Source organism: Pseudarthrobacter sulfonivorans, from assembly GCF_024391045.1.
GTDB lineage: Bacteria > Actinomycetota > Actinomycetes > Actinomycetales > Micrococcaceae > Arthrobacter > Arthrobacter sulfonivorans_B.
On sequence record NZ_JANFCZ010000003.1, the window covers coordinates 171,467 to 228,916 of the forward strand.

General features: G+C 66.5%; 49 protein-coding genes and 2 tRNA genes (2 of these 51 only partly in view). 38 read left to right on the forward strand and 13 right to left on the reverse strand.

What is annotated here, in order from left to right; genetic code table 11:
- Positions 1–1,532 carry the 3' portion of a phosphoglycerate dehydrogenase gene (gene serA, locus NQJ30_RS03525; protein WP_255768343.1) on the forward strand. It extends 58 nt beyond the left edge of the window, so only the last 1,532 of its 1,590 coding nucleotides appear in the window; its start codon lies beyond the left edge, outside the window; the stop codon is at positions 1,530–1,532.
- 88 nt (positions 1,533–1,620) lie between these two features.
- On the opposite strand, the gene NQJ30_RS03530 is transcribed toward serA, so the two are convergent.
- Positions 1,621–1,809 carry a hypothetical protein gene (locus tag NQJ30_RS03530; protein WP_255768427.1) on the reverse strand — a complete coding sequence of 63 codons (189 nt, stop codon included), beginning with the start codon at positions 1,807–1,809 and terminating at the stop codon, positions 1,621–1,623.
- Here NQJ30_RS03530 and NQJ30_RS03535 point away from each other — a divergent pair.
- The 7 genes from NQJ30_RS03535 (at position 1,739) to NQJ30_RS03565 (ending at position 11,234) form a co-directional block, all read left to right on the forward strand.
- On the forward strand, positions 1,739–4,534 hold the full coding sequence (locus NQJ30_RS03535) for an ABC transporter permease (protein ID WP_255768344.1): 2,796 nt from the start codon (positions 1,739–1,741) through the stop codon (positions 4,532–4,534). The genes NQJ30_RS03530 and NQJ30_RS03535 overlap by 71 nt on opposite strands.
- Positions 4,531–5,286 carry an ABC transporter ATP-binding protein gene (locus tag NQJ30_RS03540; protein ID WP_255768345.1) on the forward strand — a complete coding sequence of 252 codons (756 nt, stop codon included), beginning with the start codon at positions 4,531–4,533 and terminating at the stop codon, positions 5,284–5,286. The genes NQJ30_RS03535 and NQJ30_RS03540 overlap by 4 nt, the downstream gene beginning before the upstream one ends.
- Positions 5,287–5,319: 33 nt before the next feature.
- A complete protein-coding gene (metG, locus tag NQJ30_RS03545) occupies positions 5,320–6,879 on the forward strand; it encodes a methionine--tRNA ligase (protein ID WP_255768346.1) in 1,560 nt (519 codons plus the stop codon).
- Positions 6,880–7,145: 266 nt separating this feature from the next.
- Positions 7,146–7,991, forward strand: a complete 846-nt coding sequence (locus NQJ30_RS03550; RefSeq protein WP_255768347.1) for a hypothetical protein — start codon at positions 7,146–7,148, stop codon at positions 7,989–7,991.
- Positions 7,992–8,331: 340 nt separating this feature from the next.
- On the forward strand, positions 8,332–8,868 hold the full coding sequence (locus NQJ30_RS03555; RefSeq protein ID WP_308215145.1) for a class F sortase: 537 nt from the start codon (positions 8,332–8,334) through the stop codon (positions 8,866–8,868).
- 78 nt (positions 8,869–8,946) lie between these two features.
- Positions 8,947–9,996: a 3-isopropylmalate dehydrogenase gene (locus NQJ30_RS03560; protein WP_255768348.1), complete on the forward strand. Its 1,050-nt coding sequence runs from the start codon at positions 8,947–8,949 to the stop codon at positions 9,994–9,996.
- Between the two features lie 125 nt (positions 9,997–10,121).
- The gene (locus NQJ30_RS03565) at positions 10,122–11,234 is read left to right on the forward strand and encodes a branched-chain amino acid aminotransferase (protein WP_255768349.1); all 1,113 of its coding nucleotides are present in this window, start codon (positions 10,122–10,124) and stop codon (positions 11,232–11,234) included.
- Positions 11,235–11,337: 103 nt separating this feature from the next.
- Here the strand turns inward: NQJ30_RS03565 and NQJ30_RS03570 are convergent, their stop codons facing one another.
- Positions 11,338–11,937 (reverse strand): hypothetical protein, encoded by a 600-nt coding sequence (locus NQJ30_RS03570; protein ID WP_255768350.1) that lies wholly within the window; start codon positions 11,935–11,937, stop codon positions 11,338–11,340.
- A gap of 172 nt (positions 11,938–12,109) precedes the next feature.
- Between NQJ30_RS03570 and NQJ30_RS03575 the strand changes: the two genes are divergently transcribed.
- From NQJ30_RS03575 to NQJ30_RS03590, 4 genes are read left to right on the forward strand one after another with little or no spacing between them, the layout of a single operon-like run.
- Positions 12,110–12,907 carry an MBL fold metallo-hydrolase gene (locus tag NQJ30_RS03575; protein ID WP_304663804.1) on the forward strand — a complete coding sequence of 266 codons (798 nt, stop codon included), beginning with the start codon at positions 12,110–12,112 and terminating at the stop codon, positions 12,905–12,907.
- Between the two features lie 49 nt (positions 12,908–12,956).
- Complete coding sequence (locus tag NQJ30_RS03580; RefSeq protein ID WP_255768351.1) at positions 12,957–13,733, forward strand: fumarylacetoacetate hydrolase family protein; 777 nt, start codon at positions 12,957–12,959, stop codon at positions 13,731–13,733.
- Between the two features lie 60 nt (positions 13,734–13,793).
- Positions 13,794–15,308 carry a glutamate--tRNA ligase gene (gene gltX / locus NQJ30_RS03585; RefSeq protein ID WP_255768352.1) on the forward strand — a complete coding sequence of 505 codons (1,515 nt, stop codon included), beginning with the start codon at positions 13,794–13,796 and terminating at the stop codon, positions 15,306–15,308.
- Complete coding sequence (locus NQJ30_RS03590) at positions 15,308–16,045, forward strand: HAD family hydrolase (protein ID WP_255768353.1); 738 nt, start codon at positions 15,308–15,310, stop codon at positions 16,043–16,045. Before gltX ends, NQJ30_RS03590 begins: the two co-directional genes overlap by 1 nt.
- Here NQJ30_RS03590 and NQJ30_RS03595 read toward each other — a convergent pair.
- On the reverse strand, positions 16,030–17,448 hold the full coding sequence (locus NQJ30_RS03595; RefSeq protein WP_255768354.1) for a hypothetical protein: 1,419 nt from the start codon (positions 17,446–17,448) through the stop codon (positions 16,030–16,032). The genes NQJ30_RS03590 and NQJ30_RS03595 overlap by 16 nt on opposite strands.
- A gap of 242 nt (positions 17,449–17,690) precedes the next feature.
- On the opposite strand from NQJ30_RS03595, the gene NQJ30_RS03600 reads away from it, so the two are divergent.
- From NQJ30_RS03600 to NQJ30_RS03615, 4 genes are all read left to right on the forward strand, one after another.
- Positions 17,691–17,762 (forward strand) — tRNA-Gln (locus NQJ30_RS03600).
- A gap of 142 nt (positions 17,763–17,904) precedes the next feature.
- Positions 17,905–17,977: transfer RNA gene (locus NQJ30_RS03605), tRNA-Glu, on the forward strand.
- Positions 17,978–18,033: 56 nt separating this feature from the next.
- Positions 18,034–19,893: a dynamin family protein gene (locus NQJ30_RS03610; protein ID WP_374113213.1), complete on the forward strand. Its 1,860-nt coding sequence runs from the start codon at positions 18,034–18,036 to the stop codon at positions 19,891–19,893.
- Positions 19,890–21,506: a GTPase gene (locus NQJ30_RS03615; protein ID WP_255768356.1), complete on the forward strand. Its 1,617-nt coding sequence runs from the start codon at positions 19,890–19,892 to the stop codon at positions 21,504–21,506. The genes NQJ30_RS03610 and NQJ30_RS03615 overlap by 4 nt, the downstream gene beginning before the upstream one ends.
- 2 nt (positions 21,507–21,508) lie before the next feature.
- Here NQJ30_RS03615 and NQJ30_RS03620 read toward each other — a convergent pair whose 3' ends face one another.
- A complete protein-coding gene (locus NQJ30_RS03620; protein ID WP_255768357.1) occupies positions 21,509–22,051 on the reverse strand; it encodes a DUF1697 domain-containing protein in 543 nt (180 codons plus the stop codon).
- Between the two features lie 62 nt (positions 22,052–22,113).
- Complete coding sequence (locus NQJ30_RS03625; protein ID WP_255768358.1) at positions 22,114–22,833, reverse strand: IclR family transcriptional regulator; 720 nt, start codon at positions 22,831–22,833, stop codon at positions 22,114–22,116.
- 115 nt (positions 22,834–22,948) lie between these two features.
- Here NQJ30_RS03625 and leuC point away from each other — a divergent pair, with 115 nt between their 5' ends.
- The 6 genes from leuC (at position 22,949) to NQJ30_RS03655 (ending at position 29,533) form a co-directional block, all read left to right on the forward strand.
- Positions 22,949–24,403, forward strand: coding sequence for a 3-isopropylmalate dehydratase large subunit (gene leuC / locus NQJ30_RS03630; protein ID WP_255768359.1), 1,455 nt, complete (start codon positions 22,949–22,951; stop codon positions 24,401–24,403).
- A 9-nt stretch (positions 24,404–24,412) separates the two neighbouring features.
- A complete protein-coding gene (leuD, locus tag NQJ30_RS03635; RefSeq protein WP_255768360.1) occupies positions 24,413–25,015 on the forward strand; it encodes a 3-isopropylmalate dehydratase small subunit in 603 nt (200 codons plus the stop codon).
- Positions 25,016–25,230: 215 nt separating this feature from the next.
- Entirely contained in the window at positions 25,231–26,556 is a 1,326-nt protein-coding gene (gene murA, locus NQJ30_RS03640; protein WP_255768361.1) for a UDP-N-acetylglucosamine 1-carboxyvinyltransferase, read from the forward strand.
- Between the two features lie 10 nt (positions 26,557–26,566).
- Positions 26,567–27,334 carry a lysophospholipid acyltransferase family protein gene (locus NQJ30_RS03645; RefSeq protein WP_255768362.1) on the forward strand — a complete coding sequence of 256 codons (768 nt, stop codon included), beginning with the start codon at positions 26,567–26,569 and terminating at the stop codon, positions 27,332–27,334.
- On the forward strand, positions 27,331–28,383 hold the full coding sequence (locus NQJ30_RS03650; RefSeq protein ID WP_255768363.1) for an NAD(P)H-dependent glycerol-3-phosphate dehydrogenase: 1,053 nt from the start codon (positions 27,331–27,333) through the stop codon (positions 28,381–28,383). Before NQJ30_RS03645 ends, NQJ30_RS03650 begins: the two co-directional genes overlap by 4 nt.
- A 1-nt stretch (position 28,384) precedes the next feature.
- Positions 28,385–29,533 (forward strand): D-alanine--D-alanine ligase family protein, encoded by a 1,149-nt coding sequence (locus tag NQJ30_RS03655; RefSeq protein ID WP_255768364.1) that lies wholly within the window; start codon positions 28,385–28,387, stop codon positions 29,531–29,533.
- Between the two features lie 4 nt (positions 29,534–29,537).
- Here the strand turns inward: NQJ30_RS03655 and NQJ30_RS03660 are convergent, their stop codons facing one another.
- Positions 29,538–30,056 (reverse strand): DUF3515 family protein, encoded by a 519-nt coding sequence (locus tag NQJ30_RS03660; RefSeq protein WP_255768365.1) that lies wholly within the window; start codon positions 30,054–30,056, stop codon positions 29,538–29,540.
- A 91-nt stretch (positions 30,057–30,147) separates the two neighbouring features.
- Between NQJ30_RS03660 and thiL the strand changes: the two genes are divergently transcribed.
- The 4 genes from thiL to rsmD are packed head-to-tail and all read left to right on the forward strand — an operon-like array spanning position 30,148 to position 35,084.
- On the forward strand, positions 30,148–31,188 hold the full coding sequence (thiL, locus tag NQJ30_RS03665) for a thiamine-phosphate kinase (protein WP_255768366.1): 1,041 nt from the start codon (positions 30,148–30,150) through the stop codon (positions 31,186–31,188).
- Positions 31,189–31,210: 22 nt separating this feature from the next.
- On the forward strand, positions 31,211–32,221 hold the full coding sequence (locus tag NQJ30_RS03670) for a DAK2 domain-containing protein (protein ID WP_255768367.1): 1,011 nt from the start codon (positions 31,211–31,213) through the stop codon (positions 32,219–32,221).
- Positions 32,211–34,493, forward strand: coding sequence for an ATP-dependent DNA helicase RecG (locus NQJ30_RS03675; RefSeq protein ID WP_255768368.1), 2,283 nt, complete (start codon positions 32,211–32,213; stop codon positions 34,491–34,493). The genes NQJ30_RS03670 and NQJ30_RS03675 overlap by 11 nt, the downstream gene beginning before the upstream one ends.
- A gap of 9 nt (positions 34,494–34,502) precedes the next feature.
- Positions 34,503–35,084, forward strand: coding sequence for a 16S rRNA (guanine(966)-N(2))-methyltransferase RsmD (gene rsmD, locus NQJ30_RS03680; protein WP_255768369.1), 582 nt, complete (start codon positions 34,503–34,505; stop codon positions 35,082–35,084).
- Between the two features lie 3 nt (positions 35,085–35,087).
- Here rsmD and NQJ30_RS03685 read toward each other — a convergent pair whose 3' ends face one another.
- Together NQJ30_RS03685 and NQJ30_RS03690 are read right to left on the reverse strand one after the other, a co-directional pair.
- Positions 35,088–35,876: a spermidine synthase gene (locus NQJ30_RS03685; RefSeq protein ID WP_255768370.1), complete on the reverse strand. Its 789-nt coding sequence runs from the start codon at positions 35,874–35,876 to the stop codon at positions 35,088–35,090.
- Positions 35,876–37,105 carry an aminotransferase class I/II-fold pyridoxal phosphate-dependent enzyme gene (locus NQJ30_RS03690; protein WP_255768371.1) on the reverse strand — a complete coding sequence of 410 codons (1,230 nt, stop codon included), beginning with the start codon at positions 37,103–37,105 and terminating at the stop codon, positions 35,876–35,878. The genes NQJ30_RS03685 and NQJ30_RS03690 overlap by 1 nt, the downstream gene beginning before the upstream one ends.
- Positions 37,106–37,148: 43 nt before the next feature.
- Between NQJ30_RS03690 and coaD the strand changes: the two genes are divergently transcribed.
- From coaD to NQJ30_RS03725, 7 genes are all read left to right on the forward strand, one after another.
- Positions 37,149–37,649, forward strand: coding sequence for a pantetheine-phosphate adenylyltransferase (gene coaD, locus NQJ30_RS03695; protein WP_255768372.1), 501 nt, complete (start codon positions 37,149–37,151; stop codon positions 37,647–37,649).
- A 124-nt stretch (positions 37,650–37,773) separates the two neighbouring features.
- Complete coding sequence (locus NQJ30_RS03700) at positions 37,774–38,298, forward strand: YceD family protein (protein WP_255768373.1); 525 nt, start codon at positions 37,774–37,776, stop codon at positions 38,296–38,298.
- Positions 38,299–38,334: 36 nt separating this feature from the next.
- Positions 38,335–38,538: a 50S ribosomal protein L32 gene (gene rpmF, locus NQJ30_RS03705; protein WP_009356569.1), complete on the forward strand. Its 204-nt coding sequence runs from the start codon at positions 38,335–38,337 to the stop codon at positions 38,536–38,538.
- A 21-nt stretch (positions 38,539–38,559) separates the two neighbouring features.
- Positions 38,560–39,285: a ribonuclease III gene (rnc, locus tag NQJ30_RS03710; RefSeq protein WP_255768374.1), complete on the forward strand. Its 726-nt coding sequence runs from the start codon at positions 38,560–38,562 to the stop codon at positions 39,283–39,285.
- 8 nt (positions 39,286–39,293) lie between these two features.
- On the forward strand, positions 39,294–40,265 hold the full coding sequence (gene mutM / locus NQJ30_RS03715) for a bifunctional DNA-formamidopyrimidine glycosylase/DNA-(apurinic or apyrimidinic site) lyase (RefSeq protein ID WP_255768375.1): 972 nt from the start codon (positions 39,294–39,296) through the stop codon (positions 40,263–40,265).
- A gap of 139 nt (positions 40,266–40,404) precedes the next feature.
- Complete coding sequence (locus tag NQJ30_RS03720; RefSeq protein WP_255768376.1) at positions 40,405–41,676, forward strand: MFS transporter; 1,272 nt, start codon at positions 40,405–40,407, stop codon at positions 41,674–41,676.
- Positions 41,673–42,695, forward strand: coding sequence for a hypothetical protein (locus NQJ30_RS03725; RefSeq protein WP_255768377.1), 1,023 nt, complete (start codon positions 41,673–41,675; stop codon positions 42,693–42,695). Before NQJ30_RS03720 ends, NQJ30_RS03725 begins: the two co-directional genes overlap by 4 nt.
- A gap of 8 nt (positions 42,696–42,703) precedes the next feature.
- Here the strand turns inward: NQJ30_RS03725 and NQJ30_RS03730 are convergent, their stop codons facing one another.
- The 3 genes from NQJ30_RS03730 to NQJ30_RS03740 are packed head-to-tail and all read right to left on the reverse strand — an operon-like array spanning position 42,704 to position 47,405.
- Complete coding sequence (locus NQJ30_RS03730) at positions 42,704–43,684, reverse strand: NAD-dependent epimerase/dehydratase family protein (protein WP_255768378.1); 981 nt, start codon at positions 43,682–43,684, stop codon at positions 42,704–42,706.
- On the reverse strand, positions 43,681–46,389 hold the full coding sequence (locus tag NQJ30_RS03735; protein ID WP_255768379.1) for an alpha/beta fold hydrolase: 2,709 nt from the start codon (positions 46,387–46,389) through the stop codon (positions 43,681–43,683). The genes NQJ30_RS03730 and NQJ30_RS03735 overlap by 4 nt, the downstream gene beginning before the upstream one ends.
- Positions 46,383–47,405, reverse strand: coding sequence for a 3-oxoacyl-ACP synthase III (locus NQJ30_RS03740; RefSeq protein WP_255768380.1), 1,023 nt, complete (start codon positions 47,403–47,405; stop codon positions 46,383–46,385). The genes NQJ30_RS03735 and NQJ30_RS03740 overlap by 7 nt, the downstream gene beginning before the upstream one ends.
- A gap of 278 nt (positions 47,406–47,683) precedes the next feature.
- Here NQJ30_RS03740 and smc point away from each other — a divergent pair, with 278 nt between their 5' ends.
- Positions 47,684–51,274, forward strand: coding sequence for a chromosome segregation protein SMC (gene smc / locus NQJ30_RS03745; protein WP_255768381.1), 3,591 nt, complete (start codon positions 47,684–47,686; stop codon positions 51,272–51,274).
- Positions 51,275–51,338: 64 nt separating this feature from the next.
- A complete protein-coding gene (gene ftsY / locus NQJ30_RS03750) occupies positions 51,339–52,547 on the forward strand; it encodes a signal recognition particle-docking protein FtsY (RefSeq protein ID WP_255768382.1) in 1,209 nt (402 codons plus the stop codon).
- A 62-nt stretch (positions 52,548–52,609) separates the two neighbouring features.
- Here the strand turns inward: ftsY and NQJ30_RS03755 are convergent, their stop codons facing one another.
- Entirely contained in the window at positions 52,610–53,758 is a 1,149-nt protein-coding gene (locus NQJ30_RS03755; protein ID WP_255768422.1) for an MFS transporter, read from the reverse strand.
- A gap of 319 nt (positions 53,759–54,077) precedes the next feature.
- Between NQJ30_RS03755 and NQJ30_RS03760 the strand changes: the two genes are divergently transcribed.
- Positions 54,078–55,427: an ammonium transporter gene (locus tag NQJ30_RS03760; protein ID WP_255768383.1), complete on the forward strand. Its 1,350-nt coding sequence runs from the start codon at positions 54,078–54,080 to the stop codon at positions 55,425–55,427.
- Positions 55,424–55,762 carry a P-II family nitrogen regulator gene (locus tag NQJ30_RS03765; protein WP_255768384.1) on the forward strand — a complete coding sequence of 113 codons (339 nt, stop codon included), beginning with the start codon at positions 55,424–55,426 and terminating at the stop codon, positions 55,760–55,762. Before NQJ30_RS03760 ends, NQJ30_RS03765 begins: the two co-directional genes overlap by 4 nt.
- Before the next feature lie 76 nt (positions 55,763–55,838).
- On the opposite strand, the gene NQJ30_RS03770 is transcribed toward NQJ30_RS03765, so the two are convergent.
- Complete coding sequence (locus NQJ30_RS03770) at positions 55,839–57,242, reverse strand: glucose-6-phosphate dehydrogenase (RefSeq protein ID WP_255768385.1); 1,404 nt, start codon at positions 57,240–57,242, stop codon at positions 55,839–55,841.
- 88 nt (positions 57,243–57,330) lie between these two features.
- On the opposite strand from NQJ30_RS03770, the gene ffh reads away from it, so the two are divergent.
- Positions 57,331–57,450, forward strand: the beginning of a protein-coding gene (ffh, locus tag NQJ30_RS03775; RefSeq protein WP_255768386.1) for a signal recognition particle protein. Its footprint extends 1,461 nt past the window's final position; 120 of the gene's 1,581 nt are visible here — the first part of the coding sequence; its start codon is at positions 57,331–57,333; the stop codon falls past the right edge of the window.

Below are 57,450 nucleotides of genomic sequence, written 5' to 3' on the forward strand. Positions count from 1 at the left end.
TGGGCCCGGACTTCGAAATCCGCCAGACTGACGGCTCCGACCGCTCCCAGCTGCTGTCCGCCATCGTGGACGTGGACGCCATCCTGGTCCGTTCCGCCACCCAGGTGGATGCCGAAGCCATTGCCGCAGCCAAGAACCTCAAAGTCATCGCCCGTGCAGGCGTGGGCCTGGACAACGTTGACATCAAGGCTGCTACCCAGGCCGGTGTGATGGTTGTTAACGCCCCCACGTCGAACATCGTTTCCGCTGCCGAACTGACGGTGGGCCACATCCTGAGCCTGGCCCGCCACATCCCGCAGGCCAGCGCCGCCCTCAAAGAGGGCGAATGGAAGCGGTCCAAGTACACCGGCATCGAACTGTACGAGAAGAAGGTCGGCATCATCGGCCTGGGCAGGATCGGCGCACTCGTGGCGGCCCGCCTGAAGGGGTTCGACACCAAGATCCTCGCCTACGATCCCTACATCACGTCCGCCCGCGCCGCCCAGCTGGGCGTACAGCTGGTCACCTTGGACGAACTGCTGGCACAGTCGGACTTCATCACCATCCACATGCCCAAGACGCCCGAGACGGTGGGCATGCTCGGGGCCGACGCGTTCAAGAAGATGAAGAAGACGGCCTACGTCATCAACGTCGCCCGTGGCGGCCTGGTAGACGAGGAAGCCCTCCACGCCGCGCTGAAGGACGGCGAGATCGCCGGCGCCGGAGTGGACGTCTTCGTCAAGGAACCCAGCACCGACCTGCCGTTCTTCGAGATGGACAACGTGGTGGTCACCCCGCATCTGGGTGCCTCCACCGACGAAGCCCAGGAGAAGGCGGGCGTCTCGGTGGCCAAGTCCGTGCGCCTGGCCCTCGCCGGTGAACTGGTGCCCGACGCCGTCAACGTCGCCGGCGGCGTCATCGCCCCGGACGTGCGCCCCGGCATCCCGCTGATCGAAAAGCTGGGCCGGATCTTCACCGCACTCACGCATGCCTCCCTGACCCAGTTCGATGTTGAAGTAGCTGGCGAAATCGCCTCCCTGGACGTCAAGGTCCTGGAACTTGCGGCACTCAAGGGCGTCTTCGCGGACATCGTGACCGAACAGGTGTCCTACGTCAACGCCCCGGTCATCGCCGAGCAGCGGGGCATCAACGTCCGGCTGATCACCACGCCGGACACGGAGTCCTACCGTAACCTCCTCACCCTGCGTGGAGCCCTCAGCGACGGGACGCAGATTTCTGTCGCCGGTACACTGACCGGCCCCAAGCAGGTCCAGAAACTGGTCGGCATCAACGGCTACGACGTCGAGATCCCCATCAGCGAACACCTCGTGGTGGTTTCCTACGCCGACCGGCCTGGTGTGATCGGTACCATCGGCCACATCCTGGGCATGAACAACATCAACATCGCCGGCATGCAGGTTGCCCGCCAGGCCGAGGGCGGCCAGGTCCTCGCCCTGCTGACCATCGACTCGGCCGTGCCGCAGCAAGTGCTGGACGCCATCAAGGCAGGCATCGGCGCCGAGATGGTCCGCGAAGTCGATTTGGAAGATTAGGAGCATCACCAAAGTGAACAACGCGTGACCGGAGCTTGGCCCGGCCACGTATGATTGGCCGGTCTGCGTACAATGGCTAGGTCCTGTTTCAGGACAGCGCCGGCAGACCGGCCAATAATTTTTGCACACCACCCAGCTGAAAATCCACGATGTCCGCCGCCCGCGGACCGTGGTGTGCGCACGCAATCCAGGTTTCAGGGAGCCCAATGAACGCCGTCCAGAGGTTCATCAGAAGCAAAGTGCTGCTGTTGACCGCGGCCATCTTGATCGCAGCCATGTGCTTGTCGGTCCTCGTCCAAGGCCAGTCACAAGCAGCCCTCAAGAGGACGGTGGATGAGAACTCTCGCGGACTCTACGACGTCCTCGTGCAAGCCAAGGCAGGGTCCTCCGCGCTGATGCAGCCGGAGATCGCCAACGGCGGAGGGGGCATCGGTTTCGACCAGCTCGACGCCATCCGGAAGCTGTCCGGAACCTCCGTTGCCGCCCCCATCAGCCTGGTGTCCCGCGTGACGCAGAACCTGGAAGCGCCGCGCCTCGATGCCATGGACTTCCTGGGCTACAACGCCGGCCTGGCCGGCACCGCCACCGCCGATCAGGCGGCCGGCGCGACTGACCCCGCGAAGTGGCCCGCGGCCGAATCTGTCCTGAGTGACACCCCAAAGAAGTACCGCCTCACCGCCAGTGCAGTCAGTTCCGACGGCGTCTCCGAACAGGTGCTCTTCAAGTCCTCCGCCGAAGGTTCGCTGGGCAAAGCCAAGCTCGTCCAGGAGCAGACGGCCGGCGGCCCCAGCATCCGGATCGCAGCACCGGCAGGCGAGACCGGCATCAAGTTCCCGGCCCCGGCCGGCGGCTCCGAGCACAACCTCTTCAACCTGTCCGTGTCCCTGCCCCTGTCACCCGAGGTGACCGAGTCCGTCGTCGCCGTCGACCCTGTGGCTGAGCGGGCTCTGCTTGGCTCCGCCGGCGACTTCCTCGCACCCCTGGAGAAGGCTCCGCCCGCCGACGCCCGCAACGCCGGGGCGATCGGCCGGCACTTCGAAAGCCTCTTCACCAACGGCATCAGCATGCAGGAACTCCAGGACGGTCCCGATTTCCTGGGCGTCAAGCTCAAGTACTGGGCCCCGCTGATGACCCAGTACCAGCAGGCCAAGCGCACGGGCCAGCTCACCGCGGACTCCCAGGGCATCCCGCTGATTGTGCGCTCCGGAACGTCCCTTGACTTGAAGTACAACGTCAAGATCGAAGAGATCGACGCGGCCGGCAAGGTGGTCAAGGACGTTGGCACGGCTACCCGGTCACTGGGCAAGGACTACCTGCCCTTCGTGTCCAAGGACCCCTTCGCCCTGTCCTGGCCCGGTTCCACCGACCATTCATCGCTTCTGGGCCCACAGAGCAACTTCAACCAGGGCCTGTACACGCCGGCCACCTGGAGCACGGACTTTGCCGCGGCGCCCAAGTACACCGACGGCGACGCAGCTTCCAACGGCGCTGTCCAGAAGACGGCTACCCCGGGCGACTGGGTGACCGTGAACAGGCTGCCGGAGAAGAGCGCCAGCGGCGCCCCGGTGGACCAGACCCAGCGGGCGCCCGTTGATGAAAGGTCCTACCGCGAGGACCTGGCCACGGGGGAGAAGCTCGCAGCTCCGTTGGCCATGGTGTACGGCACGTTCGACCCCGCCGCCGTCGGCGCTGCCGCCGGTGACGTCAACCGCCTCCCGCTCGGGGGCTACGATCCGACGCCGCTGACCCTCACGAAGGATGCCAACGGCAAGGCCGTGGCCGCCACGGACCTCAAGCCGTCGCTCAGCGCCACGGGGCTGGCCAGCCAGTCCGCCGGTGCGATCACCGACTTCTACGGCCTCGCCGCAGCCCGCGGCTACAAGAGCAACGCCGCCGTGATCGACGCCGTCCGGGTCCGGGCCAAGGCCCCGGGCAGCTGGAAGGAAGCCCAGCCGGAGGTCGAGAAGCTCGCCGCCGAGATCCGCGAGATGGGCCTGGAAGCAACCGTGGTTGCGGGCTCGGCCCGTGAGGACGCCAACATTTTGGTCCCGGGGTATTCGAAGGACGACGCCGGCAAGGAATCCGCGCTGGGCACGGTCAAACAGTCCTGGGTGCGCCAGAACGCCGCCGACGCCGTCTCGGGTTCGCTGACCGGAACCAACGTCACCCTGCTGTTCCTGACCCTGTGCGGCGCGGCACTGCTGACCGGTGCCTCCACCGTCAGCTACATCCGGAAACGCAGACGCGAAGCCGGCACTCTGCGTGCCATGGGCTGGACCCAGCGGCGGATCCGGTCCTGGGTGCTGGAAGAGTTCGGTGTCGGTGCGGCCCTGCTCGCGGCCGCCGGGATCGTGTTGAGCCTGGTGAGCTGGAGCCTGACCACAGCGGTCGTGTCCGCCGCAGTCCTGGCCCTCTACGCAGCGGCAGCCGTCTTCGCGGCGCAGCAGCTGCGGCACCGGGACGAAATTGACCAGGAACCACAGCATGACGAACGGCTGATCCCCGTCGATTCACCGCTGACGTTCGCCAACCGCCAACTCAGCACCAACAAGTTCAACACCTTGTCACTCGCTGTGGCAGTGGGCGTGTTCGGAGCTGCGGTGGGTGGACTGGTAGCCCTGCTGATCGACATCCCACGTGCTGCCGGCGCCAGCGCGCTGAGCGGCCTGGCCGCGGCCAGCGTCGCCCTGCCCAGCATGCTGCTGGCCCTGGCCGGCGTCGCCGTTGGGCTGACACTGACCCTGGTGACAGGCAGGTTTGAGCTCAACGCCAAGCGCCAGTACCTGGGCATCCTTGAAGCGATGGGCTGGAACCCGGACATGCTCCGGCAGGTCCGCCTGTTCGAAAACGCCCTCGTGGGCACGGTGGCGCTTCCGCTGGGCGTCCTGGGCGCCCTGGGCATCGGCCTGCTGCTCGCCCCCTATGCCGCACTGTGGGCCGGCGTTGCCGGACTTGTGGCTGTACTTTGCTGGATACCGATTGCAACGAAAGTGGTCCAATGACAAACCAGACGAATGTTCACCGGAGCCGGAGGTCCGGCTCCGCTGAGACACCCCTGCAGACCCGCGCCAACACCATCGTCAAGTCCGCGGACCACGGGACCCCGCTGGAATTGAGCGATATCACCATCCGCTACGGCGGCGGTAAGGGCGGTGCCGAAGCGGTCAGCGTGGTGGAGGGCTTCGACCTCACCCTGCACGCCGGCGAGATGCACTGTGTCGCGGGCCGAAGCGGCTCCGGCAAGACCAGCATCCTGACGGTCGGAGCCGGCCTGACGCTGCCGACGTCGGGCCGCGTTTTCTGGGAAGGTGATTCGCTCGAAAGCATGGGCGACGACGAAATCGCCGACCGCCGTCGTGCCCTGATCGGTTATGTGGACCAGGGCGGCGCCCTGATCGACGGCATGAGCGCCCTGGAAAACGTCCTGCTGCCCGCTGTGCCCGACGGCGAGGTGGACCAGCGCCGTGACATGGCCAAGGACCTCCTGGACCTGGTGGGCCTCGGCCGGCGCATGCGTCACCGCCCCGCCCAGCTCTCCGGCGGTGAACGCCAGCGCGTGGCGATCGCCCGTGCCCTGATCCTGGGCACCCGCGTGCTGGTGGTGGATGAACCCACCGCCAGCCTCGACAGGGCGTCCGCGAACCGCATTATCAGCATCCTCAAGGACACCACCTCGGACGGCATCGCGGTGCTGGTCGCTTCGCACGACCATGAACTGGTCCGCCTGAGCGATACGCTGACTGAACTCATCTAGCCTGCCCCTTCGCACCGAAAGTACCGTCCGCACGTGACTGCTTCAGAGAAATCCCCGTTCTACATCACCACGGCCATCACGTACCCGAATGGCGTGCCCCACATCGGGCACGCCTACGAGTACATTGCCACCGATGCCATGGCCCGCTTCAAGCGGCTGGACGGGCACGAGGTGATGTTCCTGACGGGCACCGACGAGCACGGCATGAAGATTGCCCAGGCGGCCGAGAAGGAGGGCATCACGCCCAAGGAGCTGGTGGACCGCAACGCCGAGGTGTACAAGGCGGCACACGCCGCGCTGGGTATCACGTACGACCGCTTCATCCGCACCACGGATGCTGACCACTACGCGGCGTCGCAGGCCATCTGGAAGAAGATGGAAGCCAACGGCGACATCTACCTGTCCAAGTACGAGGGCTGGTATTCGGTTCGGGACGAAGCGTTCTACGTGGAAGATGACACCGTAGTTAAGGACGACGGCGTGCGCTACTCGAAAGAGACGGACACCGAAGTCACCTGGACGGCGGAAGAGAGCTACTTCTTCCGGCTGTCCGCCTACCAGGACCGCCTGCTTGCACTGTATGAGGCCCGGCCCGAATTCGGAGCGCCGCAGTCCCGCTTCAACGAGGTCATCAGCTTCGTCCGCCGCGGACTCGAAGACCTTTCCATCAGCCGCACCACCTTTGACTGGGGCGTCCCGGTGCCCGGAAACGACAAGCACGTGATGTACGTGTGGGTGGATGCACTGACCAACTACCTGACCGGCGTCGGATACCCGGACATCGAGTCCGAGTCCTTCCGCAAGTTCTGGCCTGCGGACGTCCACGTCATCGGGAAGGACATCTCCCGGTTCCACGCCATCTACTGGCCCGCGTTCCTCATGAGCGCCGGCCTTGAGCTGCCCAAGCGGGTCATGATCCATGGCTTCCTCCACAACAACGGTGTGAAGATGTCCAAGTCGCTGGGCAACGTGGTGGCCCCTGCAGATTTTGTGGCACAGTACGGCCTTGACCAGGTCCGCTTCTTCTTCCTCCGCGAGGTCCCGTTCGGTGCCGACGGCAGCTACAACCACGAGGCCATCGTGGGGCGCATGAACTCCGACCTCGCCAACAACTTCGGCAACCTCGCACAACGGTCACTGTCCATGGTGGCGAAAAACTGCGAAGGCAAGGTCCCGGTACCGGGAGCGTTCACTGCTGAAGACACCACGATCCTGGCTCAGGCCAACGGGCTCCTGGAGACCGCCAGGGCAGCCTTCGAAAAGCAGGAGTTCAGCCGCGCCCTCGAAGCGATCTGGGGCGTGCTGGGTGACACCAACGCCTACTTCGCGGAACAGGCACCGTGGGTGCTGCGGAAGACCGACGTCGGCCGCATGAATACCGTACTGTTCGTCACCCTGGAAGTGCTGCGGATTGTGTCCATCCTGGCGCAGCCGGTGATGCCCCGTGCCATGGCCGCTCTGCTCGATACCCTCGGCCAGCCCGAGGGTGAAGCCCGCCAGTTCGCGGCGCTCACCACGCCCATCGTCGCCGGAACGCCCCTGCCGGCACCTTCTCCGGTGTTCCCCAAGTACGAGGAACCGGCCGAAGCCTAGGTAGGACCGGGCTGACTACTTGTTGGTACCCGACCTGAGTACGGTTCGGGTAAAAGGCAGTATGAGCAGTCCCGGAATGCGGGTAACGAGTACTCGAGACACGGCCCAAGTGCGCTGCATAGCCTTGTCGGGTTAGCAAACTGATGATTCGCATCTGGGAGAACCGTCGTTCCGATGCTCGCTGTTTGCCTTTTTGCGGCCCTGTACCGGAACGCCGTTTCTCCTCCGTCTGATCAGTTTGGACCAGACAATGGATGGAGACGGAAATGAAACGGATCCTTGCCGCCATAGGTGTCACAGGCCTCGCGTTACTCGGTGCCACCGCTCCGGCAATAGCAGGTGATAACGAAAAAGGTGATCACAAGGTCACCATCTGCCACGCCACCGGCTCGGACAACAACCCCTATGTGTCGATGACGGTCGACCTGAACGCACTCAAGGGCCACGCGGACCACTGGGGTGACATCATCCCGGCCAACGACGGGAAGGCCATACCTGAGGGCCAGAACCTCGACAAGATGGACATCTGGAAAGCCGGCTGCACTGTCCCCGAAGACCACGGCAACGGAAACGGCGACCACGACCACACGATCACCATCTGCCACGCCACGGGCTGGGAAAACAAGCCCTATGTGCAGGTCACGGTTGACTACAAAGGACTGAAGGATCACGCCCAGCACGGCGATGACATCATTCCCCCGACCGACAAGTGGGGAGGCCAAAACTGGGATGATACCGGCCGGGCGACCTACGAAAACGACTGTGTGCCCTGCCCGACCGAAGAAGAGACCCCTCCGGTAGAGACTCCGCCGGTGACCCCTCCGGTCGAGACACCGCCGGCGGAAACCCCTCCGGCGGAGACCCCTCCAGCGGTAACTCCTCCGGTGGCCCCGGTTGAGGTCCCCACGGGAGCCGTCGCAGCGCCACCTGTCGCAGTAGCGGCTGCGGTGACAACCAACACCGGGTTCAATGTCCAGACCGCGGTGGCATCAACTGATACCGGGCTTGCTCCCTGGGCGGCCGGGCTGATTGTGATGATGCTCGCCGCTGCCGGAGTTGCTGCCCGCAAGGTGCTGCAGGAAGGCAGCCTTTCCGGAAACCGCAAGCACTAATCGCGGAAACTGACGCCCGCGAGGGCATTGGTTAAATCCTGGCAGGTGCCGTGGCCACAACGGCACGGCACCTGCCGCCAACCAGGCGCACTCCCGCCGAACATGCGAGGGAACCATGGACAGCGACCCTCAGGCACCCGCTGCAGATCCACCCACCACCACCCGCCCGTCGGGGCCGGATCCGAAAACTCCGCGGCGGATTTTCCATGCCCGGAGCATTCTGTTCATAGTCCTTTGCGGGCTCGTTGCATTTCTCGCGGTCTCATTCCTTCCCCAGATAACGGGACCGGCGACGTCGCCGCAAACGCATATTGTCCAGCCACTTCCCACGGCCCTGTCCGTGCCGACACCAACGCCTACCCCCACACCTGCCCCAACGGCCGCGCCGTCCCCGCCGGCGGCTCCCGTCCCGGCCGGTCCGGCCGCCGCCGCGCCCCAGCGGCTGATCTACCCTGCGGCGGACATGGACGTGCCGATCCACCCTCTGGAGCCGAGCGCTGCGGACCAGGCAAGCCAGTCCATCGTCCCGCCAGACACCATGGACGGCTACTGGCTCACCCCCTACGGAGTACCCGGCGCCGGCTCCGCCAACACCACCTATGTGGCCGGCCATGACTGGGTGGACCGTGATGCCCCCTTCAACCGGCTGAGCACGAGGGCTGCCGCGGGTGACAAACTGACCGTGGTGACAGCTACGGGGGAACTGTCCTACCGGGTGGATACTGTTGCCACGTATGACAAGGCAGGGCTGAAGGACAGTCCCATCTGGCAGGTGGTCCCCAACCGGCTGGTCCTGATTTCCTGTTATACGGATGATCCCTGGGGCAAGAACGTAGTGGTGGTTGCATCGCCCGATCCGCAAGCCCCCGTTCACTGATGCGGCCTGACTCCGGGCATCGTCTCACTGATTGAGACTGATTGTCCGGCATGCGGATTACCTTAATATTCTTGAAGCATGAGCGCATCCATCAATCTCGCAGTCATTCCCGGTGACGGCATCGGCCCCGAGGTCATCGCCGAGGCACTGAAGGTCCTCGAAAAGGCAGTCGCAGCCGAAGGCGTAACCCTCGAGCAGACCCACTACAAGCTTGGTGCCGAGCACTGGCTGGCGACAGGGGAGACCCTGCCGGATGAGGTCCTGGCAGACCTGCGCACGCGGGACGCGATCCTCTTCGGGGCCGTGGGCGCTGCCCCCGGGGATACCCGCATTCCGTCCGGGATCATCGAGCGTGAAATGCTCCTTAAACTACGTTTCAGCCTGGACCACTACGTCAACCTGCGGCCCTCACGCCTCTATGGAACTGTGGGCAGCCCCCTGGCCAAGCCCGGCGTCATCGATTTCATTGTGGTCAGGGAGGGCACCGAAGGCCCGTACGTGGGCAACGGCGGCAGCCTGCGGGCCGGCACTGTGCACGAGGTGGCCACCGAAGTTTCACTGAACACGGCACACGGTGTGGAGCGGGTCGTCCGCGATGCCTTCCGCCGCGCCGGCGCACGGGAACGCAAGCATGTGACCTTGGTCCACAAGCACAACGTCCTGGTCTACGCAGGCCACCTGTGGAAGCGCACCGTCGAAGCTGTGGCGCAGGAATTCCCGGAGGTCACGCATGATTACCTGCATGTTGATGCGGCCACCATCTTTATGGTCACGGACCCGTCCCGCTTTGACGTGATCGTCACGGACAACCTCTTCGGCGACATCCTCACCGACCTGGCCGCGGCCATCACGGGCGGCATCGGGCTGGCCGCTTCCGGCAACATCAACATGGACCGCACCGCACCGTCCATGTTCGAACCGGTCCACGGCTCCGCCCCCGACATTGCGGGCCAGCAGAAGGCCGATCCCACTGCGGCGATCCTGTCGGCAGCGCTCCTGCTGGACCACCTCGGCTATGCCGGTGCGGCACGGAAGATCGAGGCGGCAGTGATCGCCGACGTCGAAAACCGCGACGGCGTCTCCCGGAGCACCAGCGTCGTCGGAGACGCCATCGCCGCAGCACTGTAGGCACGCTCCGGGGGTGCTGCCGACGGGACCCCTTACGCGGGCGTAAGCTTGTTTCGAATCACCAAATGCTGCCCCCGCGGTTCAGTGCTGAACCGCGTTCACGGGCGGCCGATCGTGGAGGAACCATGACCCAGACTGCCCATGGCGTCGAATTCAACCAGCAGCTCTCGGCAACCCCGAAGTCAGCTGAAGAGCGTGCAGCCATCCTGGCGAACCCGGGATTTGGCAACTACTTCACCGACCACACCGCCGTGGTGGATTACTCGGTCGATGAACAGGGCTCCGGCGGCTGGCACAACCCCAGGATCGAGGCTTACGGGCCCATCTCCCTGGACCCGTCCGCCGCGGTGCTCCACTACGGCCAGGAGATCTTCGAGGGACTCAAGGCTTACCGCCACGCCGACGGTTCCGTTTGGACGTTCCGGCCGGAGGCGAACGCGGCACGCCTGAACAAGTCGGCACGCCGGCTCGCGTTGCCTGAGCTGCCCGTCGAGTACTTCCTGGGCGCCATCCGGGAGCTCGTGACTGTTGACAAGGAGTGGGTGCCTGCCGGTGACGGTGAGGCGCTGTACCTGCGGCCGTTCATGATCGCCACCGAGGCGTTCCTGGGTGTCCGGGCCGCCCGTGAAGTCTCCTTCCGTGTGATCGCCTCGCCGGCAGGGAACTACTTCGGCGGCGAGCTGAAGCCGGTGTCCATCTGGATTTCCCGCGAATACGCCCGCGCCGGCCGCGGCGGTACCGGGGCCGCCAAGTGCGGCGGCAACTACGCCGCATCCCTGATCGCCCAGCAGGAAGCAGAAGCCAACGGCTGCAAGCAGGTGCTGTTCCTGGACCACTTCAACGACGACGCCGTGGAAGAACTCGGCGGCATGAATGTGTTCTTCGTCCTGAAGGACGGCTCCCTGGCGACGCCGGCGCTGACCGGCACCATCTTGGAAGGCGTCACCCGCTCTTCGGTGATGCAGGTGGCCAAGGACATGGGCCGTGAGGTCGCCGAGCGCAAGATCACCCTTGCCGAATGGCGTGACGGCGTGGCCTCCGGCGAGATCACCGAGGTCTTTGCGTGCGGTACCGCCGCCGTGATCACCCCGATCGGCGTCCTGAAGGACAACACGGAATTCATCGGCTCGGAGGACGCCAAAGCGGGGGAGACCACCATGGCCATCCGTGAGCAGCTCCTCGGCATCCAGACCGGAACCGTGCCGGACCGTCACGGTTGGCTGACGCGCCTGGCCTGAGCGCCGCATCAATCGCCCTCACCACCACAAGGCGGGGTCACCTAACGCCCGAAACTCCCTTCGGGACGGGCGTTAAGTGACCCCGCCTTGCTGTTTCCCGGCGTTAGCGGCGGGCGGCCTTCCGGGCAGCGTTCTTGAGTGCCTTGCGGGAGACGGGCTTCAGGGCCTTGCGTGCGGCTTCGTCGGCCAGGGCCTGGTTGCGGCGGGCATCGATGATGTCGTTCCACAGCGTGGTGGCAAAAACGCCGCCGTCCTGGGCGTAGACGTCGTAGGGGTAGCCGGCAAAGATGGCCGCCGTGGTGCTGCCGGTGGGCAGGTCCTTCCCGGTTTCCTTCGCGACGGCGTCGCCCACGGCCCACGTACGGGTCAGGTGGTGCGTGAGGTTCTCCTGGACGAAAGTGTTGGCGTCGCCGGCGGCAGCAGCACGCTTCAGGAGTTCCGCGAGGTCATCCGCCAGGAATTTGGCGGCCCATTCTTCGACGGGAGCGGTACCTGACCTGAAGTCCTCCGCGACACCCTCGACAGCATCGTTCCAGTCGGTGGTTTCGCGGAACTTCTTCCACGTTGGGAACCACACGATGCTGCCCGTCGCATGGTTGTGGATGTGCTGCAGGCCCTTGTTTTTCTCGGTAGCCGCGTGGTCATGCCCGGCAGAGTCTGCCTCGGCCAGGAGGTCTGCAAGGGAGGTGGGTGTGGCGCTCATAGTGTTTGGTGTCGGCTTCCTGCTGGAGATCGTGTGGTCTTCACCCGTGGACAACCCCGGCTGGGCGCTGTTCTATTCCGCGGTGTTCTTTTCCGCGCTGTTCTATTCCGCTCCTTCCTCATCCCGCAGCCGTGCCGCCCGTGCCCAGGCAGGGAGTCGGTGCAAAGATGGAATGGTGACTTCAGCCACCAGCCCCGTCCTGCAGCGCAGCTCAGCCCTGACCCGGTTCATCCTGGCGCCCAACCCCGGGCCGATGAGCCTCGACGGCACCAACTCCTACGTCATCTCGGCCAAGGACGCCGAGGCTTCGGTGGTTGTGGACCCGGGCCCCGCGGACGAGGGACACCTCCGCCGGCTGGCCGGCACCGGCCGTGTGGAGCTGATCCTGGTGACGCACCGCCACGCAGACCACACAGCGGGCTCGGTGCGGCTGCAGGAACTTACCGGCGCCCCGGTGCGGGCAGCGGATCCCCGGCACTGCCATGGCGCCGATCCGCTGCGGCACGGTGAAACCATCCGGGCGGCAGGGGTGTCCATCCAAGTCGTGGCCACGCCGGGGCACACCTCGGATTCGGTGTGCTTCCACCTTCCCGACGACGGCGCGCTCGGCTCGGTGCTGACCGGCGACACCATCCTGGGCCGGGGGACCACCATGCTGGACTACCCGGATGGCGCACTGGGCGATTATCTCGAATCCCTGGACCGGCTTGAAGCCTTTGGCGGAGCCGGTGTCCTGCCGGCCCACGGGCCCGTGCTTCCTTCCCTTGAAGCCGTGACCCGCGCCTACCGCGGGCATCGCCTCGAACGGCTGGCACAGATCCGCGAAGCGCTGGAAGGGCTGGGCCGGGACGCCACCGCGGCGGCCGTGACGGACGTGGTTTACGCGGATGTCGACGCTTCCGTCCGGCGGGCCGCCGAGATGTCGGTGGCGGCCCAGCTTGATTACCTCCGGGGACGATCCGAGGGCTGACCGGAATACCGGAACAAGTGGCGCCGGTCAGGACTGTAGGCTATTCACCATGCGTATTGCCCGGTTTGTAGTCGATTCTGATCCCCTCTACGGCGTCGTTGACGGCGAGTCCGGCAGTGAAGAGATCACTGTCATTAATGGCGACCCGTTCTTCAACGGTGTGGAACGGACCCACGTCAAGCACAAGCTCGAGGATGTCCGGCTCCTGGCCCCCATCATTCCGCGCAGCAAGGTCATCGGCGTCGGCCGGAACTTCGTGGAGCATGCCGCCGAGCTGGGCAACGAAGTCCCCGCCCAGCCCTTGCTGTTCCTGAAGCCCAACACCGCCGTCGTGGGACCCAACGATCCCATCGTGCTGCCGGACTTCTCCGAGGAAGTCTCCTTCGAAGCGGAGCTCTGCGTCGTGATCGGACGGATCTGCAAGGACGTCCCGGAGGAACGCGTCGACGACGTGATCTTCGGCTACACCTGCGGCAATGACCTCACGGCACGCGACGTCCAGAAGACCGATCTCCAGTGGGCCCGCGCCAAGGGCTTCGATACCTCGGCGCCGCTGGGCCCGTGGATCGAGACCGAACTGGACACCGAAGACCTGCACATCCAGGGCCGGCTCAACGGTGAACTGCGCCAGGACGGAAGCACCAGCCAGATGATCCGCGGCGTCCGCGAACTGGTCTCCATCGTCTCACGGGCCTTCACGCTGCTGCCCGGCGACGTCATCATGACCGGCACCCCCGCGGGTGTGGGGCTGGTGCAGGCCGGAGACCGCTACGAGGTGGAGATCGAAGGCATCGGTCGCCTCTCCAACCCTGTGGTCCGCCGCTGACCAACGCCGCGGTCCGCCGGACGGGACAACGCTGCGGCAGGCGGTAAAGTTGGAGCCACTATGACTACTGCTTCTGCGTCCAATGCTGCCTCCGTCCCGACCGTCACTGCCGATACCCCGGTGCGCGTCCGGTTCTGCCCTTCGCCTACCGGAACACCGCACGTCGGGCTGATCCGGACGGCTCTGTTCAATTGGGCCCACGCCAAGCACACCAAGGGCACCTTTGTGTTCCGGATTGAGGACACGGACGCAGCCCGTGACTCGGAAGAGAGCTACCAGCAGTTGCTGGAGGCCCTGAAGTGGCTGGGCATTACGTGGGAAGAGGGCGTGGAGGTCGGCGGTCCGCATGAGCCGTACCGGCAGTCGCAGCGGCTGGACCTGTACAAGGACGTCGTCGCAAAACTCCTCGAGGCCGGTTACGCCTATGAATGCTATTCCTCGCCCGAGGAGGTGGAGGCGCGCCACCGTGCCGCCGGCCGCGATCCCAAGCTCGGCTACGACAACTTCGACCGCGAACTCACCGACGAGCAGCTGGCAGCCTTCAAGGCCGAGGGCCGCCAGCCCGTCCTGCGGGTCCGGATGCCTGACGAGGACGTGGTCTTCACCGATCTGGTCCGCGGCGACATCACCTTCAAAGCCGGCAGCATCCCGGACTACGTCATTGTCCGGGCCGACGGCTCGCCGCTGTACACACTGGTTAACCCCGTTGATGATGCGCTCATGGGCATCACCCACGTCCTGCGCGGTGAGGACCTGCTTTCCTCCACCCCCCGCCAGGTGGTGCTGATCCGCTACCTCATCGAAATCGGCGTCGCCAGCTACCTGCCGCTCTTCGGCCACCTCCCGTACGTCATGGGGGAGGGCAACAAGAAGCTCTCCAAGCGGGACCCGCAGTCCAACCTCTTCCTGCTGCGCGACCGCGGGTTCATCCCGGAGGGCCTGCTGAACTACCTTTCGCTGCTCGGCTGGAGCCTCTCGGCCGATGAGGACATCTTCACGGTGGACCAGCTGATCGAAAACTTCGATGTCCAGGACGTGCTCGCCAACCCGGCACGCTTCGACATCAAGAAGGCGGAGGCCATCAACGGCACCCACATCCGCATGCTCAACCCCGAAGACTTCCGTGGCCGGCTTGTCCCGTACCTGCGGACCGCCGGATTCGTGGGGGACGAGCTCACGGCGCGCCAGGCGGAGATCCTCACCGAAGCCGCACCGCTGATCCAGGAACGTGTCACCCTGCTGGGCGAGGCGCCGGAGATGCTCGGGTTCCTGTTCAAGGCTGACGACGCAATCGACATCGCCGATGATGCCCGCAAGGGCCTGCCCGCAAACCTGGCCGAAGTCCTTGACGCCGCGTTGGCGGCCCTTGAGCCCGTCCAGCAGTGGACCCCGGAGAACATCCAGGCGGCGCTGAAGCAGGCGCTCGTCGAGGACCTCGGCATCAAACCCCGGCTGGCCTTTGGCCCGGTGCGCACTGCCATCTCCGGGCGCCGCATTTCCCCGCCCCTCTTTGAATCCATGGTGATCCTGGGCAAGGACTCGTCCCTGAGCCGGCTCCGGACCTTCCGCGGCTGATGACTATTACGGGCATGGAGGCCGGGGGAGTCCTGAAGACACCGTTCGGGACCGTTCGGGGCGTCCTGTTTGACATCGATGACACCCTGGTGGACCTCGAATACGCGATGACCACGGCCTTGCGCGAAGTCAGTGAACACCTCCTGCCCGGCCTGGACCAGACCGGATGGGAGCGTTTCGGCCGGATCTTCACCCACGAAACAACGCACTACTACGACCGGTACCTGGCAGGGGAGCTGACGTTTAACGACCAGCGCCTCCTGCGGGGCAGGGCCGCCTTGGGCCACTTCGGGGTGGAACTTGCGGACGGCGAAGAGTCGCACCGTTGGCTGACTGCCTACAGCCGACTCCAGCCCTCCTATGTCCGGGCCTTCGACGACGTGCTGCCCCTCCTTGACTTGTTGGACAACGCAGGGATCCCCTATGGCGCCGTGAGCAACAACGTGCACGACTACCAGCGCGCCAAGCTCGACGGCGCGGGGTTGGCGCGGGTGAACCGCCTGGTTGGCACGGACACCGTGGGGGTGGCCAAGCCCGAGCCCGCAATTTATCTTGAAGGCGTCCGTCTCCTGGGCACCGTTGCGGCGGAAACCCTCTACGTGGGCGACAACAGGATGCTGGACGCTGAAGGTTCGACGGCGGCGGGACTCGTGGGCGTCTGGCTCAACAGGGCAGGGGAGACTGCGGCCGGGTTCGAGGGCCACGAGGTCACCTCGCTGTCTCAGCTGCTGGCCTGACTTCCCGCCCCGCGTACGGACAGTCTCCGGCCCCGCAGCATCAGGTAGGCGCTCACGGAGCCAAGCACCAGCACAGCCACCAGTCCAAGGGCCACGGTGGTGTCGGCCTTGCCCACGGCATTAGCCGGCGAAACCGCAGCTGCGCCCGAGTACAGGGTGTCGGTACCGGCGGCGACCCGGGCGTTGCCGTCAGCAAGCTTCCCCGCCCCGGAAGCCAATTCCTCGGACCCCGAGGCCAGCTTCGAATTGCCGGCGGCAAGCTCTGACGCGCCTGTAGCCAAGGCCTGTGAGCCCGTCAGGAGGCCGGGGTTGCCGGGGTCAGCGGGATCGCCCTTGATGCCCGTGTTCAGCGCGGACGTTCCTTCCGCCAACCGCGAGCTGCCTGAGGTAATCCTTGCCACGGCGTTGATCAGGCCAGGATGCTCCGGGTCGCCGGGAACACCATCCATGCCGGTCCGGATCTGCGATGTTCCGGCGGCAAGCAGTTCGGTGCCCAGCACGACACCCGGATTGGCAGGATCACGGCTGTTGAGCTTTTCACCGAGCGTGGCGAATCCTGCGGTGAGCCGACCCGTTCCCGCATGCAGTTGAACGGTGCCATCGTTGAGTTTGCCGGCGCCTGCCTGCAGCGCAGAGGCACCGGCATCGAGTTTGTGGGCGCCGGCCGTGATCTTGGCGATCTTGTCCTTCACGACGGCGAGCGGGACCAGACCCTGCAGGGGATCCGAGGCGGCAGCGTCAAGAAGCTCGAGGGCCTGTGCCAAGGCTGCGGTGCCGGTTCCTGCTTCGGGGGAGTTGTTTGCACCGCGGTACCCCTTGAGCTGCCCGGTTCCGGCCGCCAGCTCGCCGGCTCCCGAAGCCAGCCGGGCAGCCCCGGCATCCAAGGCGCCGGCACCGTCGGCCAGGTTGTTGTCGGCATTTCCGCCTGCTGTGGCCGTGAGGGCCGCGGCCAGTTGCGACGCGCCGGCGGCGAGTTTGCGGGCGCCGTCGTCCACTTTGTAGACGCCGGGAGCAAGTTTGTTGTTGACGTCGTTCTCGATTTTTACGGCGCCGGCGGTGAGTTCACCGGCGCCGGCCTCCAGCCGCTCGGCACCCGGGGCAAGTTTTTCGGTGACGCCGAGGAACACTTTGTTGGCGCCGGAGGACACTTGGCCCGCGCCGTCCCCGGCCTTCCCGGCGCCGTTTGCGAGCTGGCCTGCGCCGTCCTTGAGTTGCGACGCGCCGGCGGCCGCCTGCCCTGCACCGTCACGAAGTTTGGCGGATCCGTCCGTTATCCGGCCGGTCACCAGCGTGTAGAAGCCAAGGAAAGCAACAAGGATCAGAGCAAGGATTGCGATGGCTATCTTTTGGGCCCGGGTCCTGACAGGGGTGTGGATGGAAGCTGCGGCACGACTTTGTGGCACGGATAGTCCTCTCGACGATTTGTTACCAGTCAGTAACTTACCGAGAGTAAACTTGCGGGGGGCTGATGGCAAGGGTCCGAGACGCGGCCGGGTGATGGGGATGCCGGCCCCGGCGCCCGGGGCTTGGCGCGCCGGCCGGTCCCTCGATTTGTGCCAACGAAAAGTCTCGGGTAGAGTAATTTCTCGTGCTGAGGCGCACGGAGCGCAGGTTGAAGCCTAAAACTCCGGCCCGAAAGTATCATTGGGATATGGTGTAATTGGCAACACTACGGTTTCTGGTACCGTCATTCTAGGTTCGAGTCCTGGTATCCCAGCTCTGATATGCCGCCCGTTTCGGCGGTAAATCAGGGGTTTCAAGCAGGTTCGCCAATTTGAAACACACGCTGAGTTTGTGAAATACTCTCTTAGCAATCCGGCTTCCGGCCGGATGGAAGTGCAAGCTTCCAGGAAGTACGCGGCCCCATCGTATAGCGGCCTAGTACGCTGCCCTCTCACGGCGGTAACGCGGGTTCGAATCCCGCTGGGGTCACGATAGGACGGTCCCGGGCATCAGCCCGGGACCGTTTTTCTTTGGCTGAATATGTGATGCCCGGCCGGGATCGCCACCTGAACTGGCATGATGATGCTGTGACCTCCTCCGACGGTTCGCCACCTCAGCCCCCGCCGCCGCCTCACCGCGCACCACGCAGCCAGCCTGCCCGGCCGGCGAACCAGGATGCGTTGGCTGCCGTGGAACTGCTCGAAGCTGTTCGGGAGGACCTCGCCGCCGTATCACTGCCACTCGCACTGCCAGGCGTGGCGCAGTCCCGTACGGAGGTCCGGAACTCGGTGGCCCAACTGGAGGACTACATCCTCCCGCGTTACCGCAGCTTGGACGCACCGCTGCTCGCCGTCGTCGGAGGTTCCACCGGCGCCGGGAAGTCCACATTGGTGAACGCCCTCGTGGGGCACCCGGTCACCCGTTCCGGGGCCATCAGGCCCACCACGCGGCAACCCATCCTGCTGCACCACCCCGCCGATGCCGGCTGGTTCGAGGGCCAACGGGTGCTTCCCACCCTCAGCCGGATCCGGGGCACCCTTTCAACCGAACCACTCCCCGCCAGCCGCGCGGGCGCAACACCGGATGCGGAGGCAATTTCCTCCCTTGTGCTCGTGGCCGACCCATCGGTTCCGCAGGGTATCGCCCTGCTGGATGCGCCCGACGTTGATTCCATTTCGGATGACAACCGCAGGTTGGCCGGGCAACTGCTGGCCGCTGCCGACCTGTGGGTCTTTGTCACCACGGCCAACCGGTATGCGGATGCGGTTCCTTGGAAGCTGCTGTTGAATGCGTCCTCGAGGGACATTATGGTTGCCGTCGTCCTAGACCGTGTGCCGGCAGAGGCCGAAGCCGAAGTCAGTGCCGATTTGCGCGGGTTGCTTCAGAAGGAGGGCCTGGGGGAGGCCAGGCTGTTTGTTGTGCGTGAGACGGACCTGGATGGCCTGGGCATGCTGCCGCCTGATTCCGTGCAGCCGCTGCAGGTGTGGCTGCGGGACCTCGCCGCTGATGCAGCGGGACGCTCGGAGATCGCCCGCCGGACGTTGAACGGCACGGTAAAGGCCCTGGCCGCGAAGGTCAGTGCTGTGGCCGCCGCGGTCCGGGAGCAGGAGCGTGCCGCGGCGTCCCTCCGGGCCGATGCGGAGGGCGCGTACCGGGATGCCGCGGCCAGAATCCTGGATGCCACCAAGGACGGGGCGCTGCTGCGCGGCGAAGTGCTGGCGCGCTGGCAGGACTTCGTTGGCACAGGAGAGTTCTTCCGGGCCCTGGAGCAGAACATCGGCCGGCTGCGGGACCGGTTGGGAGCGTTCTTCCGGGGCGAGCCCACGCCGGCGGTCCGGGTTGAAGTGGCCATCGAAACAGGCCTTCAAGCGGTCATCCTGGATGAAGCCGCCAACGCGGGCGAAGACACGGACCAGCGCTGGCGCTCGGACCCGGCCGGCCGCGCGTTGTTGGCTGCCGATGACCTGTCCGGAACGGCCCCAGGCTTCGCCGACGCCGCTGCCGCAGAGATCAGGGCCTGGCAGGCGGGCCTGTTGGAACTGATCCGTACGGAGGGGCAGGGGAAGCGCACCCAGGCCCGCTGGCTCTCGTTCGGGATCAATGGATTGGGCGCCGCACTGATGATTGTGGTGTTTTCCATGACGGCCGGACTCACGGGGCTGGAGATCGGCGTGGCGGGCGGCACCGCCGTTGTGGGCCAGAGGCTGCTTGAGGCAGTCTTCGGGGAAGACGCCGTCCGGAGGCTTGCCCAGACGGCCCGCGATGACCTCCATGCCCGCTGCCGGCTGCTCCTGGCAGCGGAGCAGCGGAAGTTCCTGGACCGCCTCCCGCCCGGCGGTACGGATGCGTCGCATACCTTGGCGGACTATTCCAGCAACCTCGCCCGGCTGGCGGAGCGGACGTGAGCCGGCACGGTGTGGCCCGTGAAGTCTCGCAGCTGGACCGCAGACTAGCCGCCTTGAACGACGCCCGAGAGCTGGCCGAGGGCGTCCTGCCCGATGCGGCCCTGGAGGACGCGTTCCGGCTGCTGGAACGGGCAAGTTCCCGGCGGTCGCTGTCTGCCGACCACACCGTGGTGGGCTTCTTCGGCGCCACCGGCAGCGGAAAATCGTCCCTGTTCAACGCGGTCAGCGGCGCGGAAATCGCGACGGCGGCAGCCCGCCGTCCCACCACGTCGGAACCTTTGGCGGGTGTTTGGGGAGCTGACGGCAGCGAACCGCTGCTGGACTGGCTGGAAGTACGCAGCCGGCACCACGCCGACCCCGTCCCCGGATTCGCGGACGAGGGCACCGGGTTGATCCTGCTGGACCTTCCCGATTTCGACTCCACCCGGGCGGCCAACCGTGAGATCGTCGAGCGGATGGTGGGCCTCGTGGACGTGCTGGTGTGGGTGCTCGACCCGCAAAAGTACGCCGATGCCGCGGTGCACAACGACTTCCTGAAGCCGATGGCCGCCCACGGGGCGGTGACGCTGGTGGTCCTGAACCAGGTGGACAGGTTGCCTGACCGGGATGTCGGGCCGGTGCTGGAGTCACTCAAGGGCATACTGGCCCGCGACGGGCTGGGGAAGGTCCAGGTCCTGGGTGCCTCCGCCCTGGACGGGACGGGTGTGGACAAGGTGCGGCGCGCCATCCGGGACGTGGCCACCCAGCGCCAGGCCCTGTCGCAGCGGCTCGCGGCGGACGTCACGCGAGCCTCCCGCCAACTGCACGATGTGTCCGGCGTGGGGGATGCGGCCGGAGTCAGGCCGGCGTCCACTTCACGGCTCACCGACGAACTGGCCGCGGCGGCGAACGTACCCCTGGTGGTGAATGCCGTCGCCACGTCCTACCGGATGGAATCGACCCGCCGCACCGGCTGGCCGGTCACCCGGTGGCTGCTCAGGTTCAAGGCTGATCCGCTGCGGAGGCTTAACCTGAGGAGTTCCTCGCCGTCCCGGCTGAACCGGACGTCGCTCCCTCCTGCAGGCGCCCCGGAACGGGCCCGCACGGACGCCGCCGTCCGCGAGTTCGCGGACGCTGCCAGCGATGGAGCGCCCGGGCCGTGGCGGGCGGCCATCCGTGGTGCCGCCCGTGAAGGGCGGGATGCGCTGCCGGATGCGTTGGATCAGGCCATCGCCGGAACAGACCTGCTGACCTTCCGGAAGTCCTGGTGGTGGAGCGTGTTCAATGCGGTTCAGTGGCTGGCGCTGGCCGTAGTGGTCGGTGGCCTGGGCTGGCTTGGCGTCCTGGCCGGACTTGCATATTTTCAGCTGCCGGTGCCGGAGGTGCCTAGGGTTGAGGGCTGGCCCGTTCCCACCCTCATGATCGCGGGCGGCGTGGTGCTGGGGATCTTCCTGGCCATCACCGGAAAGGCCATCGGCGCGGGAACGGCCAGGACACGGGCAGCCAAAGCACGGAGACGGCTCAGGGCCGCCGTCGGGAAGGTTGCCGGGGACCTGGTGGTGGAGCCCGTGGAGATTGAGGTGAGCAGGCTAAGTTCCTTCAACGCCGCGCTCAAGGCCGCGGGGAGACCATAGCGCTATTGCGTGAGGGCAGCGGCGGCGTCCCGGACTTTGATCAGGGTCCGCAGGTTCCGGGTGGTGGTGCTTGCTTTGAACTTCGCTTTGGCCGAGATCTTGCTGAACGGGCTGTCCAGCGTCCCGCCGGCGGGAGCGAGCCACGCGAGGGCTTCCGGGCCGAGCCGCCTCTGTTTGGTGCCGTCCAGCGCCGCCCCGGCCGCGTCCAGCTCATCGAGCCTGGCCGTGTCCGAGGACAGCGTGATGTACGTGTGCGTGGCCTTGTCGTCCTCCGGATATGGACAGGCAGCCACGAGCTCGGCGACGCGTTGGGACGTCAGCACCACCACCCAGGCGTCATAGCCGAAGGCGTCGCGCAGGCATTTTTCGAACCGCTGCTTGACCGCTGCAGGCTTTTCTCCGCTGGCGAGGACAACATTTCCGCTGGCCAGCAGGGTTTTGACGTCCTCAAACCCGGCCGCTGCGAGGGCGTCCTTGAGCTCGGCCATCTTGATGTTGATCCCGCCCACGTTGATACCGCGGAGAAAGACTGCGTAGCTGTTCATGCGGACAGCTTAGCGATGGCATGCCCCACTGACGCCACGGGAGGAGACGATGCGGCGGCGTGTCAGTCGTTGTTCTTGCGCAGCGCCTCGGTCAGGAGACGGGCCGCGTTGCAGACCACCTCTGCGTGGAGCCTGCCGGGCTGGCGGGTCAGGCGTTCAATCGGCCCGGAGATCGAGACCGCGGCGATAACACGCCCGGACGGACCCCGGACGGGGGCCGAGACTGACGCAACCCCCGGCTCACGTTCGCCGAGGCTCTGTCCCCAGCCCCGGCGTCGTACGCCTGCCAGAACGGTGGGCGTAAAGCGGGCGGACTGCAGGCCCTCAAGCAGCCGGTCATGGTCTTCCCAGGCCAGCAGCACCTGGGCGGCCGAGCCTGCCTTCATGGACAGCTGGGTGCCCACCGGGATGGTGTCTCGCAGCCCAATGGGCCGCTCGGCGGAAGCCACACAGACGCGCCACTCTCCCTGCCGGCGGAAAATTTGCGAGCTTTCGCCGGTGGCGTCGCGCAGCTGCATCAGGATGGGCCCGGCAGAGGCAATGAGCCGGTCCTCGCCGGCGGCCGAGGCCAGCTCCACGAGGCGGCTGCCCAGGACGAAACGGCCCTGGATGTCCCGGGCGACCAGGCGGTGATGGATCAGGGCCAGGGCAAGCCGGTGGACCGTGGGCCGCGCCAGCCCGGTGGCAGCCACCAGCTGTGCCAAAGTGGTGGGCCCGGCCTCCAAGGCGTCCAGCACCTGGGCCGCTTTATCAATGACGCCGACGCCGCTAGAATTGTCCATGTAATGATATTGCCGTCTCATTATCTGAGATGCAAATCTTTCGGGTGGCATATTGCACACCGCTGCTGGTTCAGTGGAGCTTAACAGCCAAAACATGCAGGGAAGGGAGCTGGCCGTGGCGAAAACACTGGCCGAGAAAGTCTGGGACGCACATGTGGTGCGCAAAGGCGACGGCGAGGGAGCCAATGCCCAGCCCGACCTTCTCTTCATCGATCTCCACCTTGTCCACGAAGTGACGTCCCCGCAGGCGTTCGAGGGGCTCCGTCTGGCCGGCCGCAAGCTGCGCCGCCCGGACCTCACCATCGCCACCGAGGACCACAACACGCCGACGCTGGACATCGACAAACCCATCGCCGACCTCACCAGCCGTACCCAGATCCAAACCCTGCGCAACAACTGCGCCGAGTTCGGCGTCCGGCTGCACTCGCTCGGCGACGCCGAGCAGGGCATTGTGCATGTGGTGGGCCCGCAGCTGGGCCTGACCCAGCCCGGCATGACGGTGGTCTGCGGCGACTCACACACGTCAACGCACGGCGCCTTCGGTGCCCTGGCCATGGGCATCGGCACCTCCGAGGTGGAGCACGTCATGGCCACCCAGACGCTGTCCCTGAAGCCGTTCAAGACCATGGCCATCAACGTTGAGGGCACCCTGCGTCCGGGCGTCACGGCCAAGGACATCATCCTCGCGGTCATTGCCAAGATCGGCACCGGCGGGGGGCAGGGCTACGTCCTGGAATACCGCGGCTCCGCCATCCGTGCGCTGTCCATGGAAGCCCGGATGACAATCTGCAACATGTCAATCGAAGCCGGCGCCCGTGCAGGCCTGGTGGCCCCGGACCAGACCACCTACGACTACATGTTCGGCCGCCCGCACGCCCCCCAGGGAGCGGACTGGGATGCCGCCGTCGAGTACTGGAACACGCTGCGTACCGACGACGACGCCACCTTCGACGTCGAGGTGGACCTGGACGCCGACACGCTGGAGCCCTTTGTCACCTGGGGCACTAACCCCGGCCAGGGCGTCTCGCTTTCGGCAAAGGTGCCGGCGCCCGAGGACTTTGGTGACGAAAACGCCAAGGCTGCCGCCGAGCGTGCCCTCCAGTACATGGGCCTGACAGCGGGCACCCCCATGAAGGACATCCGGGTGGACACCGTCTTCCTGGGTTCCTGCACGAACTCGCGCATGGAGGATCTGCGCGCCGCTGCGGACATCATCCGCGGCCGGCAGAAAGACCCCAACATCCGCATGCTGGTGGTCCCCGGTTCGGCCCGGGTGCGGCTCGAAGCCGAGGCCGAGGGCCTGGACAAGGTGTTCAAGGACTTCGGTGCGGAGTGGCGCTTCGCGGGCTGCTCCATGTGCCTGGGCATGAACCCGGACCAGCTCGAGGTGGGGGAGCGCTGCGCCTCAACCTCGAACCGCAACTTCGAAGGCCGGCAGGGAAAAGGCGGGCGCACGCACCTCGTGTCCCCGGTAGTGGCAGCCGCCACAGCGATCCGGGGAACGCTGAGCTCGCCGTCGGACCTTGATCCGGCCCCCGAATCCGCCGCCACCCGCACCGACGCCGCCTAGGAGACCGCCATGGAAAAGTTCACCACCCACACCGGCATCGGCGTTCCGCTGCGCCAGAGCAACGTTGACACGGACCAGATCATCCCGGCCGTGTACCTCAAGCGGATCACCCGCACCGGCTTCGAAGACGCGCTGTTCTCCGCCTGGCGCAAGGACCCGGCCTTCATCCTCAACCAGGCCCCGTTCAACGCCGGTTCGGTCCTGGTGGCAGGTCCGGACTTCGGCACCGGGTCCTCCCGCGAGCACGCCGTCTGGGCCCTGAAGGATTACGGCTTCAAGACCGTCCTCTCGTCCCGTTTCGCGGACATCTTCCGTGGCAACTCCGGCAAGCAGGGCCTCCTTGCGGCTGAACTGGCCCAGGACGACATCGAGCTGATCTGGAAAGAGCTCGAGAACGCCCCGGGCACGGAAGTCACCGTTGACCTGGTGTCCAAAACCGTCAGTTGCGGCAACATCGTGGCCCCGTTCGAGATCGACGACTACACCCGCTGGCGGCTCCTCGAGGGCTTGGACGACATCGGCCTGACGCTCCAGCACGAAGGGGATATTACGGCCTACGAAGCCACCCGTCCCGCCTTCAAACCCACCACTCTGCCGGCGCGGCTGTCCTGAGCTCCTGAGGGGGCGACGCGGGGTCATTTGATGCGCTTGGAGCGTCTCCGGAAGCGCATCAAATGACCCCGCGTTGCGTCTGACCTGACGGGTCCGGCGGCGGGCGCAGCGCCGGAACCCGGCACGCCGTATTTCGGTTCGGTAACGTGACCTCCTATGCTTAGCTGGAGCCTCTGCAAGGATTTAGGGGCGAGCAATCGTAAGGAAACCGGTATATGAGTAGTGTTCTGACAATCCGCGGCGGAGTCCCGCTTACAGGCCGCGTCACCGTCCGTGGGGCCAAGAATCTTGTTCCCAAAGCGATGGTGGCAGCCTTGCTGGGCAACGAACCGTCGGTATTGCGGAACGTTCCGGAGATCAAGGACGTCGAGGTTGTCACGTCCCTGCTCCAGCTGCACGGAGTGACAGTTGTTAAAGACCCTGTCAGCGGGGACCTCACCCTGGATCCCAAGGCGGCCAAGACCGCGCCGAGCACCGCGATTGATGCCCATGCGGGCGATTCGCGCATCCCGATCCTGCTCTGCGGACCGCTTATCCACGCGATCGGCGAGGCCTTCATTCCTGATCTGGGCGGCTGCAAAATCGGCGACCGGCCCATCGACTACCACCTCAACGTCCTGCGCCAGTTTGGCGCCGTTGTGGAGAAGCGCCCGGGCGGCATCCACATTTCCGCGCCCCGGGGCCTGCAGGGAGCCAAGATCTCCCTCCCGTATCCCTCGGTCGGGGCCACGGAGCAAGTACTGCTCAGTGCCACCCGCGCCGAAGGAATCACTGAACTTTCCGGCGCCGCCACCGAGCCCGAAATCATTGACCTCATCGCCGTGCTGCAGAAGATGGGCGCCATCATCAGCGTCCAGACGGACCGCACCATCCGCATCGAAGGCGTCAAGGACCTGGGCGGCTACAACCACCGGGCACTCTCGGACCGCAACGAATCGGCGTCGTGGGCGTCGGCGGCGTTGGTCACCCGAGGCGACATCTTCGTCGAGGGTGCCTCGCAGCGGGACATGATGACCTTCCTGAATACCTACCGCAAGGTGGGCGGCGGCATGGACATCGGCGATGACGGCATCCGCTTTTACCACAAGGGCGGCAAACTCAATCCGCTGGTGCTGGAAACGGACGTGCACCCGGGTTTCATGACGGACTGGCAGCAGCCGCTTGTCGTGGCGCTGACCCAGGCTGAGGGAGTCTCGATCGTGCACGAGACCGTGTACGAAAACCGGTTTGGCTTCACCGATGCGCTCATTCGGATGGGGGCCAGCATCCAGGTGCACCGTGAATGCCTGGGCAGCGTGCCGTGCCGTTTCGGCCAGCGGAACTTCCTCCACTCGGCCGTCATCTCCGGCCCGACCCAGCTCAAAGGCACCGACATCGACGTTCCGGACCTGCGCGGCGGCTTCAGCCACCTGATCGCTGCCCTGGCCGCCACCGGCACATCCCGCGTGACCGGCATTGACATCATCAACAGGGGCTACGAGCGGTTCACCGAAAAACTGGCCGGCCTCGGCGCGGACTTCGACATCACTTCGTCGAAGTAGCGGAGGACCCATGAAGGAAACGGCCAAGAGTCGGGCCACATTCGTTGTGGTCGCAGGCATCGTTCGGACGGTGCTCAACGGCATGATGAACAAAAAGTGGGAGGGCCTGGAAAACCTCCCGGCGGGCGGTTTTATTGCGGCGCCCAACCACTGCACCGAAATCGATCCGCTCATTGTGGGACACCTCCTGTACAACCAGAAGCGCGCGCCCCATTTCCTGGCCAAGGCCGGGCTGTTCAAGATTCCGGTGGTGGGTGCGGTTCTGCGCGCCACCCGCCAGATCCCGGTGGAACGCTCGACGGCGGGAGCGAACCGGTCGCTGCAGCTCGCCCAGGAAATCGTGGCCGACGGCGGCGCCATCATCATCTACCCTGAGGGGACCCTCACCCGCGATCCGGACCTGTGGCCGATGAAGGGCCACACCGGCGCAGCACGCCTCGCCCTCGAAGGCGGCATCCCCGTGGTGCCCATCGCGCACTGGGGCGCCCACGAGGTCTTCCCGCGGTACGCGAAGCGCTTCCACCTTTTTCCCCGCAAGACGTCGCGGGTGGTGGTCGGCAAGCCCGTGGACCTCAGTCCTTTTATGGGCAAAGCCTTGGACAAGGCCACCCTGACCGCCGCCACCGACGCCATCATGGACGCCGTGACGGAATTGCTGGCCGGCATCCGGGGCCAGGTACCTCCTGCCGAGCGGTGGGATCCAGCCAAGCACAACCAGTCCACGCACGGCCGTTTTGAGGATTTGAAACGGCCTGACGGCGCAGCGGATGCCACGTGACCGCTGAAGGAGGCCGCCCCGGATCGGCCCGGTCCGTCGCCGTCCTGGGCGCAGGTTCCTGGGGAACCACGTTCGCGAAGATCCTCGCTGACGCCGCCCGGTCAGCCGGCGTGGAACGAACCATCCGGCTGTGGGGCCGGCGCAGTGAAGTGGTGGAGCAGATCAACTCCTCCCACCGCAACGAGCAGTACCTGAAGGACACGGAGTTGCCCGCCAGGATCACCGCGTCCCTGGATGTGCGTGAGGTGTTGGCCGGCGCGGACCTGGTGGTCCTGGCGGTGCCGGCGCAGTCGCTGCGCCTTCAGCTCCGCGAATGGAAGCCCCTGATTGCCCCGGACGCGGTAGTGGTGTCCCTGATGAAGGGCCTGGAACTCGGGACGGATTCCCGCATGAGCCAGGTGATCAGCGATGAGCTCGGGATTCCCGATGAACGCATCGCGGTAGTTTCGGGCCCGAACCTCGCCATGGAGATCGCCCGGGAAGAACCTACGGCGTCCGTTGTGGCCTGCAGCGATGAGGCGACCGCGGGCTGGATCGCCAGGACCTGCACGGCGCCCTACTTCCGCCCCTATACCACCGGCGACGTGGTGGGCGTGGAGATTGGCGGGATCGTTAAGAACGTCATTGCCCTGGCTGTCGGCATTTGCGAGGGCAAGCAGATGGGGGACAACACCAAGGCTTCCGTGATCACGCGGGGCCTGGCTGAAACGTCCAGGCTGGCCCTGGCCCTCGGCGGTGAGGCCCGGACCATGGCCGGACTCGCCGGACTGGGGGACCTGGTGGCAACCTGCTCCTCGTCGTTGTCGCGGAACCATACGGCCGGCCGGCTGCTCGGCCAGGGTCTCACCCTGGAGGAGCTGGCCCTGAAAATGACGCAGACGGCCGAAGGCATTAAGTCGGGCCAGGCCGTGAACGACCTCGCGGGCAAGCTGGGCGTGGAAATGCCCATCACCGCCGCCGTCGTAGCTGTGCTCGCCGGCAAACTGTCCGTTGACCAACTGGGTCCGCTGCTGCTGGCCCGGGACCTGAAACCTGAAGGCGATTACTGAGATGCATGACGACAACCTGGCCGCACCGGAATCCGCGCGCCGGGCGAAACCCCGCGTAGCGGTACTTTTTGGCGGCCGGTCCAGCGAACATGCGGTCAGCTGCGTGACGGCTGCCGGCGTCCTGGGCGCCATCAACAAAGACAAGTACGACGTCATCCCCATTGGCATCGCCAAGTCCGGGCAATGGGTCCTGGCTGCGGCGGACACTGCCCGGTGGTCCCTGTCAGCGGCGTCGCTGCCGGAAGTCCCGGCGTCGTCCGAAACCGTAACCCTCGCCGAAATCGGCGGGGAGCACCAGCTGATTGTGGCCTCGCCGGACACGGTTCCCCGCGAACTCGGCACCGTGGATGTCGTGTTCCCGCTGCTCCACGGACCGTTCGGCGAGGACGGAACCATCCAAGGACTCCTGGAGCTCTCCGACACGCGGTACGTGGGGGCCGGCGTGCTCGCGTCCGCAGTGGGCATGGACAAGCACTACATGAAGGTGATTTTCGAAGCCGCCGGACTTCGGGTGGGACCTTACGTTACGGTCACTGACCGTCAGTGGCTCAACGACGCCGAAGCTGTCCGCAAGCAGGTGGACCGCCTGGGCTTCCCGGTGTTCGTCAAGCCGGCGCGGGCCGGATCGTCGATGGGGATCTCCAAGGTGGATTCGCTGGAGCAACTCGACGCCGCAGTAGAGGAAGCCCGCCGCCACGACCGCAAGCTGGTCATTGAAGCCGGCATTGTGGGACGGGAAATTGAGTGTGCCGTCCTGGAAGGGCGCGGCACGTCAGCGCCGCGCACCTCCATGCCCGGCGAGATCTCCGTGGCCGGGGGCGGCCACGATTTCTATGACTTCAACGCCAAATACGTTGAGGACGACGCCGCATCGCTCAGCTGCCCGGCCGATATCCCGGAGGAGGCGATTGCCCGCGTGCGTGAACTCGCCGCAGTCGCGTTCGACGCCGTCGGGGCGGAGGGTCTGAGCCGCGTTGACTTCTTCTACACCGCCGAGGGCGAGCTGATTATCAACGAGATCAACACCATGCCGGGGTTTACGCCCAAGAGCATGTACCCGCAGATGTGGGCAGCGTCCGGCCTGGACTACGCGGACCTCATCGACGAGCTGATCTACCTGGCCCTGAACCGGAAGACCGGCCTGCGCTGACCACCTACTTGCTGGTGGGCAGGTTCTGCAGGTCTTCCTGGCCCACACAGTTCCCGGTGGCGGGGATCTTTGCCGCAGCCCCCGAAAGATCCGCGAGGACGGTGGCCGAACTGATGGTCTCCTGATCCTTCGTGAGAAGGATCTCGGTGGCCGGTTTGCGGCCGAAGGTGGTCAGGGTCCACGCGGAGTCCGCCTCCTTGATGACCCAGTCCACGCCGTTGACGCTTACGCAGCGGTCCGTCGTGGGCCCTGGAACGTTGACCCCGCAGCGGAGGATCACCTGGGAGGGGTCGCCCCAGGCGGCGGTGGCCTGGCTGTTTGTCTTCCGCAGTTTCGCGTCACCGATGGCATCCGGGAGGGCCACCATCATCGGCGCGCACGCCGGGTTGGCGGCGTCTGCGGCCGGGGCCACGTCCACGGCCGGGGAGCAGCCGGTGAGGCCCAGCAGGGCAACTCCGGCCAGGGCGCCGGTCAGCAGGTTCACGGACAGTCGGGCAGGGACGGGCAGACGCGGATGGTGCATCCTTCAAGCCTAACGCCGCCGCGACCTTGCACCGGACGCGGGCCGCCGGTACAGGATGAGCATTGTCGGTGCCGGGCTGTAGCGTAGGGGCGTGCCTGAAAAACCGCTCACCGAAGAACCCCCCGCCGTCTCAGCCCTGTCCGAGTCCGGGCTCCTGGCCCGGATCTTCCCGCGGCTGGACATCGGCGGGGCGCACGCGTCGGCCACGCTGCTGGGTCCGGGGGATGACGCCGCGCTGGTGGCGGCACCGGATGGCCGGACGCTGATCTCCATTGACACCCAGGTCCAGGACCAGGACTTCCGGCTGCAGTGGAACAACGGCTACCGGACCACGGGCTTTGACGTCGGGTGGAAGGCTGCAGCCCAGAACCTGAGCGACATCAACGCCATGGGCGGCAAGGCGACGTCGCTGGTGGTCAGCCTCACGCTGCCGCCGGAGACACCCGTCAGCTGGGTGGAGGACCTGGCCGACGGACTCACCGCGGGAATCCGGGAGCTTGGGGCCACTGACTGCTCCGTCGCGGGCGGCGACCTTGGCCGGGGAACGGAAATTTCCGTGACCGTGGCGGTGCTGGGCACGCTCGACGGCGGAAATCCCGTGCTGCGCTCCGGGGCGGCCCCCGGTGATATCCTGGCCTTGGCGGGGACGGTTGGCCGGGCCGCGGCCGGGCTCGCGCTGCTGGAATCCGCCATCCCCATGAACTCCCTGAGCACGCTCCAGCGCGCCCTCGTTGAAACCCAGTGCCGCCCGAGGCCGCCACTCGCAGCGGGCCCCCGGGCCCGGGAGGCGGGCGCCAGCGCCATGATGGATATCTCGGACGGGCTGGTGCGCGACGCCGGCCGCCTCGCCGCCGCCAGCGGCGTGGTGCTGGACCTGGACCCGCTGGAACTGAAACGGCAGGCGGAAAGCCTCCGCCCGGCGTCGGACGCCCTCACAGCGGACCCGCAGGTGTGGGTGCTGGGCGGCGGAGAAGACCACGGCCTGCTTGCCACATTTCCTGCCGGCATTCAGCTTCCGTCCGGATTCACTGCGATAGGCTCAGTACAAGCCCCGGGGACCCAGACTGGCCCGGGTGTCACAATTGCGGGCCGCGTCGCTGGCGCCAGGGGATGGGATCACTTTGCAGACTAAGGTTGCCGCGAATGCCCAAGCGATGAAGCGTTGGCTGGACAAGGCCGAAACGTCCATCGGCAACCATAGCGACCGCATCAATGCCATCAACATTTTCCCCGTGGCAGACGGCGATACCGGTACCAACCTGTACCTCACCGTCCGGGCGGCAGCCCGTGCCCTGCACGGCGACCCCGCAATCGAAGAGGCCGCCGGTCCGGCAGATCCGGGCCAGACGGATGTGGGGGCGGTGCTGGCGCATGCCGGCCGTGCGGCGATGGAGCAGGCCCGCGGCAACTCCGGCACACTTTTCTCGGTATTTCTTTGTGCCGCTGCGGAGCCGTTGGCCGGACACACCCGCCTAACGTCGGCCTTGCTGGCTGCGGCGCTGAACCGCGCCCAAATCCGGGCGTGGTCAGCCTTGAGCGATCCCGTGCCGGGCACCATGCTGTCCGTGATGGAGGCCGCTGCCCGGGCCGCCGCGGCAGTGGATGCCGGCCATAACGGTGACGACAGCAATCTTGCCCTGGCCAAGACCCTGGACGCCGCCGTCAGGGGGGCGCTGGAGGCTGTGGTCAGCACGGAGAGCCAGCTGGCCGCCCTGGAAGCCGCCCATGTTGTCGACGCCGGGGGTGTTGGCATGCTGCTGATCCTCGATTGCCTCCGCTCGGCTGTCCTGGGCGAGGGCCTGCAGAGCGAACTCCTCGACGGCCTGCACGGCTACGACGTCCAAGACCCCCACATCCATGCGAGCATGCCGGATGACGACGGCGTTGAGGTTATGTGCACCATCAGCCTCTCACCGCTGAACGCCGCCACTCTCCGGCAACGGCTGGACGAGCTCGGCGACTCCGTCATCATGAGCCAGGTGGGCAGCGCCGCGGATCCCGACGGCAACTACCGCTGGCGCGTCCACGTCCACGTCCCGGACGCCAAGCCCGCCGTGGCCCTCATCCGCTCCCTGGGCCACCCTTCGGAGCTCACCGTCAGCGAACTCGCCGTAGCCCGAGATCCCGAACCGGCTCCAGCGAGCTCCTCCGGACATGAGCGCTGAACTCGGCCAGCGCCTGGAACGCCTGATCGGAAAACGCTCAGCCTCGGCCATTGAGAAACATTTGGGCATCAGCACCGTGGGCGGCCTGCTGAACTACTTCCCCCGCCGCTACCTGAACCGGGGCGAGCTGACGCCCATTGGCGAGCTGCCCGTGGACGAGGAAGTCACCCTCATTGCCCGGGTCCTCTCCAACAGCACCCGCAAGATGCACACCCGGCGCGGATCCATTACCGATGTCATCATCACGGACGACGCCGCATCGCATGGCCGTCCGCGCCTCGCCTCCGTGGGTCCCGGCAGCGGTCACGGCACCCTGAAAATCACTTTCTTCAGCGGCTACCGGGCGCAGGCCGAACTCCTGCCCGGCCGGCGTGTGATGTTCTCCGGCAAAGTGACCCGCTACGGCGCCTCCCTGGGCCTGACCAATCCGGACTTCAACCTCCTGGACGAGGACCCGGACATGCCCGGCATGGACCCCGAAAAGCTCGCGGCCATGCCCGTCCCGGTGTACCCCGCCACGGCAAAGCTCACCAGCTGGTCGATCCAGAAAGTGATTTCCACACTGCTGCAAACAGTCGACCTGGAGGCGCTGCCGGATCCGCTGCCGGACGGCATTGCGCGCAGGGAGGATTTCCTGCCGCTGGCCGAGGCTTACCGGCTCATCCACGCTCCCGAAACGCAGGCCGACTGGAAGCGGGCCCAGGACCGTCTCCGGTTCCAGGAAGCCCTGGTCCTGCAGGCTGCACTGGCCCGGCGCCGCGCACAGCTCGCGGCCGAGGAAGCCACCGCCCGGCGCCCCGCCGCGGACGGTCTCCTGACTGCCTTCGACCGGCAGCTGCCGTTCACGCTGACGGCAGGCCAGGCTGCCGTGGGAAAAACTCTGGCGGCCGAACTCGCGCAGGACAGCCCCATGAACCGGCTCCTGCAGGGGGAAGTGGGCTCCGGCAAGACCATTGTGGCGCTGCGGGCCATGCTGCAGGTCGTGGATGCCGGCGGGCAGGCGGCACTGCTGGCGCCCACCGAGGTCCTCGCTGCCCAGCACTTCGAATCCATCCGCCGTACCCTGGGCTCCCTCTCCCGCGATCCCATGCTGTCCTCGGACGGACTCCTCGGAAGCCTCGCCGAAGGCGCCGTGCAGGTCACGCTGCTCACCGGCTCCATGCCTGCCGCCGCGCGAAAACGGGCCATGCTCGATGCCGCCTCCGGCGCGGCCGGAATTGTGATCGGAACCCACGCCCTGCTGAGCGACAATGTTGCGTTCTATGACCTGGGCTTGATCGTGGTGGACGAACAGCACCGGTTCGGCGTGGAGCAGCGCGACGTCCTCCGGTCCAAGGCCAACAAACCGCCGCACCTGCTGGTCATGACGGCCACGCCCATTCCCCGGACCGTGGCCATGACGGTCTTCGGCGACCTCGAGACCTCCATCCTGGATGAGCTTCCTGCCGGCCGGGCGCCGATCTCAACCTTCGTGGTGGGCCTGGTTGAAAACCCCGGCTGGGCAGGGCGCATCTGGTCGCGTTCGCGCGAGGAAATCGACGCCGGGCACCAGGTCTATGTGGTGTGCCCGAGGATCGGAACGGACGACGACGGCGATTTCAGTCCCGGGGAAGCGGAACCTTCTGCGGCTGCCCTGGCAGGCGACGCCGGTGAACGTGAACTCGCGTCCGTGACCGCCGTCGTCGAACAATTGCTCCAGGAGCCGGCATTGTCCGGCGTGCCGCTGGGACCGATGCACGGCCGCCTTGACACTGAGGTGAAGAATGCAGCGATGGCCGATTTCACGGCCAACCGGACCAAGCTCCTGGTTGCCACCACTGTGATCGAGGTCGGCGTGGATGTCCACAACGCCACACTGATGGTGATCCTCGACGCCGACCGTTTTGGCATCTCCCAACTTCACCAGTTGCGCGGACGGGTGGGCCGCGGCGGATTGCCCGGAACGTGCCTGCTGGTCACCAGGCTGGAACCGGGGCACCCGAGCCGTCGCCGGCTGGACGCGGTGGCCGCCACCACTGACGGCTTCGAACTGTCCCAGGAGGACCTCAAGCTGCGGCGCGAGGGCGACATCCTGGGCGCGTCCCAGTCCGGCGGCCGCTCCACCCTGAAACTGTTGCGTGTGCTGGAACATGAGGACATCATTGCCCGGGCAAGGCAGGACGCCCAGGCTGTGGTGGGCGCGGACCCGACGCTGGCACGGCATCCCCGCCTGGCTGAGGCCATCAACCAATACCTGAATCCCGAGAAGGAGGCGTTCCTTGAGCGCGGATAGGACGCGGGCATGAGCCGCATCATTGCGGGCGCCGCCGGAGGGACGCCGCTGGCCAGCGTCCCGGGGTCCATGACCCGGCCCACCACGGACCGCGTCAAGGAGGCGTTGTTCTCCCGCCTCGACGCATTCGGGATTATTGCCGGCGCCCGCGTCCTGGACCTTTACGCGGGATCCGGGTCGCTCGGGGTGGAAAGCGGCAGCAGGGGAGCCGGCACCGTGGACCTGGTGGAATTCGATGCCAAAGCCAGCTCTGTCTGCCAGCGCAATGCCGACCTGCTCAACGGTGTGGTGGCTCGCAAGGCCGTCACCGTCCACCGCTCCAAGGTGGAACCGTTCCTGGACCGCACGGCGGAGGATGCCCGCTGGGACCTTGTCTTCCTGGATCCGCCATATCCGCTGGACGAGGTTGCCCTGTCCGCGGTCCTGGCCAAACTCGCACCCCACCTCGCCCCGGCTGCAGTGGTGGTGGTGGAACGTTCCTCGCGCTCACCGGAACCAGGCTGGCCGGCGGGCGTTGAGCGGTTTGCTGAGCGGAAGTACGGCGAAACCAAGCTCTGGTTCGCGGAGCCCTCCGTAAGTCCGGAGGACTGAGAATCAGCCGCCGATCCGGTCCAGGTCCACGCCCGCCAGAACCGTGGCCGGGTGGGGGCCGCGGGCGGTCAGCTCGGCGGTCCAGCCCCCGGGCCACGGTGTCTGCGTTCCAATGAGGATGATGTTCCCGGGATAGCGGCCCGCGAACATGCCGGTTTCCGCGAACGCGGCAACGTCTGTCATGGCGCGGCGCATCGCGGCGACCTGGCTCCGCACCAGCGTGAGGGCAGGCTCGTCGCCCACGTTGACGATCAGGACGCCACCGGGGGCGAGCCGTGCGCGGGCCTCCTCGTAGAACCCGGTGCAGGCGATATGCTCCGGGGCCTCCGGCCCGGAGAAAATGTCCAGGATGACGACGTCGAAGCGCAGCTCCGCGGGCAGCGTGGCCAGCGACTCGCGGGCATCGCCGATGACCGTGTAGAGGTCGGTTCCGGCCGGCAGGGGGAGTTGCTGCAGGACATAGTCGAGGAGTTCACGCTCAAGTTCCACGGCGTACTGCGGTGAGCCGGGCCGGGTCGCCTGGATGTAGCGGGCCAGTGTCAGTGCGCCCGCGCCGAGGTGCAGCGACGTGATCGGCTGGCCTGCGGGCGTGGCCAGGTCCACGACGTGGCCGATCCGGCGCAGGTATTCGTAAAAGATCTCCTCCGGGTGGGTCAGGTTGACGTGGGACTGTTCGGCCCCGCCGATGCTGAGGACGTAGGCGCCGTCGGTAAAGGCATCGGGCTCGATGGCGGCATGCTGCCCTGTGGTTCGCAGAAACCTGGTGGACCGGGCGCCGCCGGGCCCGGGCATCACAGTTTCCCGCTGAGCGACGCCAGCCGGGCGGCGGCCTCCTCGAGGACGTCCACCTTCTTGCAGAACGCGAACCTGAGCAGGCTGCGGGTCCGCTCGGCCCCCTCGGGGTGGCAGAAGACGGGTACGGGGATTGCTGCGACCCCCACCAGGGCGGGGAGGCGGCGGGCGAGGTCCACGGAGTCGGCGATTCCGAGGGGCGCGGTGTCCACGTTGACGAAATAGGTGCCCTGCGGGGTGAAGACATCGAAGCCCGCGGCGCGGAGCCCTTCGCTCAGGATGTCGCGCTTCTTCTGCAGCGTTGCTGAAATCCCCTGGTAGAACCCGTCCGGCAGCGCCAGCCCGGTGGCGATTGCTGCCTGGAAGGGCGAACCGGAACTGTAGGTCAGGAACTGCTTGACGGTGCGCACGGCTGCCACCAGGTGTTCGGGCCCGGTCAGCCAGCCGATTTTCCAGCCGGTGAAGGAAAAGGTCTTACCTGCCGAGGAAATCGTGAGGGTCCGGTCCGCGGCCCCTGGCAAGGTGGCTACCGGGATGTGCCTGGTTCCGAAGGTCAGGTGCTCGTAGACCTCATCGGTGATGATGAGGCAGTCATGCTTTCGGGCAAGCTCGACCACGCGCTCGAGGACATGGCGGGGAAATACCGCGCCCGTAGGATTGTGCGGGTTGTTCAGCAGGACCACCCGGGTACGGTCAGTGAACGCCGCCTCGAGGGCTGCCATGTCGGGGTAGAAGTCAGGGGCGAGCAGCGGGGCGGTGGTGTGGGTGGCACCGGACAGCCCAATGACGGCGCCGTACGAGTCGTAGAACGGCTCGAACGTCAGCACCTCGTCTCCGGGCCCGACGAACGCCAGCAGGGCGGCGGCGATGGCCTCGGTGGCGCCCGTGGTGACAATGACCTCCGTCTGCGGGTCCAGGGTCACGTCATAGAACCGGCTCTGGTGGACGGCGACCGCCTCACGCAGTTCCGGGATGCCCTTCCCTGGTGCGTACTGGTTGGCCCCCGCCCCGATGGCGGCCATTGCCGCGGCCTTGATCTCAGCGGGGCCGTCCTCGTCCGGAAAGCCCTGGCCCAGGTTGATGGCGCCGGTCTGTGCCGCCAGGGTGGTCATCTCCTCGAAGATGGTGACGCCCAACTGGCCGGCAGGTCCAAGAAGGTTCGCGCCGGCCGCTGCCCGCTGCCACGGAGCCGGCGCTGCGGGCATGGAAAGTTCCCGTGGTGGATGCATGCAGTCATGGTATCCCGGCCTTCCGATGGGGTAGGTTCGGTGCATGAGACGCGCTGTCTGCCCCGGTTCCTATGACCCTATCCACAACGGTCACCTTGAGGTCATTGCCCGTGCGGCCGGCCTGTTCGATGAAGTGATTGTGGCTGTTTCCACCAACTACGCCAAGAAGTACAGGTTCAGCCTGGGCGACCGCATCGACATGGCCCGGGAAACCCTGGCCTCGCTGCAGGGCATTGTGGTGGAGCCGGTAGGGGAGGGCCTCCTGGCCGAGTATTGCCGCCAGCGTGGTGTGTCGGCGATTGTGAAGGGCCTCCGGTCGTCGTCGGATTTTGATTACGAACTCCCGATGGCCACCATGAACCGCCAGCTGAGCGGCGTTGAAACGGTCTTCCTGCCGGCCGAGGCACACTACCTCCACCTGTCCTCCACCCTCATCAAGGAAGTGGCGGACTTGGGCGGCAAAGTGTCCGACTACGTCCCGCGTTCCGTGCAAAAAAGACTGCTCTCGGGCGAGTCGGCCCAGGACCTGCTGTCAAGAGGGTAGGCTTGTCCGGTACTTCGGCGGCTGTCCAACGTCCGGTTTGAGTCCCTGCGGCTCTTCAGGCTAAGATGGTACGTCGGTCATATGTTCAACAGGAGTTCTCATTAAACGAGATGCTAGTTCGCCCTTGGCGTTCGACGTCAAGGATCTCGGGCGCAGCCCGGGCAGTATGCGGACGCTGAAAGAACATGTACCCGCGCCAAAGGATTTTGGCGTGGCACTCATTGGCGTTCAGGAAGGCTCGGATATCGAGCTTGACCTGAGGCTTGAGGCCGTACACGAAGGAATTCTGGTATCAGGAACCGCGCTCGCTGAAGTTACGGGCGAATGCGGCCGATGCCTGGATCCCCTTGCGTATGACCTTGAGGTCAATGTGCAAGAACTTTTCTTCTATGAAAGCGTCCAGCTTTCGGACGAGGAAGACGAAGAAGAGCAACGTCGAGTCGAGCACGATCTGATCGATCTTGAGCCGGTGTTGCGGGACGCAGTTGTAACCATGCTGCCGTTCCAGCCGGTGTGCCGGGAAGACTGCCAGGGCCTTTGCTCCGAATGCGGAGTACGCCTGGAAGACGAGCCGGGGCATCACCACGAGGTTGTAGATCCTCGCTGGGCCGCCCTGGCTGACTTGGCTAAGCCTGACCGGCAAAACTGATTTGTACGTGTTTGTCTAGAGAGAAATGAGTTAGCCGTGGCTGTCCCGAAGCGGAAAATGTCTCGCTCGAATACCCGCGCCCGCCGCTCCCAGTGGAAGGCAACCGCCCCCCACCTGGTGAAGACTGTCGAGAACGGCCAGGTTACTTACAGCCTGCCGCACCAGGCAAAGGTCGTAACCGACTCGGCTGGCACTGCGCTGTTCCTTGAGTACAAGGGCCGCAAGGTCGCAGACGTCTAATCGGCCCCCACGGCTGAGATGATGTCTTCAACTGAAGAGCTTCTGAAGCGTCTCGGTGTCTCCATTGACGCCGGGACGCTTCGTCTTGCTCTGACACACCGTTCCTACGCCTACGAAAACGGCGGCATCCCTACGAACGAGCGGCTCGAGTTCCTCGGCGACTCCATCCTGGGTTTCTCCGTGACGGACGCGCTGTACCGGGACAACCCGACGCTACCCGAAGGTGACCTCGCGAAACGCCGCTCGGCGGTAGTCAGTACCCGTGCACTGGCGGGTATCGGGCGAAGCCTGGGCATCGGCGACTACATTTACCTGGGACAGGGCGAAAAGCTCACCGAGGGCAAGAACAAGGCCTCCATCCTCGCGGACACCATGGAAGCACTGATCGGTGCCACCTATGTGTCCAACGACATCGAGACCGCACGCCAGCTGGTCATGCGGCTGATCGGCCCGCTCCTGAAGGACGCGGCCGCCCTCGGCGCCGGAACCGACTGGAAGACCAGCATCCAGGAGTTGGCAGCCAGCCGTCAGCTCGGCACCATCTTTTATGCGGTCGAGGGGGCAGGGCCTGACCACGCCCGCACGTTCAAAGCTGTCCTGAACATCGGCGGCAAGCCCTACGGCAGTGGAGCCGGCCATTCGAAGAAGGAAGCGGAACAGGAAGCTGCCGCGGACGCCTGGCGTGCCCTGTCCGCAACCAAGGAAGCTGCGGCGGGCGGATCAGCTGAGTCCGTAGCCGGCGCCTAGGCCCGGCATTGCCCGAACTGCCTGAAGTCGAAGTGGTGCGCCGCGGGCTGGTGAGCTGGGTCCGGGGCCGGACCATCACCTCCGTTGACGTCCTGGACCCCCGGTCGCTCCGTCGCCACGCCCTGGGCCCTGAGGACTTCATCGGCAACCTCCAGGGCACCACGGTGGATGATGTGGTACGTCGCGGAAAGTTCCTGTGGATGCCTTTGCGCGAAGCCGGATCCGCGGCCGCTGCCGCAGGTGACGCCGCCACGGCCGTGCCCCGCGTCGCCCTGATGGCGCACCTTGGCATGAGCGGCCAACTGCTGATGCAGGATCCATCAGTACCGGACGAAAAACACCTGAAAGTTCGGCTCAGGCTCAGTCCGGGCAACGGCATGCCGGACCAGCTCCGGTTTGTGGACCAGCGCATCTTTGGTGGTCTGTTCGTGACGGACCTGGTTCCCACGGACGACGGCGGCCCGGGCGGTCTCGCTGAATCGCCGCGTCCACTCATTGCCGCTGAGGCGGCGCACATCGCCCGGGATCCCCTGGATCCCGCTTTTTCCGTCGAACTCTTCTACAGCCGGCTCAGGAAACGCAGGACCGGCCTCAAACGCGCCCTTTTGGATCAGGGACTGGTTTCGGGCATCGGCAACATCTATGCGGACGAGTCTCTCTGGCGTGCCGGCCTGCATTACGCCCGGCCCACGGACAAGCTTCGCCGCTCCGAGGCCGAGCGCGTGATCACCAGCGCCCGCGATGTCATGCGCGACGCCCTCGCCGCCGGGGGAACCAGCTTCGACTCCCTGTACGTGAACGTCAACGGCGCCTCAGGGTATTTCGACCGCTCCCTGAACGCCTACGGCAGGGAAGGGCAGCCGTGCACCCGGTGCGCCGCCGTCGGAATTAACTCGACCATCCGGCGCGAGCAGTTCATGAACCGCTCGTCGTACACATGCCCCGTATGCCAGCCGCGCCCACGGAACGGGCGCTGGTAGGCCGAGGCAAAAGTGTGCGGATTCTGCGGTTCCGCACTGCGGGTTCCCTTGGCAGACTGGGCAGCCAAGCGGTAGGCCGCGTCGGCGGCCATCCGGGCCCTATCCCTCGGCAGAACCAGGCAAGCCCTTGTATCTCTCAATGTCGGACCGCACGGGCGGCCGGAAGGACCCGCAGACAGCCTTGCCTGCCGCGGCGGCGACTGCATTTCGGGTGTCGCCGGTGATCATCTGGCTCGGCATCGTCAGCATGATGACCGACATTTCCTCCGAATCCGTGGCCGCCATCCTGCCTCTGTATGTCACCGGTTTTTTGGGGCTCTCCACCATCGCCTTCGGAATCATCGATGGCATCAACCAAGGTGCAAGCGCCGTGGTGCGGATCGCCGCAGGGTGGGTCTCAGACCGCAGCGGACAACCGAAGCTGGTGGCGGCGGCCGGGTATGGCCTCTCCGCTGTAGCCCGGGTCGGCTTCCTCTTCGCCGGCGGTTTCTGGACACTGGCCGGAATCGTCACAGGAGACAGGATCGGGAAAGGCATCAGAACGGCCCCTCGCGATGCCTTGATATCGGCGGCGGCCCAGCCCGAGTACCTTGCCAGGTCGTTCGGGGTCCACCGGATGTTGGACAGCATAGGTGCCGCGGCGGGTCCGCTGCTGGCATTTGTGATTCTGGTGCTGATCCCCAACGGCTTCAGCACGGTATTCATTGTCTCGCTCGCATTTGCCGTGGTGGGCGTTACCGTCCTGGTCCTCATGGTCCCCGGCCGCGTGCGGGAGGCCACTTCCGAGCCCGGGGGTACCCGGCGTCCGCGGTTCCGATGGTCCCGGCTGCGCTGGGTCACCCTGAAGCAGCGGGCGCTGCCGCGGCTTCTGGTTACGGCCGGACTGTTAGGTGTCCTCACCATCGGCGACGGCTTCATCTACCTGCTCCTGCAGAACAGGGGTTCCTTTGACGTCCAGTGGTTTCCACTGCTGTATGTGGGAACCAACGTGGTCTTCCTCCTGTTTGCCATCCCGCTCGGGAAGCTCGCCGACCGCTGGGGCCGGATCCCCGTATTCCTGGGCGGCCACCTGGCCTTGCTGGCCTGTTACATCCTCGCGGCCCTCCCCTTCGGCGGCCTGGGATCCACGCTTGGGTGCCTGGTCCTGTTGGGACTGTTCTATGCCGCCACCGACGGCGTCCTGGCCGCGATAGTCACCCAGCTCTCGCCGCCGGCCACCGTTGCCACCGCCCTGGGTGCCGCGCAAACGGTGGTGGCTCTCAGCCGGATGGCCGCAGCTGCGGCCTTCGGCGTGCTCTGGTTTGTGCTGGGTCCCGTCACGGCCATGACCTTGGTGGCCGGGCTGTTGGCGGCGGGAATAGTAGCCGGGATGGTCCTCATGGGCGGTCCCCGTCGGACCCTGGCGGCATGATGACTGCCAAACGCCGCTGGCAGATCCTGCTGACCGTGGTGCTCCTGGTGGCCGGGAGCACAGTGGCGTACACCGTCTCGGCGTTCCAAACGGCACAAAGTAGCCAAGGCGCGGAATCGCAAGTGGATTCAGTGACGGCTCAATCCCTTCCCGCCGAGTCCTTCATCATGTTTCGAAATACGGCGCCCGGACAAGGATTCGGACAGGCCGCCACCGTGGCACTGGCTGACCCGTCAGGGCAGCGGGCCCTCAGCGGCCGCAGTTGTGACCGCGTCTATGCCGTCCGGGATCTGGGCATCTGCCTGCTCACGAAGAACGAGATTCCCACCAGCTTTGAAGCCACCGTCTTCGACGGTTCACTGGCGGCTGTGCAATCATGGCCGTTGGCCGGAGTTCCCAGTCGCACCCGCATCAGTGCTGACGGGACCCTGCTGGCCACTACAGTCTTTGTCTCCGGGCATTCATACTCCAGCACCGGATTTTCTACCGAAACGGTCGTCCGCGGCCGCGACGGCACCGTCCATGGAAACCTAGAACAGTTTGCGCTCATTCTCGACGGCTCGCAGATCAAAGCCTCTGACCGGAATATCTGGGGTGTGACTTTCGTGCCGGGCCAGCCGGACGCGTTTTATGCCACGGCCTCCTCCCAAGGGAAAATCTGGCTGGTGCGCGGGAGCCTTAAGGAGCGGACCCTGACCGTGACCGGCACTGGCATCGAGTGTCCGTCAGTGTCGCCCGACGGAACGAGGATCGCCTACAAGAAGAGTGTCACTGGCTCCCTGGTAGGTCACCGCAACATCGCCGTCCTCGACCTTGCGACGGGCACCGAAACGATCCTCGCCGAACAGCGCGACATCGACGACCAGATGGAGTGGCTGGACGCCAGCACCGTTGTCTACGGTGTTCCGCGTGACGACTCCGGGCAGGACAGCGACGTGTGGTCCGCTTCCATCGATCCGGGGGTACCGCCCTCACTCCTCATCGAGCATGCCTGGTCGCCGGCGGTGGTCCGGCGATAGGGCCCGGATCATCCCGGCGTACGGCCGCCGTAGTGTTCGGCCAGCTTCGCCAGGCCTTCGTCCAGCGAGACGGCGGGGTTCCAGTCGAGGAGGGCGCGGGTCTGGCGCTGGTCGAACCAGTGGGCGGTGGAGAGCTGCTCGGCAAGGAACCGTGTCATGGGCGGCTCCTCGTCCCTGCCAAGGCGGAGCCAGACCTTTTCCACCATGGATCCCGCCGCACGCGCCAGCCTGCCCGGTACCCGCCAGGCTGGTGACGGCACTCCGCCCGCCGCGCAGATGCCGGCCAGCAGCTCACCAATGGGGCGGGGCTCGCCGTTGCTGACCACGAGCGCCCGGCCGTGGACATGGTCCATGCGGTGCAGTGCGGCGACGATGGCCGAGGCCGCGTTGTCCACGTAGGTGGTGTCGATGAGCGCGGCGCCGGCGTCGAGCAGGGGCAGGCGGCCGTGGGCGGCGCGGTCCAGCACGCGTTCCACCAGCTGGGTGTCGCCGGGCCCCCAGACGATGTGGGGGCGTACCGCAGCGACCCGGAACTCCGGTGAGTCGGCAGCCAGTGCCAGCAGTTCGGCTTCAGCCTTCGTGCGGGAGTAATCTCCATGTGCGCGGGCCGGGTCAGCCGGATCGGCCCCAAGGCCGGCGATGGCGGCCCCTGAATTGGCCACGGACGGGGAGGACACGAACACCAGGTCCCGCACGCCTGCCTCGCGGGCGGCCAGCAGTACGAGGCGGGTCCCGTCCACGTTGACCTCGTCGAACTCAACGGCCCGGCCGGTGAAGGAGACCTTTGCTGCCAGGTGGATGACGCCGTCGGCACCGGCAACGGCACGGTGGACGGCGTCGCGGTCCGTCACGGACCCCAAAAGGTCCGTGGCGCCGTCGACCGCTGCAGCACGGCGTTGGAACGTTGTGACGGCGTGGCCCTGCCGCACCAGCAGCGTGGCCACCTCGCGTCCGAGCAGCCCGCTCGCGCCGGTGACGAGGACCTTCACGGGGTGCCCGGACGGCCGCCGGCCAAAACACGGGTCGCCCATCGCGACAGGCGCGTCCTGTCAATCTTGGCGTTGTGCCGGATATCGGTTGGCTGGGCGGGGACTGCAAGCACCGCGGCGACGCTGACACCCGCCAGGCGTGCCGCGTCCCGTACCCTTCCGGCGAGTTGCGGGGCGGCAGGACCGGCCCGGCGGGCAGGGGGCACGGTCTCGACGACGGCGACCACAGCCTGCGTACCGGCGGGACCGACCCCCACCACCGCGGCCAGCCCGACGTCGTCCAGGCGCTCGATGGCTTGCTCGGCGCCCACAGGCGTCGTCACCGACCCTGGTGCCGTCACGACGTGCGCCAGGCGGCCCTCCACCCAGAGCCGGCCCGCTGTGTCCAAGTGCCCGACGTCGCCGGTACGGTGCCAGCCAGGGGTCCTGATGCTCTCCCGCTGGGTCAGCCACAGCCTGTCGTAGGCCTCCTTGACATGGGGTGCGCTGACGAGGATTTCGCCGGTTACCCCCGCTTCGGTGACGGGGTGGTTTCCGGAGGCAGTCCCGTCCTCGGCGAGGGGGATCAGCGCTACCCGGGCGCCGGACACCGGCAGGCCCACGCACACGCCGTTGCCGGCGCCGGCCATGGTCCCGGCCTCGGCGTCCTTCTGGGCGGCGCGGATCTGCTCCAGGCTGATGTCGGTGACGGGCAGCGCTTCGGTCATCCCGTAGGGGGTATGGAGCGAGGCCTGGGGCAGCAACTGCTGCACCTCCGTGAGGAGGGGTTCCGGGATGGGTGCCCCGGCGGAGAGCAGCAGTTCCACGCGCTTCAGCGCTTCGCTCCCGGCATGGCCGAGGCTGCCCCGCGTCGCGAGCACGTTCCGGAGGGCTGCGGGCGACGCGAAAACCACGGTGGCGTCCACGGCCGCGGCGGCGGCTGCCAGCGCGGTGGCCGTCAGAGTGCGGGGTGCGGTGACGTCCATGGCGGGTGTCACCGAAACGGCTCCGAGGGCCGGTCCAAGGAGGGCAAACGGTGCAAAGGCCGCGACGAGGCGCGCACCGGGACGGATTCCGAACGTCGCAGCCACGGTATCCCGCATCGCGACGAGCTGGCGGCGCGTGTAGAGCACGCCTTTGGCGGGACCCGTGGAGCCGGAGGTGAAGAGCACCGCCGCGGGCGCGTCGGGCGCCGGATCCGGATGGTTCGACGGCGGTTCCTGGCTGAGGCTCCTGCCTCGCCCGGCGAGGGCTGCCAGGGAGGTTTCGACGCCGAGGAGCCGACGGCGGGCGGCCGGCAGCCCGCGCACACTGATGCGCCGCCCGGGCCAGCCGAGCACCGAAGCAGCCGCCAGGGCCTTGTCGATTCCGATGAGGAAATCCGGCGTTGCGCCCTTCACGGCGCGGCTCAGGCCGCGTGTACCCAGGCCGGCGTCTGCCACCACCACCACGGCGCCCAGCCGGAGGCAGGCGTAGAGCACCACGGTCAAATCCACCCCCGGCGGAACCATCAGGCTCACCCTGCTCTGCGGCCCCACACCGATTTCCCGCAGTCCTGCCGCAAGGACGGAGATGCTTTGGTCCAATTCCCGCCATGTGAGCGAGCGTGAGGCGGTGCCGTCCGCGGCCATTTCGACGACGGCGGGGTCCCCGCCGTCGGGTCCTGCTGCCAGTTCGGTGAGCGGCGCCCAGAGGGGCGGAACAGGGGTGCCCGCCTGGTGGGTTCCCGCGGGGTCTTCCGGTTCCGGGGCGCCGGGCGGTACGTCCGTCAGCTGAAGACCGGCCGCAGCAGTGTCGCGGCCGAGACCGGCGAGCCAGTCAAAGACGGGGACGGCAATGTCCCGGTCTTCGGCAACGAGATGGCCGGCACCCTCGAAGCGGTGCACCTTCGCATGCGGCAGTCTGCCGATGAGGTCCTTGAGGTACCGGTCGGAAAAGATCGGGTCCTGCGGCCCCCAGAGCATCAGGGCGGGAACGGTCAACCCGCGCAGCCCTTCGGCGACGGTCTGGAGCGCCGGGTAGCTGGGATCGGACGGGTCAGCCGGGATGTCGGCGACAAAGTTTCCCACACCGGCGCGGCGGTCGGCGCTGCGGTAGGGGGCCATGAAGTCGCTGCGGATGTCCGCGGACAGGGGCGGACGGGCCAGGGCATGGGTCACGCGCAGGAATGCGTCCGACGTCGTCGTTCCCCAGCGATGGACGGCGGGGTGCAGGGCAAGCCGCAGCGCCGCAGGGATGGGGGAGCCGGAGGGCTGGTGGACGGCCGTGTTGGTCAGCACCACGCCGGCGAGCTGCTCCTGATGTTGCAGTGCCCAGCCGAGGCTGACGACCCCGCCCCAGTCGTGGCCGACGGTCACCACCGGCCCGTCCAGCTCCAAGGCGGCCGTGAGGTCACCCAGGTCGTTGATGCGGTCGGCCAGGCGCCGGAATGTGCCGGTGCGCTCGGAGAAACCCATATCCAGCTGATCCACGGCCACCACGCGCCACGGATGGGCGGGGTCGGCCCCGGCTGCCACCAGGGTGCGCCACAGGAAGGACCACGTCGGGTTGCCGTGCACGCAGAGCAGCGTGCCGGCCGTGACCAGGCCGCTGTGCGCCAGCTGTGCGCCGTTGTCGAGCAAGTGCCACGTGCGCACCGTTCCGGGGCTATCCGCGGCGGAGGTGGACGCCACCTGGATTTCCCGGGACCACTCCGGGTCGACGCCGGGCCAGTCGGCCGTCACCACTGGATTTCCAGCAGTGCGGTGTTCAGTCCGGAGCCGACGCCCATGCACAGCACCCTGTCGCCGGTGCCGAGGGTCTGGGCCTCTGCAGCAAGGGTCATGGGCAGGGAAGCCGGGCCCACATTGCCCCAGTGCGGAAAGGTGATGGGAACCTTTTCCGGATCCAGGCCCACTGCTTCGATGATGGCCTGGGTGTAGGCGTTGCTGACCTGATGCGTGACGTAGCGGTCCATCGACGCCCAGTCCCACTCCGGCTGAGCCTCGTGCCAGGCATCGACTACCAACTGCAGGCCGCCGTCGAGCAGGCCCTTGGTGTCGGTGGTCATGCCGTCGATGCCGCCCACGCACAGCTCGTGGTGCTCTGTGCCCGCACGCATCACACCGCCTATGATCCGGTGCGCCCCGGGGTGCTGGTCCGCCGGGCCCAGGACAGCTGCGGCGGCTCCGGAACCCAGCGTGAGCGTGGCGAACTCACGGCCGAAGTCCTCGCGCGTGGTCTCGGGCCGCTGCAGCCGGGCCAGGGTGGCCTCCTGCGTGGCCTGGGCATCTTCACCGTTGACGATCATGGCGTACTTGATCTGGCCGGAGTCGATCATGTTGGCCGCCAGGGTTAGGCCGTTGACGAAGCCGAGGCACGCGTTGGCGAGGTCAAAGTTCATGGCCGACGACGGCAGGCTGAGGCCGTGATGGATCTTCACCGCCACGGACGGTTCGAGGCTGCGCCGCGTGACGGAGGTGTTGATCAGCAGCCCCACCTCGGAGGCCTCGACGCCGGATTCGGCCAAAGCTTTCGCGCCGGCCTCGATGGCGGCGTCGTCGAACGCGGTACCGGGTGCCCACCAGCGCCGGTGGGTGATGCCTGCCACCCGTTCAAGCAGCCGTGGGGGAAACTTCAAGCGCCGCAGAGTGGGGGCCAGTCTTCGGTCGAAATCCGCGGAACTGACGATCTTTGGAGCTTCGACGCTGCTCACCGAAAGCAACGCGGTGTTGTTGTGCCGGAATGTTGCATTCCCTGTCAAATTTAAGCCCCTATTCGTGTCTGTACTGCGCTCCGGCGGCTGACCGCACCATCGAGCACCAGCCCAAGTGCTTAACTATGCCGGGTCCGGGGCAGTTCCTGCACATGCCACCGGCGTCGGCTCCGCACGGATCAGCGCAGAATTGTCGCACCCCCGCAGTAGATTGTAAGTAGTAGGGGCTATCCCACCGATACCCGTGCCCACGCTTTGCCCATACCGTTGCCTATACCTCTGCCCCTACCAGTGCCCCGTCCGCCGAGCAGGAGACCCGAAACACTTTGCACCTCAAGAGCCTTACCGTCCGGGGATTCAAGTCGTTCGCGTCGGCCACGACGTTCGACTTTGAGCCGGGCGTCACGGCCGTGGTGGGACCCAACGGCTCCGGGAAGTCCAATGTGGTGGACGCCCTGTCCTGGGTGATGGGGGAGCAGGGCGCCAAAACGCTGCGCGGCGGCAAGATGGAGGACGTCATCTTCGCCGGGACGTCCGGCCGGCCGCCGCTGGGCCGGGCGCACGTCTCCCTGACCATCGACAACACTGACGGGGCGCTGCCCATTGAGTACAGCGAGGTCACCATCTCGCGGACTCTGTTCCGCACGGGCGGCTCCGAGTACGCCATCAACGGGGCCGGCTGTCGCCTGCTCGATATCCAGGAGCTGCTGTCCGATTCAGGGCTGGGCCGGGAAATGCACGTCATTGTGGGCCAGGGGCAGCTCGACAAGGTCCTGCATGCCACTCCGGAGGACCGCCGGGGTTTCATCGAGGAAGCCGCGGGAATCCTGAAACACCGCCGCCGCAAGGAAAAAACCGTACGCAAGCTCGAGGCCATGCAGGCAAACCTGCAGCGCCTGAGCGATCTCACCGGCGAGATCCGGCGGCAGCTGACGCCGCTGGGCAAACAGGCCGATGTGGCACGCCGCGCCCAGCGGGTCCAGTTCGACGTCCGGGACGCACGCGCGCGGCTGTTGGCCGATGACCTCGCCCGCGAGCAAAATTCGCTGGCCCGGGACGTCGCCGACGAGGCAGCACTGAAGGCCCGCAGGGCCGCCGTGGAACAGGAACTGGAAACCGGGCGCCGCCGGCAGGCAGCGGTGGAACAACTCGCCGCAGAGGCCACGCCCAAGCTCAACGAGGCCAGGGACACGTGGTACCGGCTGAACGCATCACGGGAACGCCTCCGCTCCCTTGGCGCGCTGGCCCGGGAGCGGGGCAGGCTTCTCGGCGCCGCGGACGCTGAACCCTACTCGGGCCGGGACCCGGAGCAGTTGGAACGGCAAGCCGCCCGGGTGCGGGACGAACTGACGGAGCTTGAGCGCCAAATCCTGGACCGGCGCAGCGCACTGGAATCCGCCACCGCCGCCAAGTCCGAGGCCGAAAGCGCCGCGGCCGCAGAGGATAAGCGGCTCACGGCCGTCCTCCGTGCGGCAGCGGACCGCCGCGAAGGTCTCGCGAAGCTCGCCGGCCAGGCGGGTGCGGCCAGGTCGCGGGTCGAGTCGGCCCAGGCTGAACTGGGCAGGCTCCGCGAATCACTGGCGGCCGGGCAGGACCGCCGCAGCAAGGCCCAGTCCGAGTTCACTGCGCTCGAAAACCAAGTCGCGGGCGTCGAGGAAGGCGAGGAGACCCTCGACGCCGACTACGAGGACGCCAGCGCCGAACTCGACGCCGTGGTCCAGGAGCTTGCCGCGCTGACCGCCGCCGGAAGGGAAGCTGTCCGGGAACGCGACGCCCTGGTGGCCCGGCGCGATGCGCTCCAGCTCGGACTCAAGCGCCAGGACGGAGCGGCCCATGTGCTCGGCGCAGGCATCGACGGCGTCGCAGGCCCGCTGGCGGCGGCGCTCGCCGTTGAAACGGGCTACGAAACGGCCATCGCGGCGGCCCTCGGCGATGCGTCCGAAGCGATCCTGGTTCGGGATCCCGCAGTGGCGGCCACCGTGGTGCAACTGCTGAAAGAAGACGACGCCGGCCGCGCCGCACTGCTCCTCGAATCGGCGGCACAACTGGGCCGCCCAGACTCCGCACCGGGGGGTGCTTTGCCTGCCGGTGCCCGCTGGGCCGTCGATCTGGTCTCCGCGGGCGATGCTCACGGCCCGGCGGTGGCGGCGCTCCTGGCGGGATCCGCCGTCGTCGACGATTTCGCGGCCGCCCGTGCGCTGGTCGCTGACCGGCCGGACCTGACCGCAGTCACCACGGCGGGCGATGTCCTGACGGCGCTGACCGTCACCGGAGGATCCGCGAAGGCGCCGTCGCTGCTTGAGGTGCAGGCCGCCGTCGACGACGCCGAAACCCGGCTTGCCGCCGTCACCGCCGATCTTGAGCGGAACCGGTTTGCCCTGGCCGGCGCCGAAGCGCGGCGCATCAAAGCCCAGTCCCGGGCCGACGAGGCCCTGGACCGGCTCCATGAATCGGACGCCCGGCTGGCGGCCGTGGCCGAACGGCTGGGGCACCTGAACTCGATCCTGCGCAGCGCGGTCGGCGAAAGCGACAGGCTTGCCGCGTCCCTTGCCAGGGCTGAGGCCAACGTCCGGACCGAAGAGGAAGCGCTCGCTGCCATCGCCGCCCGCCTGACCGCGGCGCAGGAAGCGCCGGCGGAGGAAGAACCGTCCACGGAGCAGCGCGATGCCCTGGCCCGGACGGCATCGCTGGCCCGGTCTGCCGAGATGGAGTCCCGGCTGTCGCTCCGCAGCACCGAAGAGCAGCTGACAGCCACCCGGAACCGGGCAGTTTCGCTCGAACGGGCCGCCGCCACCGAGCGCAGGGCCCGGGAAGAGGCCGAGGAACGGGCACGCCGCCGGCGGCTTCAGGCTCGGCGGGCGGCCGCAGTGTCGGGGGGCGTCGAACTGGCCATCCAATTCATCGACGTCTCCGTGGAACTGGCGCGTGAGGAACGTGATCTCGCTGAAGAGAACCGGGAGCAGCGGGACCGGGAACTGCAGGCGATCCGGACCGGCAACGATTCGCTGGCACGGGAGCTTGCGGTGCTGACTGATTCGGTCCACCGGGACGAACTGGTCCGCGCCCAGCACCGGGCACGCATCGAGGCGCTGGAGACACGGTCCATCGACGAACTCGGCATCACCCCCGATGTTCTCCTGGCGGACTTCGGACCCGACGTTCCGGTGCCGGTTCCGGCGGAGGACCAAGCCGACAAATGGGCCGCGCTGCGGGCACCGGTGGACGAAGACGGCACCCCGGTGGTTGAGGGGAAGCCGTTTGTCCGCGAGGAACAGGAGAAGCGCCTCAGGAAAGCCGAGCGGGACCTCGCCGCGCTGGGCAAGGTCAACCCGCTGGCGCTGGAGGAATTTGCGGCCCTCGAGGAGCGGCACCAGTTCCTCAGCTCCCAGCTTGAGGACCTGAGGTCCAGCCGGAAGGACCTGCTGGACATCATCAAGGAAGTGGATGAGCGGGTCCAGCGGGTTTTTGCCGAGGCCTTCGAGGACACCCAGGCCCAGTTCGTCCACGTTTTTGGCCGGCTTTTCCCGGGCGGTGAAGGTCGGCTGGTCCTGACCGACCCGTCAGACATGCTCACCACGGGCATTGAGGTGGAGGCCCGGCCGGCCGGCAAGAAGATCAAGCGGCTCTCCCTGCTCTCCGGCGGGGAGCGGTCCCTCACCGCCGTCGCCCTGCTGGTGGCCATCTTCAAGGCCCGCCCCTCGCCGTTCTACGTGATGGACGAGGTGGAAGCAGCCCTGGACGACACCAACCTGGGCCGGCTCATCACCATCTTTGAGGAACTCCGGGAATCCAGCCAGCTGATCGTGATCACGCACCAGAAGCGCACCATGGAAGTCGCCGATGCCCTGTACGGCGTCACCATGCGCGGCGACGGCGTGTCCACCGTCATCAGCCAGCGGCTGGGCGCAGACGTCTAGCTGTATTGCCCATGGAGGTTGGCGGCGCCATGGGCGCAACCGGCGTTTATGAGAAGCTAGGGGAGTGAATGACATCCTCCCCATTATTCTGTCCATCCTTGCTGCCCTGGTGGTTATTGGCGGGCTGATCCCGGTCCTGGTGAAGACGCGGAAGAACATCAGGCAGTACCCGGAGACGCGGGACGCCAACGATCCGGTCGCCCGCCAGGGCGGGGGTACGCTGCTGGAGGACGCGCCCGTGGTTCCGGCGGAACGGCAGGCGCCCGCCGGCGTCGACCTGGAGGACCTCGAAACAGTTGACGTCCCGGACGACGTCGCGGGCCTCGAAACCATCCCGGTCGAGACCCCGCTCCCGGTGGCCGGACGCCTCACCCGCCTTCGGGAGCGACTGGTCCGGTCCAACAACATCCTGGGCAAGGGGCTGCTGGCCCTGCTCTCCAGTGACAAGATCGACGAAAATGTCTGGGACGAAGTTGAGGAAACCCTCCTGCTGGCGGACCTGGGCACCGAACCCACCACGCAGCTGGTTGACGCCCTGCGCGAACGAGTGAAGGTCCTTGGCACCCGGACCCCCGAGCAGGTCAAGGCACTGCTTCGTGAGGAACTCATCAAACTTGTGGACCCGACCATGGACCGCAGCCTGCAAACCCAGCGGCACGGCGACAAACCGGCCATTGTCCTGGTGGTTGGCGTCAACGGCGTGGGCAAAACCACCACGGTGGGCAAGCTCGCCCGCGTCCTCGTGGCCGAGGACAAAGACGTCCTGCTGGGCGCGGCGGACACCTTCCGCGCTGCCGCGGCGGAGCAGCTGGCCACCTGGGGACAGCGTGTGGGGGTACCCACCGTAAAGTCCGACGTCGACGGCGCAGACCCCGCGTCCGTCGCCTATGAGGCGGTCAAGGCAGGCATCGACCAGGAAGTCGACGTCGTCATGATCGACACAGCCGGGCGCCTGCAGAACAAGACCGGCTTGATGGACGAACTCGGCAAGGTCAAGCGCGTCATTGAAAAGCTGGCCGAAGTGGACGAGGTGCTGCTGGTACTTGACGCCACCACCGGCCAGAACGGCCTCAACCAGGCCCGGGTCTTCGCCGAAGTGGTGAACATCAGCGGCATCGTCCTGACCAAGCTCGACGGCACCGCCAAGGGCGGCATCGTGGTGGCCATCCAAAAGACCCTCGGTGTGCCGGTGAAGCTCATTGGCCTGGGCGAAGGAGCCGACGACCTGGCACCGTTCGACGCCGAAGGCTTTGTGGACGCACTGCTGAACTGATCCCGGCTCCGACATCGAGGGGTGAGCTTTCACCGCTAAGCGCACGCTTTAGCGGTGAAAGCTCACCCCTCGATGCGTTTTATGGGCTCGCGCGTGACTGACCAGCAGGCTGCCGCCACCACCAGGACAGCGCCGGTGACCCCAAAGGCCCAGCCGTAGCCCAGCCGGTCCGCCAGGACTCCCACCAGGACCGGGCCGGCAATGGTGCCGATGTCTGTCGTCATCTGGTACGCGGCCAGGACTTTCCCGCCGGACCGCTCGTTCCCGATAACATCCGCGACGGCGGCCTGCTGGGCGGGGCCCAGGAGGCCCGAACCCACGCCGGCCACGGCGGAGGCAGCCAGGAACCAGCCCAGCTCGGCGGTGAATCCTATGCCGGCCGTCGCCACCCCTGCCACAAGAAGCCCGGCCAGCATCATCGGCTTGCGGCCCAGGCTGTCGGCCAGCCGTCCGGAAAATGTCAGTGCCGCCGCGTTTCCGCCGGCAAACACGGCCAAGGCCAGTCCGGCGGTTTCAGGACCGGCACCGAGCACCGCAACGGCAAAGAGCGGAACGGTGGCCATCCGGACCCCGAATGTTGCCCACCCGTTGGCAAAGCTGGACACCAGCACCGAGCGGTAGGCACCCACACCGAGGGCGTCGCCAAAACGCATCGCGGGGGTCCTGTCGCCGGCAGAGCGCGCTGAAGACGGTGTGTGGCTGAGCTGGGTTTGCACCACAATGGCAGCCAGCACCAGCGCGGCGGCGTAGCACAGGAACGGTACCCGCAGCCCGAACCCGGCCAGCAGGCCGCCCACCACCGGGCCCAGGACACTGCCCACCAGGAACGCGGAAGCGTAAGCCCCGGACACCCGGCCACGGCTTTCCGGCGGTGCCAGCCGCACCACCAGCGCCATGGAAGCCACGGTAAACATCACGGACCCCACCCCACCGAGGCCGCGGAAAACCAGCAGCTGCCAATAGTTCTGGGCGAAGGCGCAGGCCGCCGTCGAGACTGCCACGATGAGCAGGCCGGACACATAGACGGGGCGTTCGCCGAGCCGGCCGATCAGGGCACCGCCGGCCGGTGCGAACACCAGGCGCATGAAAGCGAAGATGCTTACGATCACCGCGGCGGCCGTCGCGCCGACGTCGAATGTTGTGGCAAATTGCGGCAGCACGGGTGCAACGAGGCCGAAACCCAGGGCGATGAGGAAGGCGGCGGCAAGCATCACCTTGACGTCGCGCGGCAGCCCGGGCCGGTCCGGGCGGACGAGGGCGCGAATCCTTGATGTGGCGCGGCTCAAAGGGCGGCTGCCGTCATAGTGCTGGTTTCCTTGCAGGGCAGTGGGCGCGGGGCCGGTGGAAGTGGTGAAACATAACCGTAACAAGCCAGATATGCACCATTTACTTCCTAGAGGTTGTTGTAACAAACCAGCAATGAAATACCTCAGCGGTAGAAACACGGCACGGACAAACTCTTTTCAGGACGCAAAAGGCGTTGGCAGGCGGAACACATCCGCAGCATCGATGAGAGGGAGGACGTGCACCATGGAACTTACCGCAGGTCACGTATGGCTCATGGTGGCAGCAGCACTCGTGCTGTTCATGACACCGGGTCTGGCATTTTTCTACGGCGGCATGACACGTGCCAAAGCTGCGCTGAACATGATGATGATGAGCTTCATCTCCATTGGCATGGTCGGAGTGGTCTGGGTGCTCTGGGGCGCTTCGATGAGCTCCGGCGAAGGCTTCATCCAGATCGTCGGAAACCCGTTCGCCACCTTCGGCCTTGAAGGCATCACCAGCCCGGACGGCCTCATCAAGGTCGGCTACGCGGCTACCTTCGCCATCATCACCGTGGCACTGATCAGCGGCGCCATCGCCGACCGCGCCAAGTTCGGCGCCTGGACTGTCTTTGTGCCCGTCTGGGTCACGCTGGTCTACTGCCCCTTGGCGTACATGATCTGGGGCGGCGGGCTGTTCGGCCCCGAGGGCGCCATTGGACAGGCGCTCGGCCCTGCCATCGACTTCGCCGGCGGCACGGTGGTCCACATCAACGCCGGCGTCGCGGCCCTCATCCTCGTCCTCATCATCGGCAACCGCCGCGGCTTCGGCAAAGACCCGAACCACCGCCCCCACAACATCCCGTTCGTCATGCTGGGCGCAGCCATCCTCTGGTTCGGCTGGTTCGGCTTCAACGCCGGTGCCGCTACCACCGCCGAGCAGGGCGGCCTGATCTGGATCAACACGCTGGCAGCTCCCGCCGCGGCCATGCTGGGCTGGCTCGTTACCGAACGCATCCGCGACGGCCACCCCACCTCCCTGGGTGCCGCCTCCGGTGTGGTCGCGGGCCTCGTGGCCATCACCCCGGCCTGTGCCAACGTCAGCCCTGTCGGTGCCCTCGGCCTCGGTGTGGTCGCCGGCGTGGCTTCCGCCCTGGCCGTCGGACTCAAGTTCCGCTGGGGCTTTGATGACTCCCTGGACGTTGTCGGCGTCCACCTGGTCTCCGGCATCATCGGCACGGTTGCCCTGGGCTTCATCGCCCTGCCCACCGACGGTGTGGGCGGCGGCCTCTTCTACGGCGGCGGATTCGCCCAGCTGTGGGCCCAGCTCGCAGCGGCCGGCATCGCCATTGCCTACTCGGCGATCCTCACCTCGATCATCGCGCTGGCCATCCACAAGACCATGGGCTTCCGCGTCTCGCAGGAGCAGGAAACGGTGGGCGTGGACCTCAGCCTGCACGCCGAGACGGCATACGAATTCGGTGTTGGGGGCCAGGGCGGCAGCTTCCAGCCCCTGCACGAATTGATCACCGGGAAGTCCAAGGCCAGTGAAGCTGAACTGTCCGGAGCCCGGAAGACGGAGCCGGCTGCCGGCAAGGAAAGCGTGGAAGCATGAAATTAATTACAGCCATCGTCCGCCCGGAGAAGCTGGAAGCCATCCGGGAAGGCCTCGAGGCGTACGGAGTTCAGGGACTGACGGTCAGTGCGGCCAGCGGCTATGGTCGCCAGCGCGGATACACCGAGGTGTACCGCGGCGCCGAGTACAACGTGGACCTCCTGCCCAAGATCCGGGTGGAAGTACTGGCCACTGACGAACAGGCTGATGACATCCTCGACGTCATCATCGCCAGCTCCAACACCGGACGGGCAGGCGACGGCAAGGTATGGACGGTGGACGTCTTCGAGGCAGTCAGGGTCCGCACCGGCGAACGCGGAGTGGCCGCGATCTAACGGCCGGGGCACCAGAGACAATAACGGACAGAGCGGACAGGGAACCAGGTTCCCTGCCCGCTCTGTCCGTTATGACTTACTCTGCCGGCACCGAACCCGGCCAGCCCGCCGGACCCGCCGATCCGGCGTCGTACTCTTCCAGCGGAACTGTACCGCGCTGCCAGGCCTTGAGCACCGGCTCAACGATCCGCCAACAGTCCTCAGCCGTATCCCCGCGGACCGACAGCAGGGGATCACCGTTCAGTACCCCCTCCAGCACTTCGCCGTATGGCAAGAGTTCGGAATCGCTGAGCTCCGCGTTCAGGGTGACCCGGCCCAGCGAGAAAATATTGCCCGGACCGTTGACGTCGACGTCGAACTGCAGGGTGTCCGGCCCGAATCCGATCCGCAGCTGGTTGGGGGAGTCCACGCCGGTGAATCCACCCGGAAGGTGCGGGACCGGGAGGAACGTGACAACAGCCTCCTTGCGTTTCTCGCCGAGGGCCTTGCCCGAGCGCAGGATGAAGGGGACTCCCTTCCAGCGCCAGTTGTCGATGTCCACCCGGACCTCTGCCAGGGTTTCCGTTTCCCGGGCCGGATCGACGCCCTGCTCATTGACATAGTCCGGGACTTTCTTGCCCGCGATCGAACCCGCTGTGTACCTGGCGCGGTGGGTGGATTTCGCGTAGGGGGCGCTGATGCTGCTGGCCCGCAGCACTGTTGCCACCGCGTCCCGCAGATCGCGCTCGCCGATGGTGGCAGGCGGCTCGATGGCCATCAACGCCATGATCTGCAGCAGGTGGCTCTGGATCATGTCCCGCAGCGCCCCGGCGGAGTCGTAATACCGTGCCCGCCCCTCCAGGGCCAGGTCCTCGTCGAAGACGATCTCCACCTTCTCAACGTGTTCACGGTTCCAGACCGGCTCCAGGAAATTGTTCGCGAACCGCAGGCCCAGGATGTTCAGTACGGTGGCTTTGCCCAGGAAATGGTCCACCCGGTGGATGTGGTCCTCCGGCACGAGACCCGCGAGCGTGTGGTTCAGCGAGCGGGCCGACGCCTCACTGGAGCCAAAAGGCTTCTCCATGACCAGCCGGGTCCCGGGCGGCACCTGGTCGCGGTGCAGGGACTCGCAGGCCAGTTGGCTTATCCGGGGCGGCAAAGCGAAATAGATGGCGGTGGGTCCTTCCATGGTGGCCAGCAAGGCTGCCAGTGCACCGTCCGCGGTGACATCAACCTGATGGTAGGCGGTGGCTTTCTCCAGGGCTTTGAGCGCTTTCTTGCCGGCCGGGTCCGCTTCCTTCTCTGCGGCGGCGAAGCTGTCGTGGACCCGGGCCTGCCACTGGTCGGGGCTCCAGGCGTCGGAGCCGGCCCCCACCAAGGTCAGCCCCTCGGCACGGCCTTTCGCCACCAGGCGGGCCAGGCCAGGAAGGAGCAGGCGGCCGGTCAGATCCCCGGAGGCACCCAGGATGAGCAGGGTTTTTACACTCGTTTGGCTCGTCACCTTGCCAGCATGCCATCATGCAGGCCCGTCTTGGTACCCTAGATAGTCGAGTCCCCCCTGTAACTCCACTGAAAGAAGTACGCGGCGCGTGTTCAATTCACTCTCTGACCGGTTGACAGCAACCTTCAAGAACCTCCGTGGCAAGGGCCGCCTCACCGAGGCTGATGTTGATGCCACAGTCCGCGAGATCCGCCGTGCCCTCCTGGAT

Coding starts and splice junctions, on each gene's coding strand:
- NQJ30_RS03535 (WP_255768344.1), top strand. CDS start 1,739: ATGAACGCCGTCCAGAGGTTCATCAGAAGCAAAGTGCTGCTGTTGACC.
- NQJ30_RS03530 (WP_255768427.1), bottom strand. CDS start 1,809: ATGGCTGCGATCAAGATGGCCGCGGTCAACAGCAGCACTTTGCTTCTG.
- NQJ30_RS03540 (WP_255768345.1), top strand. CDS start 4,531: ATGACAAACCAGACGAATGTTCACCGGAGCCGGAGGTCCGGCTCCGCT.
- NQJ30_RS03550 (WP_255768347.1), top strand. CDS start 7,146: ATGAAACGGATCCTTGCCGCCATAGGTGTCACAGGCCTCGCGTTACTC.
- NQJ30_RS03560 (WP_255768348.1), top strand. CDS start 8,947: ATGAGCGCATCCATCAATCTCGCAGTCATTCCCGGTGACGGCATCGGC.
- NQJ30_RS03565 (WP_255768349.1), top strand. CDS start 10,122: ATGACCCAGACTGCCCATGGCGTCGAATTCAACCAGCAGCTCTCGGCA.
- NQJ30_RS03570 (WP_255768350.1), bottom strand. CDS start 11,937: ATGAGCGCCACACCCACCTCCCTTGCAGACCTCCTGGCCGAGGCAGAC.
- NQJ30_RS03575 (WP_304663804.1), top strand. CDS start 12,110: ATGGTGACTTCAGCCACCAGCCCCGTCCTGCAGCGCAGCTCAGCCCTG.
- NQJ30_RS03580 (WP_255768351.1), top strand. CDS start 12,957: ATGCGTATTGCCCGGTTTGTAGTCGATTCTGATCCCCTCTACGGCGTC.
- gltX (WP_255768352.1), top strand. CDS start 13,794: ATGACTACTGCTTCTGCGTCCAATGCTGCCTCCGTCCCGACCGTCACT.
- NQJ30_RS03590 (WP_255768353.1), top strand. CDS start 15,308: ATGACTATTACGGGCATGGAGGCCGGGGGAGTCCTGAAGACACCGTTC.
- NQJ30_RS03610 (WP_374113213.1), top strand. CDS start 18,034: ATGCCCGGCCGGGATCGCCACCTGAACTGGCATGATGATGCTGTGACC.
- NQJ30_RS03620 (WP_255768357.1), bottom strand. CDS start 22,051: ATGAACAGCTACGCAGTCTTTCTCCGCGGTATCAACGTGGGCGGGATC.
- NQJ30_RS03625 (WP_255768358.1), bottom strand. CDS start 22,833: ATGGACAATTCTAGCGGCGTCGGCGTCATTGATAAAGCGGCCCAGGTG.
- leuD (WP_255768360.1), top strand. CDS start 24,413: ATGGAAAAGTTCACCACCCACACCGGCATCGGCGTTCCGCTGCGCCAG.
- murA (WP_255768361.1), top strand. CDS start 25,231: ATGAGTAGTGTTCTGACAATCCGCGGCGGAGTCCCGCTTACAGGCCGC.
- NQJ30_RS03645 (WP_255768362.1), top strand. CDS start 26,567: ATGAAGGAAACGGCCAAGAGTCGGGCCACATTCGTTGTGGTCGCAGGC.
- NQJ30_RS03655 (WP_255768364.1), top strand. CDS start 28,385: ATGCATGACGACAACCTGGCCGCACCGGAATCCGCGCGCCGGGCGAAA.
- NQJ30_RS03660 (WP_255768365.1), bottom strand. CDS start 30,056: ATGCACCATCCGCGTCTGCCCGTCCCTGCCCGACTGTCCGTGAACCTG.
- NQJ30_RS03670 (WP_255768367.1), top strand. CDS start 31,211: ATGAAGCGTTGGCTGGACAAGGCCGAAACGTCCATCGGCAACCATAGC.
- NQJ30_RS03675 (WP_255768368.1), top strand. CDS start 32,211: ATGAGCGCTGAACTCGGCCAGCGCCTGGAACGCCTGATCGGAAAACGC.
- rsmD (WP_255768369.1), top strand. CDS start 34,503: ATGAGCCGCATCATTGCGGGCGCCGCCGGAGGGACGCCGCTGGCCAGC.
- NQJ30_RS03685 (WP_255768370.1), bottom strand. CDS start 35,876: ATGCCCGGGCCCGGCGGCGCCCGGTCCACCAGGTTTCTGCGAACCACA.
- NQJ30_RS03690 (WP_255768371.1), bottom strand. CDS start 37,105: ATGCATCCACCACGGGAACTTTCCATGCCCGCAGCGCCGGCTCCGTGG.
- coaD (WP_255768372.1), top strand. CDS start 37,149: ATGAGACGCGCTGTCTGCCCCGGTTCCTATGACCCTATCCACAACGGT.
- rnc (WP_255768374.1), top strand. CDS start 38,560: ATGTCTTCAACTGAAGAGCTTCTGAAGCGTCTCGGTGTCTCCATTGAC.
- NQJ30_RS03720 (WP_255768376.1), top strand. CDS start 40,405: ATGTCGGACCGCACGGGCGGCCGGAAGGACCCGCAGACAGCCTTGCCT.
- NQJ30_RS03725 (WP_255768377.1), top strand. CDS start 41,673: ATGATGACTGCCAAACGCCGCTGGCAGATCCTGCTGACCGTGGTGCTC.
- NQJ30_RS03755 (WP_255768422.1), bottom strand. CDS start 53,758: ATGCTTGCCGCCGCCTTCCTCATCGCCCTGGGTTTCGGCCTCGTTGCA.
- NQJ30_RS03760 (WP_255768383.1), top strand. CDS start 54,078: ATGGAACTTACCGCAGGTCACGTATGGCTCATGGTGGCAGCAGCACTC.
- NQJ30_RS03765 (WP_255768384.1), top strand. CDS start 55,424: ATGAAATTAATTACAGCCATCGTCCGCCCGGAGAAGCTGGAAGCCATC.